This window comes from Pseudomonas sp. IT-P4 (assembly GCF_949767755.1).
Classification (GTDB): domain Bacteria; phylum Pseudomonadota; class Gammaproteobacteria; order Pseudomonadales; family Pseudomonadaceae; genus Aquipseudomonas; species Aquipseudomonas monachiensis.
In genome coordinates this window covers 57436-102095 of record NZ_CATKPX010000027.1, presented here as the reverse complement: position 1 = coordinate 102095, position 44660 = coordinate 57436, and the positions used below count along the sequence as shown (strand labels likewise).

Below are 44660 nucleotides of genomic sequence, written 5' to 3'. Positions count from 1 at the left end.
GGGTTTTTTTACTTCAAGACCGACGATCAGTCATCGCGGCCCATGATGCCGAACAGCTGCAACAGGCTGACGAACAGGTTGTAGATCGATACATACAGGCTGATGGTGGCCATGATGTAGTTACGCTCGCCGCCATGAATGATGGCGCTGGTCTGGAACAGAATGCAGACCGAGGAGAACAGCACGAAACCTGCGCTGATCGCCAGTTGCAGGCCGCTGATCTGGAAGAACAGGCTCGCCAGCGTCGCACCCAGCAGCACGAAGAAGCCTGCCGTGATGAAACCGCCGAGGAAGCTCATGTCCTTGCGGGTGATCAGCACATAGGCCGACAGGCCGCCGAACACCAGCGCCGTCATCGCGAACGCCGAGCTGACCACTTCAGCGCCGCCCTGCATTCCCAGGTAACGGTTGAGGATCGGGCCCAGCAGGAAACCCATGAAACCGGTCAGGGCAAATGCCGACACCAGGCCCCAGGCCGAATCACGGAGTTTGTTGGTGAGGAAGAAAAGACCGTAGAAGCCGATCAGCACCACGAAAATGTTCGGGTAGCCAACATGCATCTGCTGGGCAACGTAGGCTGTCACACCGCTGAATGCCAGGGTCAGGGCGAGCAAGCCGTATGTGTTGCGCAGGACGCGGCTAACCTCTAGCTGCTCAGCCTGCACGCTGTTATTAACTGCGTAATCCTGTTCGCGCATGGCGACACTCCTGTTGGTTTGAAACGTTCAGTCGCAAAGATCATAACAGACGCTCTGTAACAAGCTATGCAGAGAGTTTGACAGTGTGTTTCATTCAGGTATTATGGCGCCCGCAACGCAAACGGAGGTGTGGCCGAGTGGTTTAAGGCAACGGTCTTGAAAACCGTCGACTGTAACAGGTCCATGAGTTCGAATCCCATCGCCTCCGCCATCTTTATACGACAAAGCCCTGATTATTCAGGGCTTTGTCGTTTTCGGGGTTTGGCTTTCCCGGCCGTCACTCCCCTGATCGTTTCCGCATTTTTTCGACCAATTGCTTGCGCCCCGCCCTGAAATCTCCGACCCGACTATTACCGGGTCGTACTGCCGATCTGCAACACGCGTGCCTGCACGCAATCCAGTGTGTTGCATCGACCGGTTGAATCCATATCGCCTCAGATCAGCAGCCCCTGACAAAAAAGCGGTCGGTGAAACCGGGCCGTTACTCTCTCCATCAATGGAGCACTACACCCACCCAGCCAGGCGCTTGCCACCAAACCTGAGGAATATCCCCCACTCCCCCCTTCTCTGGCTTGAACCACTCAGAAACAGCCTGTTAATCGGATTGAATTTTTTCTTCGCCCCAGGCTAGTGGCTCATTAGTTGCACACCCTTCTGGTACCCGCAACAGCTGTCGTCCCGGCTATTGAGACGACGGGGCATCACGCGAGGGGTGAACAATGAAAAGCACGACACCACCACGCAGCTCCATCGCCTTGCTGCGCAGGTCAAGCCTGCCCTGTGCGATGTTCCTGGCCATGACCACCGTCAACGCCGTCCCGCTGGATGATTTCGGCCCGCCACCACCGACGGACCCCTCGGCGTTTACCAATCCCCCGGCCGACCCCAAGGCGGCGCTGGAAGCCATAGAGGCCATGCCACCCGCCAACACGGGCGCCTTCGCCCTGCCCAATGGCGTTTTTGGTACCCGCACCACGCCAACGGTCGACAACGTGCTGCCGCCAAACCTGCAGACATCCTTCAAAATCCCCACCAATGGCAAGCCCAGCCCATTGTTCGGGGCCCAGCCTTACACTCAGCAACTGCTGCTGTTCGAAGAGTTCGGCACGGAAAAACTCGACCCGACACTGCCGCCACCCGCCCTGACCTTCCCGGTGCCGATCGTCGGCCCGGCGCCCACCCAGGACCCGAACAACATCGCCCGCAGTGGTCCTTCGGCCGCGGCGCTGGAAGCCTTCATGCGCCAGCCGGGGCTGTATCCGTTTCCGTCGCAGTTTTCCAACGTGCTGGACCGCAACCCCTGGAAAGCGCAGATCGAAGCCTTCCTCAACCGCCATCCGGTCGGCTCGCCTGCCGAAGGTCGTCCGCCAGGAAAAGGCTGGTCGCACCAGCGCTGGAACGAGTTTTACCCGCAGGTCGCCTTCAAGACCGCTCAAGCGGGCGCCAAGCTCAACGGCGGCATGCGCGACCGTCGGCAGTTGCACAACTACGCCGTCGGTGAGTTCGGGCCTGGCGGGCTCTACAACCAGACCTCGGACAATCCGATCATCGTGGGCACCACCAAAGGCATCGACACCCGCTTTCACCCCAACATGCCGATTCAGAACCACAAGGCGCTCTGGACCTTCGACGGCACCTTCCCGCCAAAACTGCTGATGGTGCGGTACGGCCAAGCGGTGCTGATGCGTCACTACAACGCCCTGCCGATCGATCCGTCGGCCAACATGGGTTTCGGCCTGCACACACTCACCACCCACGAACACAACGGCCACTCCCCGGCCGAAAGCGACGGTTTTACCAATGCGTTTTTCTTTCCGGGGCAGTACTACGACTATCGCTGGCCGATACAACTGGCCGGTTACGACACCATCAACACCAGCGCCCAGGATCCGCGCGCGGCTTTCCCCTGCGCCCCGGGCGAAACCCTGTATGTCAACGATGCCACGCCGGGCCTGAAGACCTGCAACAACGGCAGCATCAAGATCCGTGGCGACTGGCGCGAAACCATGAGCAGCCACTGGTTCCACGACCACATGCTCGATTTCACCGCGCAGAACGTCTACAAGGGCAACGCGACGATGATGAACTACTACAGCGCCCTGGATCGTGGCAACGAAGCGCTGCAAGACGGCGTCAACCTGCGCCTGCCCAGCGGCTCGGCATTGCCCTGGGGCAACCGCGACTATGACGTCAACCTGACGGTGGCCGACAAGGCCTGGGATCAGAACGGCCAACTGTGGTTCAACCCGTTCAACACCGATGGCTTTCTCGGCGACCAGATCCTGGTCAACTGGCAGTACCAGCCGCGCCTGAACGTGCGGGCGCGCAGCTATCGTTTCCGCATTCTCAATGGCTCGGTGTCACGTTTCTTCAGGATCGCTCTGGTGCGTGAAATCATCGGCACCGGTGGCGAATTCCCCGGCCCGACAGGCTCTGGCCTGTCTTACACCCGCGTGCCGTTCCACATGATCGCCAACGACGGCAACCTAATGGAACACGCCGTGCCATTCGACGGCAGCATGGACCTGGACGCCGACGGCGACCTGCAGGACCACAACGCCATCCTGCCCTCCATGGGCATCGCCGAGCGTTACGACATCATCGTCAACTTCGCGAAAAACGGGATCAGCACCGGCGACAAGTTGTACTTCGTCAACCTGATGGAACACCACGACGGCAAGGGTCCGGAAAGTCTGCCGCTGAGCCTGGCCGATGTCCTGTCCGGCAAGTACAAGGCGGTGCTCAAGCTCGGTAGTAACGGCTTGCAATGGGAGAACGGCGACCCGGTGGTGGGCAAGTTCCTGCAGATGGTGGTCCAGCCTTATGCCGGCCAGGACGTGAGCATGAACCCTGCCGACTTCGAACCCGCCAAACCGGGCAAGCCGGTGGGTAAAACCATGCTGCCGCTGCCCCTCAACCGTGACGACCCGGCGGTGCAGGCCAAGCTCAACGCGGCGCGGCATCGCGAGTTCATCTTCGGTCGCTCCGACGGTACCGACGTAGAACCCTGGACCATCAAGACCGACGGCGGCCTGGGCTTCCAGATGGACCCTCGAATCATCAGTGCCGCTCCGCAACTGGCCACCGGCCCGACCCCTGCCGGGTTCTCCGGCGACGGCACCCTGGAGGTGTGGAAAATCAGGAACGGCGGCAACGGCTGGAGCCACCCGGTGCACGTGCACTTCGAAGAAGGCATTGTCCTCAACCGTGATGGCAAGGCCCCACCGGAATGGGAAAAATGGGCACGCAAGGACGTCTATCGCATCGGCGAAGGCATCGACAGCTCGGTGGACGTGGACATTGCGATCCGCTTCCGCGAGTTCGCCGGGACTTACCTGGAGCATTGCCACAACACCCAGCACGAGGACACCTCCATGCTGCTGCGCTGGGACGTCGAGCACCCCGGCCAGTTCCAGTTGATGCCAACGCCCCTGCCCGGCTGGGACGGCGTCACCTACGTCAATTCCGCTGCGCTGCCGACCTTCCGCACTGGCGATAGACGTCAAGAGGACGGTGATAACCAAAAACCGATTGCCAACCCCGACAGCGCCATCAGTAACACCGGTCAACCGGTGATCATCAACGTGCTGGCCAACGACACCGACCCTGACGGTAACGTGCCGCTCAAAGTGGTGGGTCTGGAGCAACCGGACTCCGGCAAGGGCGTGGTCAACACCGATGGCCTGCGCGTGACCTACACACCACCAGCCACCGTCCCCGCGCCGTTCACCGCGACCTTTTCCTATAGGGCCAGCGATGCCAGGAACGCGGAGTCGGCACCGGCGACGGTGTCCGTGGCGGTCTCGGCAGCGATCAACGAGAGCCTGATCGTCACCAGCGCCACCGTCACCGCCCGCAGCAACAGCCGCTGGTATTGGGTCCTGTCCGGCACCACCTCCCGAGGCACGGGCAATACCATCACGGCGACGGCCACGACCACAACCGGTACGGTGAACCTTGGCGCCGCCGTCCTGACGCTGACACCGACAGGCGCGCGCTGGAACATAGCGGTGACCACTGCCGGCAGTGGTCCGTCGCCTAACCCGACGGCGACCATCAAGTCGGCCTTCGGCAAAACCGTGACGGTGCCGATAAAGGCGAACTGAGCACAACAGGCATTAGCGATGCGGGCCTCCTTGAGGCCCTCTTGCTACACCGGCCTGGATTTTAAAGCGTGCAGACCCAACCTGCCCCCGGTCGCTTTAATGTCCGCGGATGTAGTGTTCCAGTTGCCGGATCAGTTCGGTCTGCTCGACGATGGCTTCCTTGACCAGATCACCAATCGACAACAGGCCGATCAACTGGTCGCCCTGCACCACCGGCAGATGGCGCAGATGGCTGTCGGTCATCACCGCCATGCAACGCTCAATGCTCTGCTGACTGTCTGCTGTCACGACGGGTGCGCTCATGATGGCCCGGACCGGCGTACCGACCGAAGAGCGCCCCTGTAGAACGACCTTGCGCGCATAGTCGCGTTCGCTGATCACGCCGACCACCTGCCCCTCCTCCATGACGGGCAGGGCACCGACATTTTTTTCCGCCATCATCTTCAATGCTTCAAGCACCGTCTGGTCTGGCGCGATGCTATGCACCCGCCGGTTCTGCACGGCCTTGAGTTTCAGCAGTTGTGCGGCTGTTTTCATACGAGCCTCCGATACTGTTTGTCATTGATCATCGACTCCGCCGGAACCTGGCACAGCCCCCGGCAAAATCCATCTGGTCAGGCCACCGCGACCTCAACCAGGCCTGCGTTCAGGCGCACCGGCCAGACCCGCAGGCGCTGCTGCGGGTACTCCAGGCAACTGCCGTCCTCAAGACGGAAATGCTGTTTGTAGAGTGGCGAGGCAATCACCAGGTCGCCCTTGATGCTGCCGATCAACCCGCGCCCGATGACATTTGCCCCGGATTGCGGGTCATGATTATCGACGGCATAAAGGGTCTTGCCCTCGGCAGCCGGCAGGTAGAACAGCGCCACTTGTGCACCGTCGAGCCAGACCACGACGCCGGAGTTACTCACCAGATCTTCCTGGCTGCACACCGCTTGCCAGGCATCGGGGTTGACCAGGGACGAACTGGAATAGGCTCGCTGGGTATCGGACTGGCTCATCAGGCAATCTCCTCGATGACAGGGATAAGGTGGAGTTCAGAGGCCATGATCGGCCGGCGCTGACCGCGTTCCTGGACAAAATGGATGTCCGGGTCCGGGCGTTGATCGTTGACGAAGGTGCGAAAACGCTTGAGTTTTTCCGGGTCTTTGAGGGCATTGGCCCATTCGCATTCGTAGCGGTTGACCACCAGTTGCATCTGCGATTCGAGCTCCGCGCCAAGCCCCAGGCTGTCGTTGATGATCACGTCCTTGAGGTAATCCAGGCCGCCCTCCAGGCTCTCGCGCCAGACCGAGGTGCGCTGCAATTTGTCGGCGGTGCGGATGTAGAACATCAGGAAGCGGTCGATGTAACGGATCAGGGTGGCGTCATCGAGGTCGGTGGCGAACAACTCGGCGTGGCGCGGGCGCATGCCGCCGTTACCGGCCACGTAGAGGTTCCAGCCTTTCTCGGTGGCGATCACGCCCACGTCCTTGCTCTGCGCCTCGGCGCACTCACGGGTGCAACCGGAGACCGCGAACTTGAGCTTGTGCGGCGAACGCAGCCCCTTGTAGCGATCCTCGAGGGTCAGGGCCATTTTCACGCTGTCCTGCACGCCATAACGGCACCAGGTACTGCCGACGCAGGACTTCACCGTGCGGGTCGATTTGCCGTAGGCATGCCCGGTTTCGAAACCGGCCTCGATCAACTCGGACCAGATGTCCGGCAACTGATGCAACTGTGCGCCGAACAGGTCGATGCGCTGCCCGCCGGTGATTTTGGTGTAGAGGTCGTATTTCTTCGCCACCACGCCAATCGCGATCAGCTTGTCCGCCGTGATCTCGCCCCCGGCGATGCGTGGCACCACCGAGTAGGTGCCGTTTTTCTGCATGTTGGCCATGAAGGTGTCGTTGGTGTCCTGCAACGGCACCAGCGACGTGTCCATGATCGGCTGGTTCCAGCACGAGGCGAGGATCGAGCCCACCGCCGGTTTGCAGACGTCGCAACCGGTGTGGCCACGGCCATGTTTGGCCAACAGTTCATCGAAGGTGATCACGCCCTCTACCCGTACCAGCGCATAAAGCTCCTGGCGGGTGTAGGCGAAGTGTTCGCACAGGCTCTTGTCGACACTGACGCCACGGGCAATCAGCTCATGCTCGAACACTTGCTTGAGCAACCCGGCGCATCCGCCGCAGCCGGTACAGGCCTTGGTCTGCGACTTGAGCTGGCCCAGGTCGGTGCAACCGCCGTCGATGGCCGAACAGATGGAGCCCTTGGTGACGTTATGACAGGAACACACCGTGGCCGACTCCGGCAGCGCACCCGGCCCCAGGGTCGGCGCGCCTTCGGAGGACGGCAGAATCAGACTGGCGGGTTCTGCTGGCAAGGCGATGCCGTTCTGCATGTATTGCAGCAAGGTGTCGTAATAGCTGTTGTCACCGACCAGCACTGCACCCAGGACGTGTTTGCCACTGGCATCCACCACCAGGCGGCGATAGCTGGCGCTGGTTTCGTCGATGAATTGATAGCTGCGTGCGCCCGGGGTGTTGCCGTGGGCGTCGCCGATGGAGCCGACATCCACCCCCAGCAGCTTGAGTTTGGTCGACATGTCGGCACCGGTGAACGGCTCGGCGACTTCGTTGCACAAACGGGCCGCGACGCTGCGCGCCATCTGGTAACCCGGCGCGACCAGGCCGAACAGGCTGCCGTTCCATGAGGCGCACTCACCGATGGCGTAGATGTTCGGGTCGCAACTCAGGCACGTGTCGTCGATCACCACGCCCCCGCGCGGACCGATCTGCAGTGCGCATTGACGGGCCAGCGCGTCTTGAGCGCGGATACCGGCGGAAAACACGATCAGGTCGGTTTCGAGGCATTCGTCATTGGCGAAATTCATGCGATAGCGGTACTGCTCGCCCGCGCTGATCGATTGAGTGGCGCGGGACAGGTGTACACCGACGCCCAGTCGCTCGATCTGCGCCTTGAGCGCCTGGCCACCGAGGTCATCGAGCTGTACCGGCATCAAGCGCGGAGCGAATTCCACCACGTGGGCTTCAAGCCCCAGGCTCTTCAACGCGTTCGCGGCTTCCAGCCCCAGCAAGCCACCGCCGACCACCACACCGCGCCGGGCATTGGCCGCCGCAGCCCGGATGGCATCGAGGTCTTCCAGGGTGCGATAGACCAGGCGCGATTCACCTTCGGCGCCTTCGATGGGCGGAACAAACGGATAAGAACCGGTGGCCAGGACCAATTTGTCATACGTGACGCCACCTTGCGCGGTGACCACCTGGCGACGGACGCGGTCGATCTCCAATACCGGCACACCCAGATGCAGCGTAACGCCGGGCGTCTGGTAGAGAGACACATCGGACAGCGCCAGCGACTCGGCATCACGACCTGCGAAGTACTCGGAAAGATGCACACGGTCATAGGCGCGCATCGGCTCTTCACTGAAGACGTGCAGCCGGTAATGCTCAAGCGCTCCCCGCTCGATCAACTGTTCGACACAATGATGTCCGACCATGCCATTACCGATCACGATCAGCGTTTGCATCTTGTTCAACGTGGCAACATTGGAATTCATAGAAAGCACCCAGCCCGAGCCAATCACGGTTTTAAAAGCAAAAAAAAACGCCTGAAACCTTTCGGTTCCAGGCGTCTTTGCCTGTTCTTTGGCGGTGTTGAAACCAGACGTCTATGCCTGATCCACCGATGTTGCCCACGACCTGCTCGGCCAATCGATCGTCGTTGACCGAGGGGGCTGTCCACACGAATGCTCTCCAGGTGGACCTGATGACAGCCTTGCAGCCTTTGTGCCAGCCTGCGACAGAGTGACTTCAACTATCTGGAAACACTGGTTTTTGAGCCTGGGGGGATTGTCACGACGCTGGAGCTGGCGCGGGCGAAAGCGCTTTGCGGCGCTTCCGACTGGTGCAAGTTGTTGTGCATGGCGCTTTATAAAAGTGCATGGACAGTTCGATTCCTCAGCTCGTTGGAGCGAAAGCCTGTTTCTGGCAGCGATCAGCTTTTCCTGTCAGCCCTGTCATGTCGTCGTCACATCCACCCATCACAATGGGATCAGCCAAAAGGATTTGGCCCATCTACAAAGAGCTTGGCCCATACCGGGCTTTTTCACTTGCTACGACATGCTTTTCACGAAACGATCACAAGATGGAGCGCAGATTGGAAGCACAAAAGGATTTGACCCCAAACAGAAGGCCCGCCATTGCGCGGGCCTTTTGCTGCCTGCATTGAGCGCGGGACGAAGCGATTTCAACCCTTCGCAAGGTGAAACTGGCGGCAAGAAGCAGAACTGACAGCGAACCCGGCCATTACCCAGTGGTCATAACAGCTGATGGCAGCGCAAACGATCAGTGGCCCAGAGTCCACTTCATTCAGGGGCGCAGCCTGCAATTCACACATTTCAGGGTGCGCCGGATAACCTCAGTGGGTTCGGTTCCTGCGTGACGCGGGCACTTGCCGCTGCTCTCATCCCCCTGCTCCCTCAGCGGAGTACGCAAATGACTCAATCAATACGGTTTTTCCTCTCGTTCTTCCTCGCGATTGCAACATTGGCATCGGCCGCATTACTGAACAATGCCGCAGCGGCCACCGCCGAGGATCTGAATGCCGACGCTCGACAGGCGTTGCAAACGCTCTACAAGAGCCATCCATTCTCCGAAACCATCTCGCACCAGGCCAAGGCGGTGCTGGTTTTCCCGAACATCATCAAGGCCGGTCTCGTGTTCGGCGGCAGCTATGGCGAAGGCGTACTGATGAAAGGCTCGAAAGTCGAGAACTACTACAACTCCGTCAGCGGTTCATGGGGGCTGCAGGCCGGCGCCCAGTCGTACGGCTATGCGGTTTTCCTGATGACCGATAAAGCCGTGGACTATGTTGCCAAAACCAAAGGCTGGGAAATCGGTGTGGGGCCAACGGTAGTCGTGGTGGATGAAGGGGTTGCAAAGAACCTGTCCAGCTCGACGCTGAAGGACGACGCCTACGCGTTCATCTTCGACCAGCAAGGATTAATGGCGGGCGTCAGTATCGAGGGAACGAAGATCTCACTGATCAAGCGCTGAAGTTCCCGTCTGACTGGCCATCGGGAGCGTGATGGCGGCCTGTGCCAAACCGGATGGGTTTTTCCGTTTAGGCTAGGCTGTCCTCACCCCTGGCGCACAGACGCACCTGATGATTGGGAAGCTATCTGGACGAGCAAGGCTGTTTCGACCATTCATTGATACAGGTCTAAACATTGAACGAGCGAATCCTGATAATGATTTTCCAGTTTTTTGGTAGGCCTTAAATGACTTCACAGCTCTTCCAGATTCACGGCCTCGTGAGTTTTACCCTCGCCATCCTCCTGCTTTTCCTCGGCAAGACCCTCGTCCAGCACAACGCCTTTCTGCGTCAATACTGCATCCCGGAGTCGGTAGTTGGCGGTTTCGTCTGTGCGGCGGTGACGTCCTTGCTGTACTTCGGCCTGAATATCCAGATCGAATTCGATCTGCAAGTTCGCGACACCCTGCTGCTCTATTTCTTTGCCGGCATAGGCTTGAAATCGGACATGCGCCAACTGCTCAAGGGTGGGCGCCCGCTGCTGATCCTGCTGTTGCTCGCCGCCGTGTTCATTCTGCTGCAGAACTCCCTGGGCATGGGTGTGGCCGAGGCGTTTGGGCTTGATCCCAAGGCGGGCTTGATGGTGGGCTCCATTTCCCTCACGGGTGGGGTGGGCACCACCCTGGCCTGGGCACCGCTTTTTGTCGAAAAACTGGGCATCAGCAACGCCCACGAATTGGGCATCGCCAGTAACACCGTGGGCCTGATTGCCGCTTGCGTCATCGGTGGCCCAATCGCCAACCAGTTGATTCGCCGTTATCAACTGACGCCGTCCAGGGATGCGGAGCTGGAAGTCGGCATTCTCGAGCAACAACCGGGCAAGGCGCTGGACTACTACGACGTGCTCTGGGCGTGGATGTGGCTCAACCTGACCCTGATGCTCGGCTATGGACTCAACCTGCTGCTGGTCGATGCCGGCATCACCCTGCCCAAGTTTGTCAGCTGCCTGTTCGCGGGCATCGTCATTCACCACCTCGTTCTGGCCTTTGTCGGTGACCAGCGACTGAAAACCTGGAGCGGTGCCAGCCTGGGCCTGTCGCTGATCTCCGATATCTGCCTGGGCATGTTCTTGACCATGGCCCTGATGGGGCTTCAGCTCTGGCAGCTCAGCGGCGCGTTGATGTTCATTCTGTGCGCGTTGACCCTGCAGATCCTGCTGACGGTCGCCTATACGTATTTTGTGGTTTTCCGCTTTATGGGGCGCAATTACGAAGCCAGCGTGATCGCTTCAGGATTCGGCGGGATTGCCCTCGGTTCCACGGCGACGGCCATCGTCAACATGTCGACCGTGACGCAAAAGTACGGTGCGGCGCACCAGGCCTTCCTGATCGTGCCGCTGGTGTGCGGCTTTTTCATTGACCTGGTTAATGCCGTGATCATCAGCATGTTCAGTGGCCTGTAGCGACCTCGGCCCGGCTCTCGGACGGCCAGACACGCTGTACGAAGGAAAGCGGACGAAAGGAGCAGCAGGATCGATGCCGCAAGGATAGGCTCAGAGAAAGAGTGTGCCCCGGCCCTGATCCGGCCAGGTACGGTCTCAAATGCGCCTCTTGCTGCAGGGGAACCGGGATGACGGGACACACTGCGCGACAATGCTCGTCATGGCTCCTGCTATCCCTGCTCGCCGTCGATCTGGCGCTGATCGCCGGCTGCTCAGGCAAAGCCAGCACGGCTCGCTATTCAGCCTCCAGCGTCGGCTCGGCCTGCTATGCAAAAGCCCTCCCCACTGTCGGCGAAGGCGGCCTCGCCTGGGGCGACACCCTGGACATGGCTCGGCAGAAATCCCTGAGTAATTGCATACGTTATGCCGGCCGATCCGGTGGCACGCCAAGTACCTGCAAAGTGGTGATGGCAGAATGTAAGCATTGATAGAGCGGTTTTTCATTTCTGCGCCGCTTTTGCATTTCTGTGCGACAGATCCCACTTCAGGGGCTCCCGTTTCACACGCTCGTGGTGTTAGTTTTGAAAAGTTTCTGATCGACTGATCAGATATTTCTTACAAACCGCCTGCAAAGGAATGCCCCCAGCAATGGATTTTTCCCTCAAGCACCTGGCTGCGACCACCCTCATGCTCGCCAGCCTTTCGTCGTTCACCACCGCTGCCCACGCCAATATCACCCCGCAACAGAGCGCGATCATCCTCAAGACCTTCAGTGATGCATCGGTCAAGGATTTCAGGCAGTTCCTGGCAAGCCTGGCCAACAGCGATATCGCCAGGACCGACAACCTCGGCCCAGCCATCCGTGCCTTCCTCGACAACAAGACGCTTAGCGCTGAACAGCAAAACGAAATCCATCGTTTGCTTGGCCTCTATGCCCGGGTGAAATACGGTAGCGCGGCCACCGAAACCCTGAAGGAGCTGGTGGCCATTGCGACCGTGCGCGTGGAAGGTGTCGACCAGCACGACAATCCCGAATTCATCAAGATTGCCGAGAAGATCAAGGGCCTGGCCCAGGCGTTCAACCTGAACTTTCGCAACATCGACAACCGCGTCTACGAGATCTCCCTCGAAGGCAGCGGCGATGAAGTCGTGGGCATCCACGCCCATGCCGATGTGGTACCGGTAACGCCGGAAAACTGGGTACTGCAGGACGGCACCCGCCTCGATCCGTTCAAGGTCACCCTGATCGGCGATCGCATGTATGGCCGCGGCACCGAGGATGACAAGAACGGCATCGTGGTGGCGCTGTACGCCATGAAGATCATCAAGGAAGAGAAGCTGCCGCTGGCCCGCAACTTCAAGCTGCTGGTGGACACCACCGAAGAGACCACGGGCGACGCCATCCCCTACTACTTCGAACGCAACCCGACGCCCAACTACAACCTGGCGCTGGATGGCGGCTACCCGGTGGTGATCGCCGAGAAAGGCTACGGCACGGTCATGGCCAGCTTCGCCAAGCGCACCGCACAAGGCAAGGGCGCAGAAATCACCTCGATGACCGGCGGCCTGGCCACCAACCAGATACCGTCGACTTCGGTCGCGACCCTGGTGACCGACAAGCCCGCCGAACTGGCCGCCAGCCTGCAAAAGGCCGGCACCGAATATGCCAAGCGCAACGGCGGCAATTTCGAGGTCGCCGCCAAGGTCGACGGCAAGGACGTCAAGCTGACGGTCACCGGCGTGTCCGCCCACTCCTCCGAGCCCGAGTCCGGCGTCAACCCGGTGGCCAGGATGCTCGACTTCATCAATGGCCTCGACGGCAAGGTCGCGCTCAAGCACAACCAGATCACCGACGCCGCCCGCTACGCCGCCGACAACTGGGGGCTGGATTACCTGGGTGGCAAGTTGGGGATCGGTTTTGCCGATGAGTTCATGGGCCCGCTGACCACCTCCCTGACCTATGTCGGGATGGACGACAAAGCCTTCAAGCTCGCGGTCAACCTGCGCGTGCCGAAGGGCAAGTCGCCGGACGTGCTCAAGTCCGAAATCGCCGCAAAGCTGGACGCCTGGAGTAAAAAGACCAGCATCGCGCCAGCCTTCGACCTGTCGATTGCCGAACCGATGTACCGCAACCCCGAGGGCGAATGGGTCAAGGCCCTGCTCGCGGTGGCCAGCGAAAACCTCGGCATGGAACACAAGTTCGGCACCTCCGCCGGCGCCACGTCCGTGCATGAACTGCCCAACGGCGTGCAATTCGGCCTGGCCATGCCGGACGTGAAGTACACCGGTCACAACGACAACGAGTTCAAGACCACCGAGCAGTTCCTGCTGGACTTGCAGATCGTGACCGAAATGATGGGCCGCATCGGGCAATTGCCGAAACTGTGATCCCCCTTCGGACCCGCCCTTCTGGCGGGTCTACTTCCAGAACTGCAGTAAAACCCCGGAAGATCGCAGCCTGCGGCAGCTCCTACGCATTAAGCGATCCCCGTAGGAGCTGCCGCAGGCTGCGATCTCTTGATCTTTTTTACCTTCAACCAGGCGGATCAATCTGATCCAGCACCCGGTTCGCCGTGATCTGCGCCAGCATCACGCTGTTGGAAATGCCCAGCAGCGCATCTTCAGCGTTTGGCGTAGTGGTGGACGCGCTGCGTTACAAGCGCTGAGTCGTCACATGCGGAATAGGCGGCTCCGTTGCTTCGCGTCATCCCGTCTCCCCCTCCCGGTAGTCTGAATCTCCCAGCCCGCCTGGGAGTATCGGCCGATGTATATCGTCCGGCGTTTATCCATAGTTGTGGCATGTACCAGAAAAAGGTCCACGGTCAGGCCTTGGTGTCTGCAACTGCTTTGGAGAAAATCATGGCTACTATCAAAAAAAATCTATCGTCAACGAACGATCCGATCGCTCTATTTACCCAGCCCCTCACCACTGACCTCAATAGCTCATTGGTGACAACATCGATTACCGCCAGCACTTTGGGCGTCGTGGCGACCGGCGAGAGCGTTACGCTGGACGAAACGGCGGGGTTGCAGAACAGCACCGCCACGCCAACCCCCGCGGGGGACGCTGACGACAACGACATTCTGCTGGCGTCCCTGCCCACGACCTTCACTACCCGTTTATCCGCACTGGGGGCCGGAACCGCAACGGGTGCGGCCTTGAGCGGCTATACCGGTGCCGCCGACAACAGCGGCAGCGATGCATTCACCATCACCGCCGCGCCCGGCGCAAGCATTACCGATATCAGCTTCACCGACAGCTCAGGCGCACCGCTCGATGGCCTGGACAGCGGACTCGATACCCTCGATGGCACCAGCATCCTTCTCTATACCGATACGAACGACAACAACATCGTTCTGGGTCGAGCCGGGGGCCCGGCCGGCGCGATCGTGTTTGCGGCCTACATTGAAGAAACCGGTTCGCCGGTCACGGGCGGCAAGCTCTGGACCGTGGAATACCAGCCGCTCAAGCATCCCGATGTGACGAACGCCGATGACTCGCTCAATCTGCTGGACAAGGTTTTCATCGGAACCAGTGAGGACCTGGAGTTCAGCCTGGCCAATGCGCCCTCCGGTCAGAACCTGTTCCTGATGTTCACGAAGGCAAACCCGAACGTTATCGATGACGGTGGTGTGTTGCGGATCACTGATCCCACGATCATCGCCACCGGCAAGGACCCCGCAGACCAGTCAAGCGGCGTCAACATAAACACTGGTGACACGATCAATACCAGCCAGGCGGGCGGCCCGACCACCTTCGGCACCAACAACCAGATGATTGTGGAGCAAGAGGGCATCCGCTTTTCGTTCGTCACCGGTGCCAGGCAGGATTTGACCGTTCCCAACCTGGACCAGAACGAAGCCGACCTTGAAGCCAACGTCGACTTTACCGACGTCTTCAATGCGAAATCGGCCAATTTCGACGTGGTGCAATTGCAAAGCGGCAAGAGCGCCGTGGTAAGGGTCAGCGCATTCAGCACCGCTGCTGAACCTGGTGTGAATTTCATCAATGGGTATGCCAATGATACGACGGTGGCCATCACCAATGTCCGCGTCGTCAACAATAGCACCGGGCTGGTGATCGAGAATTCAGACGGTTCGGTGAATGATCCGGCCATCACCATCAGCTTTACCGCTGCAGGCGTTGCAACCATCACCGGCGTTAAAGCCGGCTACCAGATTGAATACACCACAGCGTCGGATCACAACCGCGTGCTCGTGGAGAACGGGGCCGCCGTCAATGCCAAGGGCAATGACCACGCCGACTTTGATATCGGTGGTTTCACGCTGGTAAAAGCCTCTGTTACGACCACTGAAATCGGCTCCCGGATGGTCTTCGAAGACGACGGACCGAGCATCACCACCACCGGCACGGAGCCGACGCTGACGGTGGACGAAACGGTACTGACGACCGACGCCACCCAGAGCTTCGCCGCCAACTTCAACTCGGCGTTTGGCGCCGACGGGGCCGGTACCCTGACCTATGCGCTGGGCGTGGTGACCGGGGCTTCCGGGCTGATCGACACGGCCTCGGGCGAGGCGGTGAACCTGTCGCTCAATGGCACCGTGGTCGAAGGCCGCACGGCCAGCGGCAACCTGCTGGTGTTCACGGTCAGCGTGGCCGCCAATGGCAACGTCACGCTCGACCAGATCCGCGCCGTGGTGCATCCCGACGCCACCAATCCCGATGACTCGACGAGCCTGACCTCGGACAACCTGGTAACGCTGACGGCGACCATCACCGACGGGGACGGCGACAGCGCCCTGGCGACCCTCAACATCGGGCAGAACCTGGTGTTCAAGGACGACGGGCCGAGCATCACCACCACCGGCGTGGAGCCGACGCTGACAGTGGACGAAACGGTACTGGCGACCGCCGCCACCCAGAGCTTTGCCGCCAACTTCAATTCGGCATTTGGCGCCGATGGTGCCGGCACCCTGACCTATGCGCTGGGCGTGGTGGCCGGGGCCTCCGGGCTGATCGACACGGCCTCGGGCCAGGCGGTGAACCTGTCGCTCAACGGCACGGTGGTCGAAGGGCGTACGGCCCTCAGCGACCTGCTGGTGTTCACGGTCAGCGTGGCCGCCAATGGCAGCGTCACGCTCGACCAGATCCGCGCCGTGGTGCATCCCGACGCCACCAATCCCGATGACTCGACGAGCCTGACCTCGGACAACCTGGTGACGCTGACCGCGACCATCACCGACAAGGAGGGCGACAGTGCCTTGGCGACCCTCAACATCGGGCAGAACCTGGTGTTCAAGGACGACGGACCGAGCATCACCACCACCGGTGTGGAGCCGACGCTGACGGTGGACGAGACGGTACTGGCGACCAACGATACCCAGAGCTTCGCTGCCAACTTCAATTCGGCGTTTGGCGCCGATGGGGCCGGCACCCTGACCTACGCGCTGGGCGTGGTGGCCGGGGCCTCCGGGTTGATCGACACGGCCTCGGGCCAGGCGGTGAACCTGTCGCTCAACGGCACCGTGGTCGAAGGGCGTACAGCCCTCAATAACCTGCTGGTGTTCACGGTCAGCGTCGCCACCAATGGCAGCGTCACGCTCGACCAGGCCCGCGCCGTGGTGCATGCCGACCCAAGCAATCCCGATGATTCGAGGAGTTTGACCTCGGACAACCTGGTGACGCTGACCGCGATCAAGACCGACGCAGACGGCGACAGCGCCCTGGCAACCCTGAACATCGGGCAGAACCTGGTGTTCAAGGATGACGGTCCGGCACTCAGTTTCGGCAACCTGATCGGGACCGGTAGCGTCCTGGCGCAATCCGGATTCTGGAATATGGCGACGGGAGCCGACGGGCTGGGCGCGGCCGGTCTGAACATCTCGTTGGTCAATGATCAGTTCACCCTCGTCAGGCCCGACAACACGACCACGACCGGGACCGGCACGCTCACCGAGCAGACGCCATCACCGGACGCCAATGGCGCGTACCAGTTCACGGGAACCTTGACCGGTGATTTCGACAACAACGCTGCAACGGCAAATACTACCGTCGACTACACGTTGACCGCCTATGCCGATGGTCACTATGCACTGGATCTGGTGCAGGGCTTCAGTTCGACGATCGTGCTCAGCAGTGCCGACGGCTCGCTCGCTGCCGGCGGCCCGGATCCGGTGCGCACCTTGTTGATTCCTCAGACGAATGACCCGGCTATTCCTTCGGCATCCGAGGAGATCGTGTTCTTTTCCGCGAAGGCGCTGGCCTCGACCGCGGACATCCTGAGCGGCATCGGGCTCGGAGCCCCCGACCCCACCGAAGCCGCGCTACAGACCAACCCCCTGCCGTCGTACATCGACCCTGCATCCATGAACGTCAGCACGTCCGGCATCGGCGTCGGCAACAACGTCTTCCAGGGCGACAACCTGGCGGCCATCAGCGCCGCCGATGAAAGTTTCGTGATCAATCCAGAGACCCTGCTGACGGGCATGAAGGTCTTCATCGACAACTCCGTGGCGGGTTACAACACGGCGACCGAAGACCTGTACTACAGGATCTACTACGCCGATGGCACGTTTTCGGACCGCGTCGAGGTGAACACCCTGACGCCGGAGGCTGGCGGACAGGTGTCCTTCCTCGTCGAGAAGGCGGGTGCGTCACTGATCGACGCCGTTCAGCTGACGATGGGCCGGGGCGATATCAAGATCCCGGTGATCCAGTTCATTCAGCAGAGCGAGAGTCTGGCCAGCGATGTCCAGCTGGCGTTCAGCGCGACGCTGACGGACAAGGATGGGGACTCGGCGACCAGTACATTTGACGCCAACCTGTTCGCCAACGACCCGGCCAACGCCCCCTTCGACTTCACACTGGTGGGCACGATCGGTGAGCAGGATGCGTTCAACATCGATCTGTCAGTCAATGAAAACCTGTACCAGGTCACCGGCTTCGATACGGGTTCAGGCGTGCAAGACAAGCTGGTGCTCAACGGCGACCCGAACGCCGTTGTCCAATCGATCGATAACACCGGTGCAGACGGCGTCGTGACGGTTGCCGAAGCTGGCGGACAAACAACGACCATCACCGTGGTCGGGGCCCATGTCGAGAGTACCGATATCTTTTTTGGCAGTGCTTGAGGCTTTGCGCGTGAACAGATGCGAGGGAGGCCTAGGAAACCACCCTCGCATTCTTTTTGCGGTCCGATACGAGATTCGCATGATCGCATGATCGCATCCGCTAACGCAGAGAGGTGAAATGCGTCGCCCCTCAAGGTGACGGTAGATAGCCCATCACACGTGACTCGCCCATCAGCAGCGGACGATTCAGTTCCGCGCAAGCGCGCAGGTACTCGGCCACCAGGGTGACCCGCTTCAGCTTGCGCAGGTCCTCGCTGTAATACATCCAGAACTGCCGCGTGACCTCCACTTCACCCGGCAGCACTTCGCACAGGCGGGGATCGGGGCCGGCGAGGAAGCAAGGCAGGATGGCCAGCGCCCGCCCTTCCAGGGCTGCGTGGTAATGGGCGACCACGCTGGTGCTGCGCAGGCGGCTGTTGGCGCCGGGCATCAGGTCGTTCAGGTAGAGCAGCTTGAAGCTGAAGGCCAGGTCCTCGACATAGGTTACGAACGAGTGGCCGGCCAGGTCCTCGCGACAGCCGATCGGCGGATGATTGGCCAGGTACTCCGGCGTCGCATACAGACGCAGGCGGTAGTCGCACAATCGCGAGCACACATAGGGACCGCGCTCGGGGCGTTCCAGGGTGATGGCGATGTCCGCCTCGCGCCGTGACAGGTTGATGAAATGCGGGACCGGCAAAATGTCCACCGAAATATTCGGATAGTGCTCGAGGAAGTGACTCATCTGCGCAGTGATGAAACAGGTCCCGAAGGCTTCGGTACAGCCGATGCGCAGATGCCCGGAGAGCCCCCCCGTGGTGCCGAAAACCTGCTCGCAGGCTACCAGCAGCGTACTTTCCAGGGATTCGGCGTGGCCGACCAGACGCTGCCCCTCCACGGTCAGGACAAAACCGGAAGTCCGCGATTTCTCGAACAGCAGAGCGCCCAGGCACTGCTCCAGGGCGCGGATGCGCCGTGACACCGTGGTGTAGTCCACTCCCAGGCGGCGGGCCGCACCGCTGGCGGTGCGAGCGCGGGCAACTTCGAGGAAGAAGCGCAAGTCGTCCCAGTTCAGTGGAGGCTGCGTTGTGCGTTTTTGCATATCCATCGGGCTTTTCTGCCAATACATATGGGAAATATGCACTTATATACTCGCATCTCACCCAGCTTGGCCAGCGTCGTTTTCGGGCCAGGAAAGCCCCCCACCCCAATAATAAATATCGAGGGCTGACAGCATGAACGCATGGATAAAAACCGGCTTTCACGCCGGACACAAGCAGCTGCGCAACAGCGCAATCGCGGCCACGATTCTCGTCTGCCGTGGGCCCGCCCTCCTGCACCGCCCTCTCTGCACCGCAAGGTCAACCGGGCGGCAATAACTCCAGCACATCAGCATTCAGGCGGCGTCCCGCATCGGGTCGCTGCCCGGGTACCCGTACGCCCCTCAAAAGGCCGAACAACAAAAACAACTAGAAATGCGGAGCCTCACCATGACGACCGACCATCCGAACCACGTCCTGACCTGTGCACTGGTCAGGGCCAACCCAAAGTTCCAGCGCCTGGCGCGCCAGCGTGCACTGCTGGCCTGGTCACTGAGCGGCGCGGTACTGGCCATCTACTACAGCTTCATCATGGTGGTGGCTTTCGCCCCTGCCTGGCTGCACCTGCCGCTGTACGACGGCAGTCACCTCAGCCTCGGCATGCCAATCGGCGTGACGATCATCCTGTTGTCCTGGCTACTCACCGCCTGGTACGTGCACAGCGCCAACACCCGCTTCGACGTACTCAGTTCGCAGATCCTGCAGGAGTCCCGCGCATGAAACGCCTGTCCGCCCTGCTCGCCCTCAGCCCTGTGCTGGCCCATGCCGAGCCCATCATTGCGCAGAAGCAACCACTCAACTTGCACGCCATCGGCATGTTTTTCGTCTTCGTCCTGGCCACCCTGCTGATCACCTGGTGGGCGGCACGACGCACCCGTTCCGCCGCCGATTTCTACAGCGCCGGTGGCGGTATCACCGGCTTCCAGAATGGCCTGGCCATCGCCGGTGACTACATGTCGGCGGCCACTCTGCTGGGCCTGTCGAGCCTGGTATTCGCCAAGGGCTACGACGGTTTCGTCTACATCATCGGCTTCTTCGTCGGCTGGCCCATCGTCACCTTCCTGATGGCCGAGCGCTTGCGCAACCTGGGGCGCTACACCTTCGCCGACATCGTCTCCTACCGCCTCGATCAAACCCGCGTGCGCAGCTTCGCCGCCCTCGGATCGCTGACCGTGGTCTGCTGCTATCTGGTGGTGCAAATGGTCGGCGCCGGTCAACTGATCAAACTGCTGTTCGGTCTCGACTACCGCACGGCGGTGGTGGTAGTCGGACTGTTGATGCTGGTCTACGTGATCTTCGGCGGCATGCTCGCCACCACATGGGTACAGATCACCAAGGCGGTCCTGCTCCTGGCGGGCGGCACCACCCTGGTGCTGATGGCCCTGAGTCGCTTCGACTTCAGCTTCGAGAACCTGGCCGCCCAGGCGGTGGCCGCGCATGCCAGCGGCGTGCAGATCATGGGCCCGGGCACCTTGCTGGCCGACCCGATCAACGCGGTGTCCCTATCCCTTGGACTGGTCTTCGGCATTGCCGGCCTGCCGCACATCCTGATGCGCTTCTTCACTGTGCCCAATGCCAAGGAGGCGCGTAAATCCGTACTGTTCGCCACGGTGTTCATCGGTTTCTTCTTCCTGGTGGTCTGCGTCCTGGGCTATACCGCCATCGTCATCGTCGGCACGGATCCTCAGTTCTACGTCGATGGCAAGATCGGCGGGGCCATGATTGGCGGCGGCAATATGGTGGCCATGCACCTGGCGAAGGCGGTGGGCGGCAACCTGTTTCTCGGTTTCCTCTCTGCCGTGGCTTTCGCCACCATTCTCGCCGTGGTGGCCGGCCTGGCCCTGGCCGGTGCCTCGGCCATCTCCCATGACCTTTACGCGTCGGTATTGAAGAAGGGCTGCGCCGACGAGAAGAAGGAAATGCGCGTGTCGCGCATCGCCACCATCTGCCTGGGCATCGTTGCGATTGCCCTCGGCATTCTGTTCGAGGGCCAGAACATCGCCTTCCTGGTCGGCCTGACGTTCGGCATCGCCGCCTCGGCGAATTTCCCGGTACTGATCATGGCCATGTACTGGGGCGGCCTGACCACCCGCGGCGCCCTCTATGGCGGCCTGACCGGCCTGATCAGCGCACTGGCCCTGGTGATCGGTTCGCCGTCGGTGTGGGTCGGTGTACTGGGGCATGCCCAGGCGCTCTTCCCTTACGACCAGCCAGCGCTGTTCTCCATGCCACTGGCCTTCCTGGTCATAGTGGTCGCTTCCAGGCTGGACCGCAGCGAACGCGCCGACCGCGAACGCGCCGCCTATGCCGACCAGTTCGTCCGTGCCCAGACCGGCCTTGGAGCTGCCATGGCCAGCAGTCACTGACGCTGCTTTTTCCGGGGCTGACACCCCGAGCGCGAGTCCGCTCCTTTGCTTCGCGCTTTTTTACGCCCGACCTGCGCCGCTCGGCGCAGGACACCCCAAAAGCGCCCTTCCCTCGCCAACTCCAAACGGCGCGGGAGCGGCTCGTCGACAACAAAAACAACAAAAGGCAACCCATGAAACCCACCACCCTCACCCTGTTCCTGGCCGGCACCGGTCTCGCCGCACAGGCTCACGCCGACTTCTTCGCAGACAGCACGGCCAGGCTGGAAACGCGCAACTTCTACTTCAACCGCGACTTCCGCCAGGCAAATGCCGCCCAGTCCAAGCAAGAAGAATGGGCCCAGGGTTTCCTGCTGCGCTACGAATCCGGTTATACCGACGGCATTATCGGCGTCGGTGTCGATGCCCTTGGCCAGCTCGGCGTCAAGCTCGACTCCAGTCCCGATCGCTCCGGCTCCGGCCTGCTCAAACGCGATAACGAGCCGCCCAAGCGCGCCAAGGACGAGTATGGCGAACTGGGCCTGACGGCCAAGTTCAAAGCGTCCAACAGCGTGCTCAAGCTCGGCACCCTGACCCCGAAGTTGCCGGTACTGCTGGCCAATGACTCGCGCCTGCTGCCACAAACATTTCGCGGTGGCCAGTTGAACGTCCAGGAGATCAAAGGCCTGAGCGTCGATGCCGGGCGCGTGGATCGGGTCAACCAGCGCGACTCCTCAAACTACGAAAAAATGTCGATCACCACCACCGGCGCCAAGGGCATTGTCAGTGGCCAGGCCCGCAGCGACGCCTTCAATTTCGCCGGCCTTGCCTACCAGTGGAGCGACCGGCTGAACACCGGCTACAACTATGGCGGCCTGGACGACTTCTACCACCAGCACCAGTTCAGTCTGGTCCACGTGCTGCCGCTGGGCGCAGGCCAGACGCTCAAGAGCGACCTGCGCTACGCCCGCTCCACCGACGACGGCAACAGCAACATCGACAACAACGCCTTTGGCGCCATGTTCACCTATTCCCTCGGCGGCCATGCCTTGGGTCTGGGCTACCAACGCATGAGCGGCGACACCGGCTTTGCCTACGTCAATGGCAGCGATGCCTTCCTGGTCAACTTCGTGCAGATCAACGATTTCGCCAACAAGGACGAGCGTTCCTGGCAGGCGCGCTACGACTACAACTTCGCGGCGCTGGGCATTCCCGGCCTGACCTTCATGACCCGCTACCTGTCCGGCGACAGCATCGATCTGGGCGCCGGCAAGCCCGACGGCCGCGAATGGGAGCGCGACACCGACGTCGGCTACGTAGTGCAGAGCGGCCCGCTGAAAAACGTTGGTCTGAAGTGGCGCAACGCTACGGTGCGCAGCGCCCACTTCGGTAACGATCTCAACGAGAACCGCCTGATCCTCAGCTATACCCTGGCGCTCTGGTAAGCCCCCGCACAAGGCGGGCGCTGCTTGCATCGTTTGACGGTGCGGGCAGCGCCCGCCTTGTGCATTCCTGGCGCATCGGGGATGCCGCAAGCCTGTGCTTTTTTGCACAACGCACGGGACTTTTTGAGCATTCTTATTTGATTTATGCCTGCCTATACTCGATTCAACCGCCTGGTCATGAACCAGGTCAGTCCCAATAAAAATAAACAGGGCACCCACCGTGAAGCCATTCTTGCTTGCCGTTGTCTCCCCACTTTCAGGTACTCGCGCGCGTCTCGGGAGACTGCAATGAACAACAACTGCCAACCCTTCCTGGCCGCTCGCGACTTCCTGCTGGCCCACCGTACCGACTACGCCACCGCCGTGCGTGACTTCCGCTGGCCGCAGCTGAGCGAATTCAATTGGGCGCTGGATTACTTTGACGCCATGGCCGAGGGCAACCAGGCCAATGCCCTGTGGATCGTCGAAGAGGACGGCAGCGAACAACGCTACAGCTTCCAGCAACTGGCCGCGCGCTCCAACCAGGTGGCCAATCACCTGCGCGCCCTGGGCGTGCACCGCGGCGAACGCATCCTGCTGATGCTCGGTAACGACGTCGCCCTGTGGGAAACCATGCTGGCCGCCTTCAAGCTCGGCGCCGTGGTCATTCCCGCCACCGCCCTGCTGACCCCCGAAGACCTGCGCGACCGCATCGAGCGTGGTCATGTTTCCCACCTGGTGGTCGGTAGCGCCCATGTCGACAAGTTCGTCGGGCTGGGTGAAGGCTGCGGCCGCATCTGCGTCGGTCCGTCACCCGCCGGCTGGACCCCGCACAGCGCCGCCAGCGAACATTCCGAGCAGTTCGAAACCGAGGGCCGCACGCTGGCCACCGACCCGATGCTGCTGTACTTCACCTCCGGCACCACCTCCAAGCCGAAGATGGTGCTGCACAGTCACCAGAGTTACCCGGTCGGCCACCTCTCGACCATGTACTGGATCGGTCTGCAGCCGGGCGACCTGCACCTGAACATTTCGTCCCCGGGCTGGGCCAAGCACGCCTGGAGTTGCCTCTTCGCACCCTGGAATGCCGGTGCCTGCATCTTCATCCACAACACCGCACGCTTCAGCGCGCCCGCCCTGCTCGGCGTGCTGGAACGCTACGGCGTTACCAGCCTGTGCGCGCCGCCAACCGTGTGGCGCATGCTGATCCAGGAAGACCTGGCCAGTTACAAGGAGCGCTTGAAACTGCGAGAACTGGTGGGCGCCGGTGAGCCGCTCAACCCGGAGATCATCGAGCAGATCCTGCATGCCTGGGGCCTGTTGCTGCGCGACGGCTTCGGTCAGTCGGAAACCACCGCCCTGGTCGGCAACACGCCTGGCCAGCGGCTCAAGCCGGGGTCCATGGGCCGTCCGCTGCCAGGCTACCGGGTGACCATGCTCGACCCTGATGGCGTGCCGGGCAACGAAGGCGAGGTGGCCCTGCCGCTGGACGTGCGTCCGCTCGGCCTGATGCTGTGCTACGAGGACAGCCCGGAAAAGACCGCCGAAGTGATGCGCGACGGCTACTACCGCACCGGCGACACCGCGCAGATCGACGAAGAGGGCTACATCACCTTCGTCGGCCGTGCCGACGACGTGTTCAAGGCTTCCGACTACCGCATCAGCCCCTTCGAGCTGGAAAGCGCGCTGATCGAGCACCCGGCGGTGATGGAAGTGGCCGTGGTGCCAAGCCCCGACCCGGTGCGCCTGGCAGTGCCCAAGGCCTATCTGATCCTGGCCCATGAAGCCCAGGGCAGCCACGAACTGGCCGGCAGCATCTTCGCGTTCGCCCGCGAGCACCTGGCGCCCTACAAGCGGGTACGGCGCATCGAATTTGTCAACGAGCTGCCCAAGACCATCTCCGGAAAGATCCGCCGGGTGGAACTGCGGCAAATGGAAATGCAGCGCCGCCAGAGCGACGCACGTGGCCCGCGGGAATACTTCGAAGAAGACTTCCCGCAACTCAAGGGCTGAACCCCGGGCCGGCACGCCGGCCCTTCCTGACCCCAACCCGACCGCTCGGCCAACCACGCCGAGGGGCCTCATTCGACCTAAAGAAAGCAGACAGGACCCGTAAATGACCTCTTCCAGCATTCCCAGCGTCAAGCTTCTGATCAACGGCGAGTTCGTCGAATCGCGCAGCACCCAGTGGCGCGACGTGGTCAACCCGGCTACCCAGGAAGTCCTGGCCCGCGTCCCCTTCGCCACCGCAGAGGAAATGAACGCCGCCGTTGCCAGCGCCAAACAAGCTTTCAAGACCTGGCGCAAGACCCCGATCGGTGCCCGTGCCCGTGTCTTCCTCAAGTACCAGCAACTGATCCGCGAGAACATCAAGGAACTGGCCGCCCTGCTGACCGCCGAGCAAGGCAAGACCCTGCCGGATGCCGAAGGTGACGTGTTCCGCGGCCTCGAAGTGGTCGAGCACGCCGCCAGCATCGGCAACCTGCAGATGGGCGAACTGGCCAACAACGTGGCCAACGGCGTCGACACCTACACCCTGCTGCAACCCCTGGGCGTGTGCGCCGGCATCACCCCGTTCAACTTCCCGGCGATGATCCCGTTGTGGATGTTCCCGATGGCCATTGCCACCGGCAACACCTTCGTCCTCAAGCCGTCCGAGCAGGACCCGCTGGTGACCATGCGCCTGGTGGAACTGGCGCTGGAGGCCGGTGTACCCAAGGGCGTGCTCAACGTCATCCACGGCGGCGTCGACGCGGTGAACCTGATCTGCGACCACCCGGACATCAAGGCCGTGTCCTTCGTCGGCTCGACCAAGGTCGGCACCCACGTCTACAACCGCGCCACCCAGAACGGCAAGCGCGCGCAGTGCATGATGGGCGCGAAAAACCACGCCATCGTCCTGCCCGATGCCAACAAACAGCAGACACTCAACAACCTGCTGGGCGCCTCCTTCGGCGCCGCCGGCCAGCGCTGCATGGCCCTGCCGGTGGTGATCCTCGTGGGTGAAGCGCAAACCTGGCTGCCGGACCTGATCGAGCGGACCAAAACCCTCAAGATCAATGGCGGCACCGAGCCGGGCACCGACATCGGCCCGGTGATTTCCTGCGCCGCCCTGGACCGCGTCAACGGCCTGATCGCCAGCGGCGTCGAAGAAGGCGCCAGGCTCGAACTGGACGGACGCAACCCGAGCGTGCCGGGCTACCAGGACGGCAACTTCGTCGGCCCGACCATTTTCTCCGGCGTCACCGCGCAAATGTCGGTGTATCGCGAAGAGATCTTCGGCCCGGTGTTGTGCGTCATGCACGCCGCCAACCTGGACGAGGCGATCGAGATCATCAATGCCAACCCGAACGGCAACGGCACTGCCCTGTTCACCCGTTCCGGCGCTGCCGCGCGTCACTTCCAGGAAGAGATCGACGTCGGCCAGGTCGGCATCAACGTGCCGATCCCGGTGCCTGTCCCGCTGTTCTCCTTCTCCGGTTCGCGCGCCTCCAAGCTGGGCGACCTGGGTCCCTATGGCAAGCAAGTGGTGACCTTCTACACCCAGACCAAGACGATCACCCAGCGCTGGTTCGACGAGGACGACACCGGCGGCGCGGTGAACACCACCATCACCCTGAAATGACCTTGGCCGGCCGGCGCCCAGCGTCGGCCGACGACAAGCGCGCAGGATTTCCTGCGCCACTGCCCCCCTATCGTAAAAGGTAGCCAACATGCATATCGGATTTCTCGGCCTCGGCAACATGGGCGGCCCAATGGCCCGCAACCTGCTCAAGGCTGGCCACAGCCTGACCGTCTTCGATCCCTTCCCCCAGGCGGTCGCCGCCCTGGTGGAGGCCGGCGCCCGCGCCGCCGACTCGCCCGCCGCAGTGGCCAAGGCCGGGGTTGAGGTGATCATCACCATGCTGCCGACCGCCGACCACGTGAAGCAGGTCTATCGCGGCAAGGACGGCCTGCTGGCCAATATCGGTCCAGGCGTGTTGCTGATCGACAGTTCGACCATCGACCCGCTGAGCACCCGCGAGGTGGCCAAGTACGCCCTTGCCCAAGGCAACCCGATGCTCGACGCACCGGTTTCCGGCGGCACCGGCGGTGCGGCGGCAGGCACCCTGACCTTTATGGTCGGCGGCCCGGACAGTGTGTTCGACCAGGCCCTGCCAATCCTCTCGGCCATGGGCAAGAACATCGTGCACTGCGGCGCGGCAGGCAACGGCCAGGTGGCCAAGATCGCCAACAACATGCTGCTCGGCATCTCCATGGTCGGCGTCGCCGAAGCCATGGCCCTGGGTGTATCCCTCGGGATGGACGCCAAGGTACTGGCCGGGATCATCAATACCTCCAGCGGACGCTGCTGGAGCTCGGAGGTCAATAACCCGTTCCCGGGTGTACTGGAAAACGCGCCGGCCTCACGCGGCTACAGCGGCGGATTTGGCAGCGACCTGATGCTCAAGGATCTGGGCCTGGCCACCGAAGCGGCCAGGCACGCGCGTCAACCGGTGGCGCTCGGTGCCGTAGCCCAGCAGCTGTACCAGACCTTCAGCCTGCAAGGTAACGGCGGCCTGGACTTCTCCGCCATCATCAACCTGTTCCGCGGGGAAGCCTGAGCATGAGCCAGCAGCAAGCCCCGGTGCTGGCCAGCGTACGCAACCGCGTCGGCCACCTGACACTGAATCGGCCAAGCGCGTTGAACACCCTGGACCTGCCCATGGTGCGCCTGCTCTGCCGGCACCTGTGGGCTTGGGAACAGGACCCGCAGATCGTCGCCGTGACCATTCGCGGCGCCGGTGAAAAGGCCTTCTGCGCCGGCGGCGACATTCGCATGCTGTACGACAGCTACAAGGCCGGCGATAACCAGCATGAGCTGTTCCTCGAGGAGGAATACGCCCTCGACGAGTACCTGCATGGCTACACCAAGCCCGTGCTGGCGCTGCTCGATGGTTTCGTCCTTGGTGGTGGCATGGGCCTGGCCCAGGCCGCCTCGCTGCGGGTGATCACTGAGCGCACGCGGATGGGCATGCCGGAAGTCGGCATCGGCTTTTTCCCCGATGTCGGTGGCAGCTATTTCCTGCCGCGCCTGCCGGGGGAACTGGGAACCTACCTGGGTATCACCGGCTGCCAGGTGCGTGCCGCCGATGCTCTCTATGCGAACCTTGCCGACTACTACCTGCCCAGCGAACGGCTGGCCGAACTGGATGCCTGTCTCGACCACCTGAACTGGACCGCTGCGCCCGACGAAGACTTGCAGGACCTGCTTGCCGACATGGCCACAGAGCGTCTTGCCGGGTCCGAGCTCAAGGCCTGTCGCCTGGCGATCGACGAATATTTCGCCTTGCCCGATGTCCCGGCCATTCGTACCGCGCTGCAGCGTGAACAACGCCCCGAGCTGCAAGACTGGGCCGAGCAGACGGTGAAACTGCTCGACAGCCGCTCGCCACTGGCGATGGCCACGACGCTTGAGTTGTTGCGCCGTGGTCGTTACCTGAGCCTGGCCGAGTGCTTCGCTCTGGAGTTGCACCTGGACTACCAGTGGTTCGACAAGGGCGACCTGATGGAGGGCGTGCGCGCCCTGATCATCGACAAGGACAAGTGCCCGCGCTGGAACCCGCCAACCCTGGCAGAGCTGGTACCTGCCAGGGTGCAGGCCTTCTTCAACGACTTTGAACGCGCCTCCGGCAAGCCCGTACGCACCGCCTGATCGGCAGGAGACTTTGCAATGCACGATATCGAATTGACCGAAGAACAACGCATGATCCGCGACATGGCGCGCGACTTCGCCCGCAGCGAAGTCGCGCCACATGCCCAGGCCTGGGAGAAGGCCGGCTGGATCGATGACACCGTGGTGGCGCAGATGGGCGAGCTGGGGCTGCTGGGCATGGTCGTGCCGGACACCTGGGGCGGCAGCTACACCGACTATGTGGCCTACGCCCTGGCCGTCGAGGAAATCTCGGCTGGCGACGGTGCCCTCGGCGCGCTGATGAGCATCCACAATTCGGTGGGCTGCGGCCCCCTGCTGAAATACGGCACCCCCGCGCAACAGGACAGCTGGCTGCCGTTGCTGGTCAGTGGTCAAGCGATCGGCTGCTTCTGCCTGACCGAGCCACAGGCCGGCTCCGAAGCGCACAACCTGCGTACCCGTGCCGAACTGCGCGACGGCCAATGGGTACTCAACGGCGCCAAGCAATTCGTCAGCAACGGCAAGCGCGCCAGTCTGGCCATTGTCTTCGCCGTCACCGATGCGCAGCTGGGCAAAAAGGGGCTGTCGGCCTTCCTGGTACCCACTGACAACCCCGGGTTCGTGGTCGACCGCAGCGAACACAAGATGGGCATCAAGGCCTCCGATACCTGCGCGGTGACCCTCAACGACTGCACCATCCCCGAGGCCAACCTGCTGGGCGAACGCGGCAAAGGCCTGGCCATTGCCCTGTCGAACCTTGAAGGCGGCCGCATCGGCATCGCCGCCCAGGCCCTGGGCATCGCCCGCGCCGCCTTCGAGGCTGCCCTGGGCTATGCCCGCGAACGCGTCCAGTTCGGCAAGCCGATCATCGAGCACCAGAGCGTGTCCAACCTGCTCGCCGACATGCACACCCGACTCAACGCCAGCCGCCTGCTGATCCTGCATGCGGCGCGCCTGAAAAGCGCCGGGCAACCGTGCCTGTCCGAGGCCTCCCAGGCCAAGCTATTCGCTTCGGAAATGGCCGAACGCGTGTGCTCCAGCGCCCTGCAGATCCATGGTGGCTACGGCTACCTGGAGGACTACCCGGTGGAGCGTTACTACCGCGACGCGCGCATCACCCAGATCTACGAAGGCTCCAGCGAGGTCCAGCGCCTGCTGATCGCCCGCGAACTGAGCCACTACGCGCTCTGACTCCCTCCCGCCGGACGCGACTGCCGCGTCCGGCATTTCCCTGTCTTGCCCGTTGTGGAGTTGCCCATGTTCGGCTTGCGCAATATTTCCATTAGCAGCCGTCTGTGGCTGATCTTGCTGACATCCATCCTGATGCTGATGATTCTCGCCGGCTTGATGCTCAAGCAGAGCCATGACGACCTTTATACGGCCAAGGCGCTGAAAACCCGCCACGTGGTCGAGACCGCCAGCAGCATCCTGCGCCACTTCCAAGGCCTGGAAGGCCAGGGTCTGAGTCGTGAGCAGGCCCAGCAGCAGGCCATCGCGGTCATGCGCGACTTGCGCTACGACCGTGAGGATTACTTCTGGCTCGAAGACCTCGACACGCGAATGGTCATGCACCCCAATGCCAAACTCGAGGGCAAGCGCATGGCCGGTACACTCGATCCGGACGGCAAGGCGCTGTTCGACGAAATGGTCGCCACCGCCAACCGCGATGGCGCCGGCCTGGTGCACTACCGCTGGCCCAAGCCGGGTTCCGACGCGCCGGTGGAGAAAGTTTCCTACGTCGAATTGTTCAAGCCCTGGGGCTGGATTGTCGGCTCGGGCATCTACATCGACGACGTGCAAGTCGAGTTCCGCCGCCAGCTGATCCAGGCCTTCGTCATATTGGTGACGATCACCCTGCTGCTCAGTGCGCTGATCCTGCTGATTGCCCGCAGCATCGCCTCGCCACTGGCGCGGGTGGTCGATGCCATGGAGAACATCGCCAGCGGCGAGGCCGACCTGACCCGCAATCTGGATAACCGCTGGCGCGATGAACTGACAGACTTGAGCAGCCATTTCAACGTTTTCACCAACAAGCTGCGTGGCGTGATCGGCCAGTCCATACAGTCCGCTGACAGCCTCGACCAGGCTTCGAAGTCACTCGGCGAAATCGCCGCCGATAGCCAGAACCACAGCCAGCAGCAATCGCAGCAGATGGAGCTGGTGGCCGCCGCCATCCATGAGGTCTCCTACGCCGTGCAGGAAGTGGCCAGGAACGCCGAGCACGCGGCCAACGAAGTTCGCCAGGCCGAAGAACAGGCACGCCGGGGCCAGCACAACATCGACAGCAGCCTGCTCCAGATCGACCAGCTATCCGATACCATCGGCCAGGCCGTCGAGGTGATCCAGAGCCTGGCCCGGGAAAGCACTCAGATCGGCAGCGTGCTGGAAGTGATCCGCGCCATCGCCGAGCAGACCAATCTGCTCGCGCTGAACGCCGCCATCGAGGCAGCGCGCGCTGGCGAACAGGGGCGCGGCTTCGCTGTGGTAGCAGACGAAGTGCGGCTGCTGGCCCAGCGCACCCAGCAGTCCACCGCGCAAATCCAGGACATGATCGAGCGCCTGCACGGCAACTCGGAAGCCGCGGTGAATGTCATCAATGCCAGCAGCCTGGCCGCTCGACAAACCGTGGAACAGGCCCACCAAACGGCAGAAAGCCTGCACCAGGTACTCGGCGCACTGCGCAATGTCACTGAATTGAACGCCTCGATCGCCAGCGCCACCCTGGAGCAGTCGCACGTGGTCGAAGACATCAACCAGAACGTGACCCTCGCCGCCTCTCTGGCCCACGAAAATGCCCAGGCAGCGGACCGGTCCAACGAGGCGAGCCAGGAACTGGGCCAACTGGCGGGTCAGCTCAATCGGCTATTGGGACAGTTTCGCGTATGAGGTGGATGAGCAACATGCAGCCCTCCAAAACCCTTTTTGCGTTGCCGGTCGACGAAGAGCGCAACACGCGTTACCTGGAAACGCGTCACAAGGCTGTCGAACTGTTCGCCAGGCATGGTTTCAGCCGAGTCAGCATGCGCGACCTGGCCACTGGCCTGGGGATCACCGCCGGCTCCCTTTACAACCACATCGATAGCAAAGAAGCACTGCTGTTGGAACTGATCGAGGAGCTCTACGAAGCGTTGCTTGACGGCGCGAGCCTGGTGACCCGGCGCAAATCCGCCCCCACTGTACGACTGCACGGCCTGCTTGAGGCGCACCTGCGGCTCCACGAGCGGATGGCCGCGCATTTCCGCCTGGCCGAGTACGACCTCCATTGTTTGAGCGGCGAACAGCAAGCCTCGATTCTGGCCCTGCGCCGGCGCTACGAGGAGCATCTGGTGGAGACCCTGGAGCAACTCACCGGTAAACCGGCTGGCGCCACCCGGCGCGCGACCGTAAGCGGCATCGTTTCCCTGCTCAATCAATTGCCGGCCTGGGTCGGGCAGCCCAAGACCGGCATTGGAGCCCGCCGCAAACTGCTGCTGGAGATGGTGATGAGTACTCTGCAGGGAGCATTGCGGGCAACCGAGACCGCAGACCTGGCGGCAGTCGTTCACGGCGACGGCAGGTAGGCCATCTTGTATGACTCGCCCATCAGCAGCGCACGATTGAGCTGCGCGCAGGTGCGCAGGTAGTCGGCCACCAGGGTAATCCTCTTGAGGTTGCGCAGGTCCTCGCAGTAGTACATCCAGAACTGTCGAGTGACCTCCACTTCACCCGGCAGCACCTCGCACAGGCGCGGGTCGGGACCGGCGAGGAAGCAAGGCAGGATCGCCAGCGCGCGCCCTTCCAGTGCCGCATGGTACTGGGCGACCACGCTCGTGCTGCGCAGGCGGCTGCGTGCGCCGAGCATCAAGTCGTTCAGGTAGAGCAGCTTGAAGCTGAAGGCCAGGTCATCGACGTAGGTCACGAACGGGTGAGCGGCCAGGTCCTCGCGACAGCCGATCGGCGGATGACTGGCCAGGTACTCCGGCGTCGCATACACACGCAGGCGGTAATCGCACAACCGCGAGCACACGTACGGACCGCGCTCGGGCCGTTCCAGGGTGATGGCGATATCCGCCTCGCGCCGTGACAGGTTGACGAAGTGCGGGACCGGCAAAATATCCGCCGAGATATGCGGGTAGTGCTCGAGGAAGTGGCTCATCTGCGCGGCGACGAAACAGGATCCGAAGGCTTCGGTACAGCCGATGCGCAGGTGCCCGGCGAGCCCCCCTGTGGTGCCGAAAACCTGCTCGCAGGCTACCAGCAGCGTACTTTCCAGGGTTTCGGCGTGGCAGACCAGACGCTGCCCCTCCACGGTCAGCACGAAGCCTGCGGTTCGCGATTTCTCGAACAGCATGGCACCCAGGCTCTGCTCCAGGGCGCGGATGCGTCGCGCTACCGTGGTGTAGTCCACCCCCAGGCGGCGGGCTGCGCCGCTGGCGGTGCGGGCACGGGCGACCTCGAGAAAGAAGCGCATGTCGTCCCAGTTCAAGTGACCTTGCGTTGTACTGGCTTGCATATTCATCAGGCTTTCCTGCCGTACGTTGAGAGGGCCAGTGAATAAAAAGCGCGGGCCAGGGCGTAGGAAGGCGCCGCGCAACACTCAATCGTCAGAACTGTTCGTCAGCAAGGCCGTACAGGGGCGCACTGCCGGCACGGATGCTGGCTTCCAGGCTCAGCGTGCGTGGCAGCAGGCGGGCGAAGTAGAACTCGGCGGTGGCCAGTTTGGCAGCGTAGAACGGCGGGTCCCGGTCGAGTCTGGAGCGGGCCACGGCGGCCATGCGCGACCACATGTAGGCGTAGGCGACATAGCCGAACAGGTGCAGGTACTCCACGGAGGCTGCGCCGACTTCGTTGGCGTTGGCTTTGGCCCGCTCCAGCAACCAGTTGCTGAGGCCCTCCAGGCGCTCCAGGGCCTGCAACAGTTCGCTGCCATAGGCGCTTTCGTGGTGCAGGGCGAAGTGGCGGACTTCCCGGGCGAACAGGCGTAGCGCGACGCCATCGTTGGCGAGCACTTTGCGTGCGAGCAGGTCCAATGCCTGGATGCCATTGGTGCCTTCGTAGATCTGTGCAATGCGCACATCACGGACCAATTGTTCCTGGCCCCATTCGCGGATGTAACCATGGCCGCCGAACACCTGCTGGCCGTTGATGCAGCTTTCCAGGCCGGTGTCGGTAAAAAACGCCTTGGCCACTGGCGTCAGCAGCGCAACCAGGATCTGCGCGCTGTCGCGCTCGCCGGCATCGTCGGAAAACTTCGACAGATCCAGTTGTTGCCCGACATAGCTGGCGAACGCGCGACCGCCTTCGGTCATGGCTTTCATGCCCAGCAGCATGCGCCGCACATCCGGGTGAGCGATGATCGGGTCGGCCGGTTTACCCGGGGCCAAGGCACCGCTGGGAGCCCGACCCTGAATGCGGTCGCGAGCATAGGCGACGGCGCTCTGGTAGGAGGCCTCGGCGCAGCCGATGCCCTGAATGCCAATCGACAGGCGTTCGTAATTCATCATGGTGAACATCGCCGCCAGGCCTTTGTTCTCTTCACCGACCAGCCAGCCACTGGCGCCGTCGAAGTTCATCACGCAGGTGGCCGAGGCCTTGATGCCCATCTTGTGTTCGATCGAGCCGCAACTCACCGCGTTGGCCGCGCCAAGGGAGCCGTCGGCATTGACCAGGACTTTAGGCACGATAAACAGCGAAATGCCTTTCGGCCCAGCAGGCGCGTTCGGCAGTTTGGCCAATACCAGATGCACGATGTTCTCGGTCAGGTCCTGATCGCCCCCGGTGATGAAAATCTTGCTGCCGGTGATCCTGTAGCTGCCGTCAGCCTCAGGTTCGGCGCGGGTGCGGATCAGCCCCAGGTCGGTACCGGCATGGGCCTCGGTGAGGCACATGGAGCCAGCCCAGCGGCCTTCATACATTGGTGGCAGATAGAGGTTTTTGAGGGCGTCGCTGGCGTGGGCGTCCAGCGCCAGGCAGGCACCGGAACTCAATGCGCTATACAGCGCAAAACTTGAGTTGGCGCCGTAGAGCATCTCTTCGAACTGCACGGCCAGCATTTTCGGCATGCCCATGCCACCGAACCCGGGGTTGCCGGACAGCCCCACCCAACCGCCTTCGATGTAGGTCGCGTAAGCCTGTTTGAAACCGATGGGGGTGGTGACCCGGCCCTCATGCCACTGCGCGCCTTCTTCGTCGCCGCTGCGATTGAGGGGCGCAATCAGGTGCGAGGTGACTTTGGCCGCCTCCTCGATTATGGCGTCAGCCGTATCGGTGTCGATGCTCTCGGCCAGGGCCGGCAGGCGCGCCCACATGGCCGGAGCGTCGAACACTTCGTGCAGCACAAAGCGCATGTCGCGCAGCGGGGCTTTGAATTGGGGCATAACGTAAACCTCGTTGGGACGGTTGTTTCATGGGCAAGGCACAGCCGGATTCGGCGTGCACGAACCCGTAGCAGCAGGTAAACACCTGCTGCTCGATGGATGCGATGTCAGATCGGGTTAGAGCGCCTTGGCCCGGTCGCGCAACACGTACTTCTGGATCTTGCCGGTGGACGTCTTCGGCAAGAGCGTGAAGACCACTGTGCGCGGTACCTTGAATCCGGCCAGGTGCTCACGGCAGAAACTGATGATGTCTGCCTCGCGAACGTCCTGGTGATCGGCCTTCAAGGTGACGAAGGCGCAGGGCGTTTCGCCCCATTTCTCATCGGGACGGGCGACCACGGCTGCTTCCAGCACACCCGGGTGACGATAGAGCACCCCTTCGAGTTCGATGGTGGAAATGTTCTCGCCGCCCGAGATGATGATGTCCTTGAGCCGGTCCTTGATTTCGACATAACCGTCGGGATGCCAGACGGCCAGGTCACCGGTGTGGAACCAGCCGCCTTCGAACGCTTCGGCAGTGGCGCTCGGGTTCTTCAGGTAACCCTTCATGACGGTGTTACCGCGCAGGAAGATCTCGCCGATGGTCTGGCCGTCGCGCGGGGTTGGCTCCAGCGTTGTGCAATCGCCGACCATCACGCCTTCCAGCGTCGGGTAGCGCACACCCTGTCGCGACTTGATCTGCGCCCTCTCCTCCAGGGAAAACTCATCCCATTCGGCGTGCCAGGCGCAGACCGTCACCGGGCCATAGGTTTCGGTCAGGCCAAACACGTGAGTGACCTTGATGCCCATCTCTTCGACGGCACCGATGACTTTGGCCGGTGGCGCAGCACCCGCGACCAGGGCATTGACCGGATGATCGATGGCCGCCTTTGCTGATTCGGGCATGTTCACCAGTGCATTGAGCACGATCGGCGCACCGCACAGGTGAGTGACCTGATGCTCGCGGATCAGCGTGAGGATTTTCTGTGGATCGACCCGGCGCAGGAAAACGTGCACACCCGCCAGGGCGGTGATGGTCCATGGGTAGCACCAGCCATTGCAATGGAACATCGGCAGGGTCCAGAGGTACACCGGATGATTGCCTATGGCCCAGGTCATCTGGTTGCCCAATGCGCTCAGATAAGCGCCGCGATGGTGGTAGACCACGCCCTTGGGGTTGCCGGTGGTGCCTGACGTGTAATTCAGCGAAATGGCCTGCCACTCGTCGCCCGGCCATTGCCAGTCGAATGCCGGGTCGCCTTCGGCCAACAACGCTTCGTAGTCCAGGTCGCTCGCGGCCTGACCTTCACCGTATTCCGGGTCATTGACGTCGATCACCAAAGGCGGGTGATCGAGCATGCCAAGCGCCGCCTGGATCACATCATGGAACTCGCGGTCGGTGATCAACACCTTGGCTTCGCCATGCTGCAGCATGAAGGCGATCGCCTCGGCATCGAGACGAACGTTGAGCGGGTTGAGCACGGCACCGATCATCGGCACACCGAAATGCACTTCAAGCATCTCGGGAATGTTGGGCAGCATCACCGCGACCGTGTCGTCCTTGCCGATACCGCGACCGGCCAGCGCCGAGGCCAGACGTCGGCAACGGGTGTAGGTCTGCGCCCAGGTGCGACGAATCGAACCGTGGATCACGGCGGGGTGATCAGGATAAGTGCTAGCGGTGCGCTCGATGAAACTGAGCGGAGACAAGGCTATGTGGTTCACAGCCGAAGGGCCTAGGCCTTGGTCATAGATAGACATGTGCGGGTACTCGATGGCTGATTGTTAGCTCTATGGTTGACCTCGCCGAGGCCACCTTCAAAGTCCGGATTACCTTATATAACATTTTGCTTTGAATATGGAAGTACAACCTATGTTATATAGTATATATACTATATTTTATTCTTTTGACTCCAAATCGCCGCCGCCAGCCCTCCAAGGCTGGTATATGCTTGGTTTCCCTGACGAAGTGGACCCGCAATGATCCTGACTCCCGTTCGATTGCACAGTTGGTTGCGCCTGCAGCGCGAGGGTGTGTCTCTGGCCGCCCGGGCCGATGCATTGTGTCGGGCGCTGCAGGATTGCCCTGAGGTGCAGCGGGCGGTTTACCTGAGCTGGCAGCCCAATGCGCGAATCTACAGCCATGAGGGCGCCGCCCAGCATTTACCGCCGGGACTTGGCGACCCGGCGCTGGCCAGCGACCAGTTGCTCTTCGAGCATCTGGTCGAGGCAGGCCGCCTGGACCTGGCTCAAGTCCGTCAACTCGATTGCTGGTTGTCCGGACGTTTGCGCCGGGCCGCGATCAGCCATGGCCAGGTATTTGATCTGGCCTTGCAGTCGGGGCAGCCGGGCTTGTTGCTGGTGGAAGTGCGCGAGGGTGTGAGTCTCGATTGGCTGGGCTGGGTTCAGGATCTATTGACGACGCTGCTGAGCAGCGTCAACGGCCTGCTGCGTGGTTCGCCGCTGCTGGGCCACGATCCGCAACCGAGCCTGTTGCTCGATGCGCAAGGTCGACCGCTGGAGTTCAACGCGGCACTGATGGCGCTGCTCGCCGAGAAGTCGCTGACCGATGTGTTGGGTTTTTTACCGGTCAATCATCGGGTGCTGGTGCGTGCCTGCCTGGACCAGCAACGCGCCGTCGAAGGTGTCGAGGCTCAGTTCGAAACGCAGATCCTGATCTGGACGTTCATTCCCGATCCCCAGGACAACCGAGTGCTCGCCCGTTGCCGCGACGCCACGGCGCAAGTGCTGGCCGAGCGTGAAGCGGCCATCGCACGACGGCTGTACCGGCTGATCATCGAAAACACCACCGACCTGATATCCCGTCACACCCCCGAAGGGCGCGTTATCGATGCATCACCGGCGTCCTGGACCCTGCTCGGTTACTGGCCCGAAGAGTTGCGCGGGCAAATGGCCCAGGGCCTGTTTCATGGCCAGGACCTGGCCGGCCTGGTGCAGCGCGCGCGCGATGCGCTGGAGCAGGATGGCTATCACACCATGACCTACCGCATTCGCCATCGCGACGGCCATTACCTGTGGTTCGAAACCGCCAGCCGGGCGATCCGCGAAACCTATACCGGGGCGGTGGTCGAAATCGTCAGCATATCCCGGGACATCACGGCCCGGGTGCAGGCCGAGGAAAACAAGCGACGCCTGGCCGAAGTGGTCGAGGCCAACATCGACCCGGTGTTGTTCATCGCTCCCGAGGGCCTGGTCACTTACCTCAATCCGGCCGCGCGACGCATCCTCGGGATCGGTGAGCAACAACCCATGCCGGCCCTGGCCGCGTTGTTCGCCAGCGGCGACTTTGCGCGCCTGCAACGCGATGGCTGGAGGCGCGCCGAGCGCGATGGTGTCTGGAGCACCGATGCGCGGTTGCAACCACCGGGTGGCGGTACATCGGTGCCAGTGTCGCTGGTACTGCTGGCGCACCGTTCCGCCGGCGGCGAGCGTTATTACTCTTTGGTCGCGCGCGACATGACCGAGCGCGAATTGCGGGAAGTGCAACAGCGCCGTCATCAGGACGAACTGGCACACACCGCACGGTTGGTCACGCTCGGTGAACTGGCCTCGGGGATCGCCCACGAAATCAACCAGCCGCTGGCTGCCGTGGTCAATTATGCGAATGCAAGCCAGCGCTATCTACAGACACTGGATTCCAATCCCCAGGCCGCTGCCAGAGTGACCCAGGGCCTGGAGCGCATTACCCATCACGCCACCCACGCCTCCGAAGTGATCCGGCGGCTACGCTCCTTTTTGCGCAAGGGACAGCGTCGCATGCAGGCGCTGAACTTGACCGACGTCGCCCGCGAAGCCGTGCGCTTGTGTGCCTGGGAGGCGAGTAATTGCCAAGTGACAATCGAGGATCGACTGCCGGATAATCTGCCACCCGTTTATGCCGACCGCGTGTTGCTGGAACAGGTGCTGCTCAATTTGTTGCGCAATGCCATCGATGCCAACCGTGAGCAACACCCCGGGCAACCCTCTGTAATCGTGATGGCCGTGGAGCATGGCAGTGACGCCTGCGTGGAAATCAGTGTGCGAGACCAGGGGCCGGGCGTCAGCGAGCCGGAGCTGGAGCAGATATTTACCCCGTTCTACACCAGCAAGGCCGATGGCCTGGGGCTCGGTCTGTCCATGAGCCGCAGCATCATCGAAGGTTTCGGTGGCGAACTGAATGCCCGGCGCCAGCCTGTCGGGCTGCTGATGGGTTGCCGCTTGCCGCTTGCCGGCCCAACAAAACAACAATAGGAATCAGGTAATGGCAGGTGTAACGGAGCACGTTGTGTACGTGGTCGATGATGACCAGGGCATGCTCGATTCAACGGTCTGGTTATTGGAGTCGGTCGGGCTCAAGGCCTTGCCGTTTACCAGTGGTGTCGCGTTCCTCGACGCCTGCGATGCAAGCCTCGATGCCTGTGTGCTGCTGGACGTGCGCATGCCCGGTATGGGCGGGTTGAACGTGCAGGAAGAAATGCGTGTGCGCCAACTGAACCTGCCGATCATCTTCGTCAGCGGGCACGCGGATGTGCCGATCGTGGTGCGTGCGTTCAAGGCCGGCGCCCATGACTTTATCGAGAAGCCCTACAACGAACAGCTGTTGCTGGACAGCGTGCAACAGGCGCTCAGCAACTGTGCCGCCAACCGTTCGGGCAACCAGGGTCACGAAGCCTTGCAGGCGCGCTTGCTGACCTTGACCCCGCGCGAGCGCGATATCCTGTTACCACTGGTGCAGGGTTACACCACCCGCGAAATCGCGGAGCAACTGGGCGTGAGCGCAAAAACCATTGATCTGTATCGCGCGCGCGTCATGAAACGCATGCAGGCCAACACACTGCCGGACCTGGTGGGCATGGCCATCGCGGCGCGGATGGTCGACCCGCTGAAGTTGCGTTGACTCCTCAGGAGAGGTTTTCCAGCAGCTCCAGCGCCTGATCGAAATCGAAGCGCTCCGCTTGCCGCACAACCCGAAGCAACTGCTCGGTCATCATCGGGTCTGAAGCCAGCCCCTGCAGTTTGAGCAAGGCCGTCAGCGCCTGGGTGTCGCTCTCGGCCAGCAGAGACCGGACGTGGGCCAATTGTGCATGCCATTCGCTACCCGCTGGCGCGCTTGATGAGCCTGCTGACGTTGTAGGCTCGCCGAGCACCGATAAGCCTTCCAATACGGTTGTCAGGCAACGCTCGACTTCCACCAGCCGGTCAGCCAGGTCCTGCTCCGCCCCATCGCTCGCCCTATCGTTCAGGCAGGCCAGTTCCAGTGCGGCGGCGGCATTCGCCACTTCAACGGCACCAATATTGCCCGCCGTCCCGCGCAGGGTATGGGCCAGCCTGACCGTCGCCGAAGGATCGCCGTGGCCTCGGGCAGCCAGGAACTCGGCGCAAAAAGCCTGGTGGCTGGAGCGAAACTTGCGCAGCAGGCGCAGATAGAGCTCGACCTTGCCCATGCAGGTGCCCAGGCCCGCTTTCAAATCAATGCCGGGAAGGCTGGCTGGCAGGCTCGCCGCCGACTCCGTGGTGACCGGCGAAACGTCGGCCGGGATCGTGCCACGGTCAGCTCGCGGATGTATCCATCTGGCCAGCGTGGCGAACATGTCGTCGACGTTCAAGGGTTTGGAGATGTGGTCGTTCATGCCGCAGGCCAGCGCCCGCTCACGGTCCCCCGCCATGGCGTCGGCAGTCATGGCGATCACCGGCAGATTCGCCCAGCGCGGCTGCTCACGTATCTTGCGGGTCGCGGTATAACCGTCCATCACCGGCATCTGGCAGTCCATCAGCACACCGTCGAAGTCTGCGTCGCGCTCCAGTTGGTCGAGCGCTTCTGCGCCGTGAACGGCCAGGCGCAATTCGATCCCGGCACCCTCCAGCAGTTCACAGGCCAGCTCGCGGTTCAGCTCATTGTCTTCGACCAACAGCAGTCGCGCGCCATGCAGGCTGGCCATGGCGCCGGTGCTCTGGCCCAATCGCTCACTGGCCCGGGTATCGGCCTGGGGAGTCTTGCCGAGCACCCTGCCCAGCGCCTCAAGCAACGTAGACGGCGTCACCGGTTTGGTCAGTACCACCGGCAATTGAATACCCTGTCGACTAGCCTCTTCGCGGGCCTCCTCGCGCCCGAACGCCGTGACCATGATCACCGCTGGCGTTTGCGCCAGTTTGGCGGCCTGCATCTGGCGCACCGTTTCCACGCCGTCCATGCCAGGCATGCGCCAATCCATCAGCACCAGATCATAGGGCAACACCTTCGCTTCGGCGTCCACCAGCATGGCCAGTGCGGCCCGGCCACTTTGCGCGACATCCACCTCCACGCCAAAACTGCGGGCCATGCTGGAGAGGATCTCGCGCGCGCTGGCGTTGTCATCGACCACCAGCACACGGCTGCCGAGCAGTTCGTCGGCGGTCACCATGCGCCGCAAATGGCTGTCGCGCTGCACCCCCAGGCTCACCTCGAAATGGAAAGTGGAACCCCGGCCCGGCTCGCTCTCTACCCAAATGCGCCCGCCCATCAATTCCACCAGATGGCGGGAGATGGCCAGGCCCAACCCTGTGCCTCCGTACTTGCGGGTGGTGGTGCTGTCGGCCTGGCTGAAGGGTTGAAACAGGCGCGAGCATTGTTCGGCGTTCATGCCGATGCCGGTGTCACGTACCCAGAAATGCAACAGCGCCTGCTCTCCCGCCGAGCCCCGCTGCTCTACGCCGAGCACGATCTCGCCCTGCTCGGTGAACTTCGTCGCATTGTTGCCCAGGTTGATCAGCACCTGGCCAAGGCGCAGCGGATCGCCGATCAAGGCGGTCGGCAGCTCGGCATCGGTGTTGAACAGCAGCTCCAGGCCTTTGTCCTCGGCTTTGAGGCCGATCATGCTGGCAAAGCCGTCGAGCACGGCCTCAAGGTGGAAGGGAATCTGCTCCAGGTGCATCTTGCCGGCCTCGATCCTGGAGAAGTCGAGGATGTCGTTGATGATCACCAACAGGTATTCCGCCGAGCGATGGACTTTTTCGATGTAGTTGCGCTGGCGGTGGTTGAGCTCGGTGCGCAATGCCAGGTAGCTCATGCCGATGATGGCATTCATCGGTGTACGGATCTCGTGGCTCATGGTGGCCAGGAAGTTGCTCTTGGCCCGGGTCGCCTCTTCGGCGGCCTCCCGTGCGCGCTGCACCTCGGCCTCGGCGGTCTTGCGGTCGGTGATGTCAAAGTACCAATTGGCCCCCATGCCCCGCTCCCCCAGCGTCATCGTGACGGCCGAAACCAGTACGTCGAAGCGCTCGCCGCCGGCGCGCTGCAGGGTGGTCTCGAAATTCAGCACGGCACCTTGCGCTGCCGCTTCGAGAAAGCGCTGGTGTGCCTGCGGGTCGACCCAGAACTGCGCCGGATCCGCACCTTCGAGTTCAGCCAGGCGAGTCCCGAACAAACTGTCGAACTGCGGATTGCAGTAGGTCGGACGACCATCGACGTCCCTGATCACCATGGCCACCGGGCTGCTGTCGAGTACCGCGCGCAACTGTGCCTCGTTGGCCTTGAGTGCCGCCTGCAGATGACGCCGTTCACTCACGTCGCGCACCGACGCGCACACGCAGACGCCGCCCCCTTCCAGGCTCGGCAAGCGCGACAGGCTGATCTCCGCCGAGAACAGACTGCCGTCTTTGCGCACGCCTTGCAGATCGTCCAGGTTGGCCCCCATTTGGCGAGTGGTACCGTGGGCCATGAAGCCCTTGCGCAGCGCCTCGTGGCGCCCTCTGCTGGCCAACGGCACCAGGCGATCGATGGTTTCGCCAATCAACTCGCCGGCGCTATAGCCGAACAGCTGGTCCAGTTGGCGGTTGGTGCGCAGGATCTGTCCTTCGGCATCCACCACCAACATGCCGTCCGGCGCCGCTTCGATAATCCCGCGATACCAGGCCTCGGTGGCGCGCAACGCCGATTGCTGGCTTTCCAGTGCCTGGGCCTGCTGCTCAAGTTGCAGTGCCTGTTCGGCCATTTCATTGGCCTGGCGCCGGGTCTCCGCCAACAGGGTCTTGACCGCCTGATTACGCTCCAGAATCGCCATGGCCGCGGCCAAACGTGGGGTGGCTTCCTGCAGCAGCAATAGTTCACGCTCGCCCAAGGGTTCCAGCCCGGCCAGTTCGAGCACCCCCAGCAACCGATCGCCACGGACAATGGGTTGCAGTAGCAGGCAACGGGCCGGGACCTCGCCAAGGGGCGAGCGCAAACGCCAGTATTGCTCCGGCATCGACTGAAACTGACGCGGCACTCGATCCACCGCGCACTGCCCCAGCAGGCCATCACCGAACATGACTTGCGCCTCGGGTGGCCGCTCGGAATCGGTGGCATAACGCCCCATCAACAGCAGCGTGCCGGAATCCTCCTGCGCGCTGTACAGCACCCCCTGGCAGATTCCGTGCAGGCCGGCCATGCATTGCAGGAACACCTGCGCCAGTTCGGCCGGGGTTTCCGCCTGCTGCAGATCGACCTGCAATTGAGCGGTATGGGCCTTGATCCAGCGCTGACGCTCAAGTTGTTGGGACTCGGTCTGCAATTTGGCGATGGCCCGCGCCAGATCGCCGGTTTCGTTGTTAAGGTCGGTGTGGGGAATCGGTTGATCGAGCTGCCCGGCGGCCAATTGGTCTACCGCCACCCGCACCCGGTTGAGCGGATTGCGAATCGACTGGCTGACGACCCAGGACAACAGCAATGCCAGCGACAAGCCGCCGAACAACAGGACGTAGGTCAGCATGGTGCTGTGTTCGGCAAACTCGGCAATGTCCTTGGCCGTGTCGCGAATCGAGGCTTCCTTGACCTGGGCGATCGCATACAACAGGCCGTCGGCCTGCTGGGCAAGTTGCTGGAATTCACTGCTATTGAGCAGCACCAACGCCTTGTTCTGCTGGCCCTGGTCGATCAATACAAAGGCCTGGTCGCCAAGACGCTGCAACTGTTGCAGCAACAGATCGAACTCGGAGAGACGCGCCAGATTCTCCGCACGCTTTAAGGTCACTTTGGCGCGGGCCACGGCCTGCTGCAGGCCTTCGCGGATTTCCTGCAGTTGCTGCAGGGATTCGACACGAATCTGTGCGCTGTCGGTGCCCACCGCGCGTTGCAGCGCTTGCAGCATATGGGGCAATTGCACACGTGCTTCCTGCAAGTGCTCCATGCCGACCAGTTCCTGCAGATAGAGGTTCTGCATGTCCTGCTTCAGCGATTGCTGGGTGCGCAGGCTTTGCACGCCGAGCACCAGCACCAACAGCAGCAGCGCTGAAAAACCCAGGATCAGTTTGTGAAGCAGCGCGAGGCGCTCAAGCAGGGTACGCAAACCAGCCATGACTATCCTCGTGGACCTGATGAAATTACTGACAAAGGCACAGTTGCCGGTTCACGGAGTCTGGCCGAGACGCTCCATGGCCGCCCGCTGGACGGCCATGTCCTGGTCGGTATCG

Annotated in this window: 29 protein-coding genes and 1 tRNA gene (1 of these 30 running past the window's edge); 20 read left to right on the top strand and 10 right to left on the bottom strand. The window is 62.2% G+C overall.

What is annotated here, in order from left to right; genetic code table 11:
- Positions 1 to 26 precede the first annotated feature (26 nt).
- The gene (locus ACM6IT_RS11220) at positions 27 to 698 is read right to left on the bottom strand and encodes a Bax inhibitor-1/YccA family protein (RefSeq protein WP_056724337.1); all 672 of its coding nucleotides are present in this window, start codon (positions 696 to 698) and stop codon (positions 27 to 29) included.
- A 123-nt stretch (positions 699 to 821) separates the two neighbouring features.
- Here ACM6IT_RS11220 and ACM6IT_RS11215 point away from each other — a divergent pair.
- Together ACM6IT_RS11215 and ACM6IT_RS11210 are read left to right on the top strand one after the other, a co-directional pair.
- Positions 822 to 909: transfer RNA gene (locus ACM6IT_RS11215), tRNA-Ser, on the top strand.
- Between the two features lie 574 nt (positions 910 to 1483).
- Positions 1484 to 4804 carry an Ig-like domain-containing protein gene (locus tag ACM6IT_RS11210; protein WP_414918009.1) on the top strand — a complete coding sequence of 1107 codons (3321 nt, stop codon included), beginning with the start codon at positions 1484 to 1486 and terminating at the stop codon, positions 4802 to 4804.
- Between the two features lie 96 nt (positions 4805 to 4900).
- Here ACM6IT_RS11210 and ACM6IT_RS11205 read toward each other — a convergent pair whose 3' ends face one another.
- The 3 genes from ACM6IT_RS11205 to nirB form a co-directional block, all read right to left on the bottom strand.
- Positions 4901 to 5341 (bottom strand): CBS domain-containing protein, encoded by a 441-nt coding sequence (locus ACM6IT_RS11205; protein ID WP_223542804.1) that lies wholly within the window; start codon positions 5339 to 5341, stop codon positions 4901 to 4903.
- Between the two features lie 77 nt (positions 5342 to 5418).
- Positions 5419 to 5805, bottom strand: coding sequence for a nitrite reductase small subunit NirD (gene nirD, locus ACM6IT_RS11200; RefSeq protein WP_056725130.1), 387 nt, complete (start codon positions 5803 to 5805; stop codon positions 5419 to 5421).
- The gene (nirB, locus tag ACM6IT_RS11195) at positions 5805 to 8366 is read right to left on the bottom strand and encodes a nitrite reductase large subunit NirB (RefSeq protein WP_409079004.1); all 2562 of its coding nucleotides are present in this window, start codon (positions 8364 to 8366) and stop codon (positions 5805 to 5807) included. Before nirB ends, nirD begins: the two co-directional genes overlap by 1 nt.
- 247 nt (positions 8367 to 8613) lie before the next feature.
- On the opposite strand from nirB, the gene ACM6IT_RS11190 reads away from it, so the two are divergent.
- The 6 genes from ACM6IT_RS11190 to ACM6IT_RS11165 all read left to right on the top strand — a co-directional run bounded on the left by ACM6IT_RS11190 (position 8614) and on the right by ACM6IT_RS11165 (position 18377).
- On the top strand, positions 8614 to 9099 hold the full coding sequence (locus tag ACM6IT_RS11190) for a hypothetical protein (protein WP_414918005.1): 486 nt from the start codon (positions 8614 to 8616) through the stop codon (positions 9097 to 9099).
- Positions 9100 to 9303: 204 nt separating this feature from the next.
- The gene (locus tag ACM6IT_RS11185) at positions 9304 to 9864 is read left to right on the top strand and encodes a YSC84-related protein (protein ID WP_056725134.1); all 561 of its coding nucleotides are present in this window, start codon (positions 9304 to 9306) and stop codon (positions 9862 to 9864) included.
- 224 nt (positions 9865 to 10088) lie between these two features.
- Positions 10089 to 11303: a sodium/glutamate symporter gene (gltS, locus tag ACM6IT_RS11180; RefSeq protein WP_409079006.1), complete on the top strand. Its 1215-nt coding sequence runs from the start codon at positions 10089 to 10091 to the stop codon at positions 11301 to 11303.
- Between the two features lie 167 nt (positions 11304 to 11470).
- Complete coding sequence (locus tag ACM6IT_RS11175; protein WP_082562971.1) at positions 11471 to 11770, top strand: hypothetical protein; 300 nt, start codon at positions 11471 to 11473, stop codon at positions 11768 to 11770.
- A 160-nt stretch (positions 11771 to 11930) separates the two neighbouring features.
- On the top strand, positions 11931 to 13670 hold the full coding sequence (locus ACM6IT_RS11170; RefSeq protein ID WP_414918004.1) for a dipeptidase: 1740 nt from the start codon (positions 11931 to 11933) through the stop codon (positions 13668 to 13670).
- A gap of 471 nt (positions 13671 to 14141) precedes the next feature.
- Entirely contained in the window at positions 14142 to 18377 is a 4236-nt protein-coding gene (locus ACM6IT_RS11165; RefSeq protein WP_414918003.1) for a DUF5801 repeats-in-toxin domain-containing protein, read from the top strand.
- A gap of 130 nt (positions 18378 to 18507) precedes the next feature.
- On the opposite strand, the gene ACM6IT_RS11160 is transcribed toward ACM6IT_RS11165, so the two are convergent.
- Positions 18508 to 19458, bottom strand: a complete 951-nt coding sequence (locus ACM6IT_RS11160; RefSeq protein ID WP_201783876.1) for a LysR family transcriptional regulator — start codon at positions 19456 to 19458, stop codon at positions 18508 to 18510.
- Between the two features lie 388 nt (positions 19459 to 19846).
- On the opposite strand from ACM6IT_RS11160, the gene ACM6IT_RS11155 reads away from it, so the two are divergent.
- The 10 genes from ACM6IT_RS11155 (at position 19847) to ACM6IT_RS11110 (ending at position 32459) form a co-directional block, all read left to right on the top strand.
- Positions 19847 to 20176 carry a DUF485 domain-containing protein gene (locus tag ACM6IT_RS11155; RefSeq protein ID WP_056722759.1) on the top strand — a complete coding sequence of 110 codons (330 nt, stop codon included), beginning with the start codon at positions 19847 to 19849 and terminating at the stop codon, positions 20174 to 20176.
- Positions 20173 to 21822 carry a cation acetate symporter gene (locus tag ACM6IT_RS11150; protein WP_056722761.1) on the top strand — a complete coding sequence of 550 codons (1650 nt, stop codon included), beginning with the start codon at positions 20173 to 20175 and terminating at the stop codon, positions 21820 to 21822. The genes ACM6IT_RS11155 and ACM6IT_RS11150 overlap by 4 nt, the downstream gene beginning before the upstream one ends.
- 173 nt (positions 21823 to 21995) lie before the next feature.
- Positions 21996 to 23246: an OprD family porin gene (locus tag ACM6IT_RS11145; RefSeq protein ID WP_414918002.1), complete on the top strand. Its 1251-nt coding sequence runs from the start codon at positions 21996 to 21998 to the stop codon at positions 23244 to 23246.
- 288 nt (positions 23247 to 23534) lie between these two features.
- On the top strand, positions 23535 to 25238 hold the full coding sequence (locus ACM6IT_RS11140; protein WP_414918001.1) for an AMP-binding protein: 1704 nt from the start codon (positions 23535 to 23537) through the stop codon (positions 25236 to 25238).
- A gap of 103 nt (positions 25239 to 25341) precedes the next feature.
- Positions 25342 to 26850, top strand: a complete 1509-nt coding sequence (locus ACM6IT_RS11135; RefSeq protein WP_414918000.1) for a CoA-acylating methylmalonate-semialdehyde dehydrogenase — start codon at positions 25342 to 25344, stop codon at positions 26848 to 26850.
- Between the two features lie 88 nt (positions 26851 to 26938).
- The gene (mmsB, locus tag ACM6IT_RS11130) at positions 26939 to 27829 is read left to right on the top strand and encodes a 3-hydroxyisobutyrate dehydrogenase (RefSeq protein ID WP_223541620.1); all 891 of its coding nucleotides are present in this window, start codon (positions 26939 to 26941) and stop codon (positions 27827 to 27829) included.
- A 2-nt stretch (positions 27830 to 27831) separates the two neighbouring features.
- On the top strand, positions 27832 to 28920 hold the full coding sequence (locus ACM6IT_RS11125; RefSeq protein WP_414917999.1) for an enoyl-CoA hydratase/isomerase family protein: 1089 nt from the start codon (positions 27832 to 27834) through the stop codon (positions 28918 to 28920).
- Positions 28921 to 28938: 18 nt separating this feature from the next.
- Positions 28939 to 30090 carry an acyl-CoA dehydrogenase family protein gene (locus tag ACM6IT_RS11120; RefSeq protein ID WP_414917998.1) on the top strand — a complete coding sequence of 384 codons (1152 nt, stop codon included), beginning with the start codon at positions 28939 to 28941 and terminating at the stop codon, positions 30088 to 30090.
- Positions 30091 to 30156: 66 nt separating this feature from the next.
- Positions 30157 to 31785, top strand: coding sequence for a methyl-accepting chemotaxis protein (locus ACM6IT_RS11115; RefSeq protein ID WP_056722773.1), 1629 nt, complete (start codon positions 30157 to 30159; stop codon positions 31783 to 31785).
- The gene (locus ACM6IT_RS11110) at positions 31782 to 32459 is read left to right on the top strand and encodes a TetR/AcrR family transcriptional regulator (RefSeq protein ID WP_414917997.1); all 678 of its coding nucleotides are present in this window, start codon (positions 31782 to 31784) and stop codon (positions 32457 to 32459) included. Before ACM6IT_RS11115 ends, ACM6IT_RS11110 begins: the two co-directional genes overlap by 4 nt.
- Here the strand turns inward: ACM6IT_RS11110 and ACM6IT_RS11105 are convergent.
- The 3 genes from ACM6IT_RS11105 to ACM6IT_RS11095 all read right to left on the bottom strand — a co-directional run bounded on the left by ACM6IT_RS11105 (position 32441) and on the right by ACM6IT_RS11095 (position 36995).
- The gene (locus ACM6IT_RS11105) at positions 32441 to 33397 is read right to left on the bottom strand and encodes a LysR family transcriptional regulator (RefSeq protein WP_156385727.1); all 957 of its coding nucleotides are present in this window, start codon (positions 33395 to 33397) and stop codon (positions 32441 to 32443) included. The two genes, ACM6IT_RS11110 and ACM6IT_RS11105, sit on opposite strands and share 19 nt — an antisense overlap.
- A gap of 85 nt (positions 33398 to 33482) precedes the next feature.
- Positions 33483 to 35255, bottom strand: coding sequence for an acyl-CoA dehydrogenase C-terminal domain-containing protein (locus ACM6IT_RS11100; protein WP_414917996.1), 1773 nt, complete (start codon positions 35253 to 35255; stop codon positions 33483 to 33485).
- Positions 35256 to 35372: 117 nt separating this feature from the next.
- Entirely contained in the window at positions 35373 to 36995 is a 1623-nt protein-coding gene (locus ACM6IT_RS11095) for an acyl-CoA synthetase (protein ID WP_056722780.1), read from the bottom strand.
- A gap of 219 nt (positions 36996 to 37214) precedes the next feature.
- Between ACM6IT_RS11095 and ACM6IT_RS11090 the strand changes: the two genes are divergently transcribed.
- Both ACM6IT_RS11090 and ACM6IT_RS11085 read left to right on the top strand, forming a co-directional pair.
- Positions 37215 to 39485 carry a PAS domain S-box protein gene (locus tag ACM6IT_RS11090; protein WP_414917995.1) on the top strand — a complete coding sequence of 757 codons (2271 nt, stop codon included), beginning with the start codon at positions 37215 to 37217 and terminating at the stop codon, positions 39483 to 39485.
- A 10-nt stretch (positions 39486 to 39495) separates the two neighbouring features.
- Positions 39496 to 40131, top strand: a complete 636-nt coding sequence (locus tag ACM6IT_RS11085) for a response regulator transcription factor (RefSeq protein ID WP_056722784.1) — start codon at positions 39496 to 39498, stop codon at positions 40129 to 40131.
- A 4-nt stretch (positions 40132 to 40135) separates the two neighbouring features.
- Here ACM6IT_RS11085 and ACM6IT_RS11080 read toward each other — a convergent pair whose 3' ends face one another.
- Both ACM6IT_RS11080 and ACM6IT_RS11075 read right to left on the bottom strand, forming a co-directional pair.
- Positions 40136 to 44545, bottom strand: a complete 4410-nt coding sequence (locus tag ACM6IT_RS11080; RefSeq protein WP_414917994.1) for a response regulator — start codon at positions 44543 to 44545, stop codon at positions 40136 to 40138.
- 51 nt (positions 44546 to 44596) lie between these two features.
- On the bottom strand, positions 44597 to 44660 hold the end of the coding sequence (locus ACM6IT_RS11075) for an HD-GYP domain-containing protein (protein WP_414917993.1). It continues 1094 nt past the right edge of the window; only the last 64 of its 1158 coding nucleotides appear in the window; its start codon lies beyond the right edge, outside the window — the gene reads right to left on this strand; the stop codon is at positions 44597 to 44599.

Bases quoted from the DNA above. Each gene is read 5' to 3' on its own strand.
- ACM6IT_RS11220 (WP_056724337.1), bottom strand. From the start codon at position 698: ATGCGCGAACAGGATTACGCAGTTAATAACAGCGTGCAGGCTGAGCAG.
- ACM6IT_RS11210 (WP_414918009.1), top strand. From the start codon at position 1,484: ATGTTCCTGGCCATGACCACCGTCAACGCCGTCCCGCTGGATGATTTC.
- ACM6IT_RS11205 (WP_223542804.1), bottom strand. From the start codon at position 5,341: ATGAAAACAGCCGCACAACTGCTGAAACTCAAGGCCGTGCAGAACCGG.
- nirD (WP_056725130.1), bottom strand. From the start codon at position 5,805: ATGAGCCAGTCCGATACCCAGCGAGCCTATTCCAGTTCGTCCCTGGTC.
- nirB (WP_409079004.1), bottom strand. From the start codon at position 8,366: ATGAATTCCAATGTTGCCACGTTGAACAAGATGCAAACGCTGATCGTG.
- ACM6IT_RS11185 (WP_056725134.1), top strand. From the start codon at position 9,304: ATGACTCAATCAATACGGTTTTTCCTCTCGTTCTTCCTCGCGATTGCA.
- gltS (WP_409079006.1), top strand. From the start codon at position 10,089: ATGACTTCACAGCTCTTCCAGATTCACGGCCTCGTGAGTTTTACCCTC.
- ACM6IT_RS11175 (WP_082562971.1), top strand. From the start codon at position 11,471: ATGACGGGACACACTGCGCGACAATGCTCGTCATGGCTCCTGCTATCC.
- ACM6IT_RS11170 (WP_414918004.1), top strand. From the start codon at position 11,931: ATGGATTTTTCCCTCAAGCACCTGGCTGCGACCACCCTCATGCTCGCC.
- ACM6IT_RS11165 (WP_414918003.1), top strand. From the start codon at position 14,142: ATGGCTACTATCAAAAAAAATCTATCGTCAACGAACGATCCGATCGCT.
- ACM6IT_RS11160 (WP_201783876.1), bottom strand. From the start codon at position 19,458: ATGCAAAAACGCACAACGCAGCCTCCACTGAACTGGGACGACTTGCGC.
- ACM6IT_RS11155 (WP_056722759.1), top strand. From the start codon at position 19,847: ATGACGACCGACCATCCGAACCACGTCCTGACCTGTGCACTGGTCAGG.
- ACM6IT_RS11150 (WP_056722761.1), top strand. From the start codon at position 20,173: ATGAAACGCCTGTCCGCCCTGCTCGCCCTCAGCCCTGTGCTGGCCCAT.
- ACM6IT_RS11145 (WP_414918002.1), top strand. From the start codon at position 21,996: ATGAAACCCACCACCCTCACCCTGTTCCTGGCCGGCACCGGTCTCGCC.
- ACM6IT_RS11140 (WP_414918001.1), top strand. From the start codon at position 23,535: ATGAACAACAACTGCCAACCCTTCCTGGCCGCTCGCGACTTCCTGCTG.
- ACM6IT_RS11135 (WP_414918000.1), top strand. From the start codon at position 25,342: ATGACCTCTTCCAGCATTCCCAGCGTCAAGCTTCTGATCAACGGCGAG.
- mmsB (WP_223541620.1), top strand. From the start codon at position 26,939: ATGCATATCGGATTTCTCGGCCTCGGCAACATGGGCGGCCCAATGGCC.
- ACM6IT_RS11125 (WP_414917999.1), top strand. From the start codon at position 27,832: ATGAGCCAGCAGCAAGCCCCGGTGCTGGCCAGCGTACGCAACCGCGTC.
- ACM6IT_RS11120 (WP_414917998.1), top strand. From the start codon at position 28,939: ATGCACGATATCGAATTGACCGAAGAACAACGCATGATCCGCGACATG.
- ACM6IT_RS11115 (WP_056722773.1), top strand. From the start codon at position 30,157: ATGTTCGGCTTGCGCAATATTTCCATTAGCAGCCGTCTGTGGCTGATC.
- ACM6IT_RS11110 (WP_414917997.1), top strand. From the start codon at position 31,782: ATGAGGTGGATGAGCAACATGCAGCCCTCCAAAACCCTTTTTGCGTTG.
- ACM6IT_RS11105 (WP_156385727.1), bottom strand. From the start codon at position 33,397: ATGAATATGCAAGCCAGTACAACGCAAGGTCACTTGAACTGGGACGAC.
- ACM6IT_RS11100 (WP_414917996.1), bottom strand. From the start codon at position 35,255: ATGCCCCAATTCAAAGCCCCGCTGCGCGACATGCGCTTTGTGCTGCAC.
- ACM6IT_RS11095 (WP_056722780.1), bottom strand. From the start codon at position 36,995: ATGTCTATCTATGACCAAGGCCTAGGCCCTTCGGCTGTGAACCACATA.
- ACM6IT_RS11090 (WP_414917995.1), top strand. From the start codon at position 37,215: ATGATCCTGACTCCCGTTCGATTGCACAGTTGGTTGCGCCTGCAGCGC.
- ACM6IT_RS11085 (WP_056722784.1), top strand. From the start codon at position 39,496: ATGGCAGGTGTAACGGAGCACGTTGTGTACGTGGTCGATGATGACCAG.
- ACM6IT_RS11080 (WP_414917994.1), bottom strand. From the start codon at position 44,545: ATGGCTGGTTTGCGTACCCTGCTTGAGCGCCTCGCGCTGCTTCACAAA.